Origin of the sequence: Mucilaginibacter gynuensis, assembly GCF_039541195.1 — a bacterium.
GTDB lineage: Bacteria > Bacteroidota > Bacteroidia > Sphingobacteriales > Sphingobacteriaceae > Mucilaginibacter > Mucilaginibacter gynuensis.
In genome coordinates, this window is sequence record NZ_BAABFT010000002.1 from 346,029 (window position 1) to 403,699 (window position 57,671).

Annotated in this window: 47 protein-coding genes, 1 tRNA gene and 1 pseudogene (2 of these 49 cut by a window edge); 28 read left to right on the top strand and 21 right to left on the bottom strand. The window is 43.1% G+C overall.

The features are described 5' to 3' along the window. The 3 genes from ABD894_RS04735 to ABD894_RS04745 all read left to right on the top strand — a co-directional run. Positions 1–977, top strand: the 3' portion of a protein-coding gene (locus tag ABD894_RS04735) for an undecaprenyl-phosphate glucose phosphotransferase (RefSeq protein ID WP_345209842.1). 427 nt of this gene lie to the left of the window's left edge; 977 of the gene's 1,404 nt are visible here — the last part of the coding sequence; its start codon lies beyond the left edge, outside the window; the stop codon is at positions 975–977. Between the two features lie 2 nt (positions 978–979). Next, positions 980–1,768, top strand: coding sequence for a helical backbone metal receptor (locus ABD894_RS04740; protein ID WP_345209843.1), 789 nt, complete (start codon positions 980–982; stop codon positions 1,766–1,768). A gap of 94 nt (positions 1,769–1,862) precedes the next feature. Further along, positions 1,863–1,944, top strand: a tRNA-Leu gene (locus ABD894_RS04745). A gap of 37 nt (positions 1,945–1,981) precedes the next feature. On the opposite strand, the gene ABD894_RS04750 is transcribed toward ABD894_RS04745, so the two are convergent. Further along, positions 1,982–2,566, bottom strand: coding sequence for a hypothetical protein (locus ABD894_RS04750; protein ID WP_345209844.1), 585 nt, complete (start codon positions 2,564–2,566; stop codon positions 1,982–1,984). A gap of 222 nt (positions 2,567–2,788) precedes the next feature. Then, complete coding sequence (locus tag ABD894_RS04755) at positions 2,789–4,027, bottom strand: hypothetical protein (RefSeq protein ID WP_345209845.1); 1,239 nt, start codon at positions 4,025–4,027, stop codon at positions 2,789–2,791. A 128-nt stretch (positions 4,028–4,155) separates the two neighbouring features. On the opposite strand from ABD894_RS04755, the gene ABD894_RS04760 reads away from it, so the two are divergent. The 6 genes from ABD894_RS04760 (at position 4,156) to ABD894_RS04785 (ending at position 10,821) form a co-directional block, all read left to right on the top strand. Further along, positions 4,156–4,632 (top strand): hypothetical protein, encoded by a 477-nt coding sequence (locus tag ABD894_RS04760; protein WP_345209846.1) that lies wholly within the window; start codon positions 4,156–4,158, stop codon positions 4,630–4,632. Positions 4,633–4,787: 155 nt separating this feature from the next. Then, positions 4,788–5,831 carry an alpha/beta hydrolase gene (locus tag ABD894_RS04765; RefSeq protein ID WP_345209847.1) on the top strand — a complete coding sequence of 348 codons (1,044 nt, stop codon included), beginning with the start codon at positions 4,788–4,790 and terminating at the stop codon, positions 5,829–5,831. Between the two features lie 99 nt (positions 5,832–5,930). Further along, positions 5,931–6,827: an alpha/beta hydrolase gene (locus ABD894_RS04770; protein WP_345209848.1), complete on the top strand. Its 897-nt coding sequence runs from the start codon at positions 5,931–5,933 to the stop codon at positions 6,825–6,827. Beyond that, entirely contained in the window at positions 6,760–7,632 is an 873-nt protein-coding gene (locus ABD894_RS04775; RefSeq protein WP_345209849.1) for an SDR family NAD(P)-dependent oxidoreductase, read from the top strand. The genes ABD894_RS04770 and ABD894_RS04775 overlap by 68 nt, the downstream gene beginning before the upstream one ends. Positions 7,633–7,668: 36 nt before the next feature. Then, positions 7,669–8,451 (top strand): MBL fold metallo-hydrolase, encoded by a 783-nt coding sequence (locus ABD894_RS04780; RefSeq protein ID WP_345209850.1) that lies wholly within the window; start codon positions 7,669–7,671, stop codon positions 8,449–8,451. A 138-nt stretch (positions 8,452–8,589) separates the two neighbouring features. Further along, positions 8,590–10,821 carry a tetratricopeptide repeat-containing sensor histidine kinase gene (locus ABD894_RS04785; RefSeq protein WP_345209851.1) on the top strand — a complete coding sequence of 744 codons (2,232 nt, stop codon included), beginning with the start codon at positions 8,590–8,592 and terminating at the stop codon, positions 10,819–10,821. Between the two features lie 62 nt (positions 10,822–10,883). Here the strand turns inward: ABD894_RS04785 and ABD894_RS04790 are convergent, their stop codons facing one another. Beyond that, entirely contained in the window at positions 10,884–12,263 is a 1,380-nt protein-coding gene (locus tag ABD894_RS04790) for a sigma-54-dependent transcriptional regulator (protein ID WP_345209852.1), read from the bottom strand. A 332-nt stretch (positions 12,264–12,595) separates the two neighbouring features. Next, positions 12,596–15,325: a carboxypeptidase-like regulatory domain-containing protein gene (locus ABD894_RS04795; RefSeq protein WP_345209853.1), complete on the bottom strand. Its 2,730-nt coding sequence runs from the start codon at positions 15,323–15,325 to the stop codon at positions 12,596–12,598. A gap of 503 nt (positions 15,326–15,828) precedes the next feature. Between ABD894_RS04795 and ABD894_RS04800 the strand changes: the two genes are divergently transcribed. Beyond that, positions 15,829–18,591, top strand: a complete 2,763-nt coding sequence (locus ABD894_RS04800; protein WP_345209854.1) for a TonB-dependent receptor — start codon at positions 15,829–15,831, stop codon at positions 18,589–18,591. Positions 18,592–18,675: 84 nt separating this feature from the next. On the opposite strand, the gene ABD894_RS04805 is transcribed toward ABD894_RS04800, so the two are convergent. The 3 genes from ABD894_RS04805 to ABD894_RS04815 form a co-directional block, all read right to left on the bottom strand. Then, positions 18,676–19,080, bottom strand: a complete 405-nt coding sequence (locus tag ABD894_RS04805) for a DUF1801 domain-containing protein (protein ID WP_345209855.1) — start codon at positions 19,078–19,080, stop codon at positions 18,676–18,678. Positions 19,081–19,091: 11 nt separating this feature from the next. Further along, a complete protein-coding gene (locus tag ABD894_RS04810) occupies positions 19,092–19,904 on the bottom strand; it encodes a helix-turn-helix domain-containing protein (RefSeq protein WP_345209856.1) in 813 nt (270 codons plus the stop codon). Positions 19,905–19,980: 76 nt separating this feature from the next. Beyond that, a complete protein-coding gene (locus ABD894_RS04815) occupies positions 19,981–20,877 on the bottom strand; it encodes an oxidoreductase (RefSeq protein WP_345209857.1) in 897 nt (298 codons plus the stop codon). Positions 20,878–21,086: 209 nt separating this feature from the next. On the opposite strand from ABD894_RS04815, the gene ABD894_RS04820 reads away from it, so the two are divergent. Then, positions 21,087–21,287: a hypothetical protein gene (locus tag ABD894_RS04820; protein WP_345209858.1), complete on the top strand. Its 201-nt coding sequence runs from the start codon at positions 21,087–21,089 to the stop codon at positions 21,285–21,287. A 316-nt stretch (positions 21,288–21,603) separates the two neighbouring features. Here ABD894_RS04820 and ABD894_RS04825 read toward each other — a convergent pair whose 3' ends face one another. Then, positions 21,604–22,545, bottom strand: coding sequence for an NADP-dependent oxidoreductase (locus tag ABD894_RS04825; protein ID WP_345209859.1), 942 nt, complete (start codon positions 22,543–22,545; stop codon positions 21,604–21,606). Between the two features lie 91 nt (positions 22,546–22,636). Here ABD894_RS04825 and ABD894_RS04830 point away from each other — a divergent pair. Further along, positions 22,637–23,461 (top strand): annotated as a pseudogene (locus ABD894_RS04830) (AraC family transcriptional regulator); the annotation flags it as partial. 69 nt (positions 23,462–23,530) lie between these two features. Next, positions 23,531–23,953, top strand: coding sequence for a secondary thiamine-phosphate synthase enzyme YjbQ (locus tag ABD894_RS04835; RefSeq protein ID WP_345210195.1), 423 nt, complete (start codon positions 23,531–23,533; stop codon positions 23,951–23,953). 1 nt (position 23,954) lies between these two features. Here the strand turns inward: ABD894_RS04835 and ABD894_RS04840 are convergent, their stop codons facing one another. Next, on the bottom strand, positions 23,955–24,119 hold the full coding sequence (locus tag ABD894_RS04840; protein WP_345209860.1) for a hypothetical protein: 165 nt from the start codon (positions 24,117–24,119) through the stop codon (positions 23,955–23,957). A gap of 192 nt (positions 24,120–24,311) precedes the next feature. Between ABD894_RS04840 and ABD894_RS04845 the strand changes: the two genes are divergently transcribed. Next, positions 24,312–24,983, top strand: coding sequence for a basic secretory protein-like protein (locus ABD894_RS04845; RefSeq protein ID WP_345209861.1), 672 nt, complete (start codon positions 24,312–24,314; stop codon positions 24,981–24,983). Positions 24,984–25,059: 76 nt separating this feature from the next. On the opposite strand, the gene ABD894_RS04850 is transcribed toward ABD894_RS04845, so the two are convergent. The 4 genes from ABD894_RS04850 to ABD894_RS04865 all read right to left on the bottom strand — a co-directional run bounded on the left by ABD894_RS04850 (position 25,060) and on the right by ABD894_RS04865 (position 28,318). Beyond that, positions 25,060–26,034: a Gfo/Idh/MocA family protein gene (locus ABD894_RS04850; protein WP_345209862.1), complete on the bottom strand. Its 975-nt coding sequence runs from the start codon at positions 26,032–26,034 to the stop codon at positions 25,060–25,062. 7 nt (positions 26,035–26,041) lie between these two features. Continuing rightward, positions 26,042–26,533, bottom strand: a complete 492-nt coding sequence (locus ABD894_RS04855; protein ID WP_345209863.1) for a MarR family winged helix-turn-helix transcriptional regulator — start codon at positions 26,531–26,533, stop codon at positions 26,042–26,044. A gap of 18 nt (positions 26,534–26,551) precedes the next feature. Beyond that, a complete protein-coding gene (locus ABD894_RS04860) occupies positions 26,552–27,400 on the bottom strand; it encodes a universal stress protein (protein WP_345209864.1) in 849 nt (282 codons plus the stop codon). A gap of 90 nt (positions 27,401–27,490) precedes the next feature. Next, on the bottom strand, positions 27,491–28,318 hold the full coding sequence (locus tag ABD894_RS04865; RefSeq protein ID WP_345209865.1) for a ThuA domain-containing protein: 828 nt from the start codon (positions 28,316–28,318) through the stop codon (positions 27,491–27,493). A 116-nt stretch (positions 28,319–28,434) separates the two neighbouring features. On the opposite strand from ABD894_RS04865, the gene ABD894_RS04870 reads away from it, so the two are divergent. Together ABD894_RS04870 and ABD894_RS04875 are read left to right on the top strand one after the other, a co-directional pair. Next, entirely contained in the window at positions 28,435–31,245 is a 2,811-nt protein-coding gene (locus ABD894_RS04870; RefSeq protein ID WP_345209866.1) for an ATP-binding protein, read from the top strand. Positions 31,246–31,754: 509 nt separating this feature from the next. Further along, positions 31,755–33,338: a M20/M25/M40 family metallo-hydrolase gene (locus ABD894_RS04875; protein ID WP_345209867.1), complete on the top strand. Its 1,584-nt coding sequence runs from the start codon at positions 31,755–31,757 to the stop codon at positions 33,336–33,338. A gap of 42 nt (positions 33,339–33,380) precedes the next feature. Here ABD894_RS04875 and ABD894_RS04880 read toward each other — a convergent pair whose 3' ends face one another. Both ABD894_RS04880 and ABD894_RS04885 read right to left on the bottom strand, forming a co-directional pair. After that, positions 33,381–34,652, bottom strand: coding sequence for a DUF1501 domain-containing protein (locus tag ABD894_RS04880; RefSeq protein ID WP_345209868.1), 1,272 nt, complete (start codon positions 34,650–34,652; stop codon positions 33,381–33,383). 11 nt (positions 34,653–34,663) lie between these two features. Then, a complete protein-coding gene (locus tag ABD894_RS04885) occupies positions 34,664–36,586 on the bottom strand; it encodes a DUF1800 domain-containing protein (protein ID WP_345209869.1) in 1,923 nt (640 codons plus the stop codon). Positions 36,587–36,735: 149 nt separating this feature from the next. Between ABD894_RS04885 and ABD894_RS04890 the strand changes: the two genes are divergently transcribed. Next, positions 36,736–36,987: a hypothetical protein gene (locus tag ABD894_RS04890; RefSeq protein ID WP_345209870.1), complete on the top strand. Its 252-nt coding sequence runs from the start codon at positions 36,736–36,738 to the stop codon at positions 36,985–36,987. Between the two features lie 3 nt (positions 36,988–36,990). On the opposite strand, the gene ABD894_RS04895 is transcribed toward ABD894_RS04890, so the two are convergent. After that, a complete protein-coding gene (locus ABD894_RS04895) occupies positions 36,991–37,200 on the bottom strand; it encodes a hypothetical protein (protein WP_345209871.1) in 210 nt (69 codons plus the stop codon). A 112-nt stretch (positions 37,201–37,312) separates the two neighbouring features. On the opposite strand from ABD894_RS04895, the gene ABD894_RS04900 reads away from it, so the two are divergent. Further along, entirely contained in the window at positions 37,313–37,627 is a 315-nt protein-coding gene (locus ABD894_RS04900; protein WP_345209872.1) for a hypothetical protein, read from the top strand. A 446-nt stretch (positions 37,628–38,073) separates the two neighbouring features. On the opposite strand, the gene ABD894_RS04905 is transcribed toward ABD894_RS04900, so the two are convergent. Then, positions 38,074–38,667, bottom strand: coding sequence for a DUF4468 domain-containing protein (locus ABD894_RS04905; protein ID WP_345209873.1), 594 nt, complete (start codon positions 38,665–38,667; stop codon positions 38,074–38,076). Between the two features lie 77 nt (positions 38,668–38,744). After that, on the bottom strand, positions 38,745–39,776 hold the full coding sequence (locus tag ABD894_RS04910; RefSeq protein WP_345209874.1) for an outer membrane beta-barrel protein: 1,032 nt from the start codon (positions 39,774–39,776) through the stop codon (positions 38,745–38,747). A 576-nt stretch (positions 39,777–40,352) separates the two neighbouring features. Between ABD894_RS04910 and ABD894_RS04915 the strand changes: the two genes are divergently transcribed. Continuing rightward, a complete protein-coding gene (locus ABD894_RS04915) occupies positions 40,353–42,527 on the top strand; it encodes a glutamine synthetase III family protein (protein ID WP_345209875.1) in 2,175 nt (724 codons plus the stop codon). Between the two features lie 60 nt (positions 42,528–42,587). Here the strand turns inward: ABD894_RS04915 and ABD894_RS04920 are convergent, their stop codons facing one another. Continuing rightward, positions 42,588–44,369, bottom strand: a complete 1,782-nt coding sequence (locus ABD894_RS04920) for a chloride channel protein (protein ID WP_345209876.1) — start codon at positions 44,367–44,369, stop codon at positions 42,588–42,590. 70 nt (positions 44,370–44,439) lie between these two features. On the opposite strand from ABD894_RS04920, the gene ABD894_RS04925 reads away from it, so the two are divergent. Continuing rightward, positions 44,440–45,621 (top strand): AIR synthase related protein, encoded by a 1,182-nt coding sequence (locus tag ABD894_RS04925; protein WP_345209877.1) that lies wholly within the window; start codon positions 44,440–44,442, stop codon positions 45,619–45,621. A 60-nt stretch (positions 45,622–45,681) separates the two neighbouring features. Here ABD894_RS04925 and ABD894_RS04930 read toward each other — a convergent pair whose 3' ends face one another. Both ABD894_RS04930 and ABD894_RS04935 read right to left on the bottom strand, forming a co-directional pair. Beyond that, positions 45,682–46,911: a M12 family metallopeptidase gene (locus tag ABD894_RS04930; RefSeq protein WP_345209878.1), complete on the bottom strand. Its 1,230-nt coding sequence runs from the start codon at positions 46,909–46,911 to the stop codon at positions 45,682–45,684. Positions 46,912–47,045: 134 nt separating this feature from the next. After that, complete coding sequence (locus tag ABD894_RS04935) at positions 47,046–50,372, bottom strand: TonB-dependent receptor (RefSeq protein WP_345209879.1); 3,327 nt, start codon at positions 50,370–50,372, stop codon at positions 47,046–47,048. A 287-nt stretch (positions 50,373–50,659) separates the two neighbouring features. On the opposite strand from ABD894_RS04935, the gene lpdA reads away from it, so the two are divergent. From lpdA to ABD894_RS04975, 8 genes are all read left to right on the top strand, one after another. Beyond that, positions 50,660–52,051: a dihydrolipoyl dehydrogenase gene (gene lpdA / locus ABD894_RS04940; RefSeq protein WP_345209880.1), complete on the top strand. Its 1,392-nt coding sequence runs from the start codon at positions 50,660–50,662 to the stop codon at positions 52,049–52,051. 113 nt (positions 52,052–52,164) lie between these two features. After that, on the top strand, positions 52,165–53,004 hold the full coding sequence (locus tag ABD894_RS04945; protein WP_345209881.1) for an MBL fold metallo-hydrolase: 840 nt from the start codon (positions 52,165–52,167) through the stop codon (positions 53,002–53,004). 114 nt (positions 53,005–53,118) lie between these two features. Then, on the top strand, positions 53,119–53,979 hold the full coding sequence (locus tag ABD894_RS04950; protein WP_114004714.1) for a sigma-70 family RNA polymerase sigma factor: 861 nt from the start codon (positions 53,119–53,121) through the stop codon (positions 53,977–53,979). A gap of 48 nt (positions 53,980–54,027) precedes the next feature. Beyond that, positions 54,028–54,732, top strand: a complete 705-nt coding sequence (gene nfi, locus ABD894_RS04955; protein WP_345209882.1) for a deoxyribonuclease V — start codon at positions 54,028–54,030, stop codon at positions 54,730–54,732. Positions 54,733–54,747: 15 nt separating this feature from the next. Then, positions 54,748–55,059 (top strand): hypothetical protein, encoded by a 312-nt coding sequence (locus ABD894_RS04960; RefSeq protein ID WP_345209883.1) that lies wholly within the window; start codon positions 54,748–54,750, stop codon positions 55,057–55,059. Continuing rightward, positions 55,047–55,712 carry an ATP-binding cassette domain-containing protein gene (locus ABD894_RS04965; RefSeq protein ID WP_345209884.1) on the top strand — a complete coding sequence of 222 codons (666 nt, stop codon included), beginning with the start codon at positions 55,047–55,049 and terminating at the stop codon, positions 55,710–55,712. Before ABD894_RS04960 ends, ABD894_RS04965 begins: the two co-directional genes overlap by 13 nt. A 62-nt stretch (positions 55,713–55,774) precedes the next feature. After that, complete coding sequence (locus tag ABD894_RS04970; RefSeq protein ID WP_345209885.1) at positions 55,775–56,749, top strand: aspartyl protease family protein; 975 nt, start codon at positions 55,775–55,777, stop codon at positions 56,747–56,749. After that, positions 56,749–57,671, top strand: partial view of a glycogen-binding domain-containing protein gene (locus ABD894_RS04975; RefSeq protein WP_345209886.1) — the 5' portion only. Its footprint extends 511 nt past the window's final position; 923 of the gene's 1,434 nt are visible here — the first part of the coding sequence; the start codon lies at positions 56,749–56,751; its stop codon lies off the right edge, out of view. The genes ABD894_RS04970 and ABD894_RS04975 overlap by 1 nt, the downstream gene beginning before the upstream one ends.

Below are 57,671 nucleotides of genomic sequence, written 5' to 3' on the forward strand. Positions count from 1 at the left end.
ATTCGCGCAGCGCCATTGTTATCGGCGGGGGCCGTATCGGTAATGATCTGCATAACTTCTTTAAAAACAACCCGAGCCGTGGTTATAAAGTGATCGGTTTTTTTGACGATAATTCAGAAAGTATTATCGATAAAAAGCTCTACCTCGGCGCCACGCAAGATTGTATTAGCTATGTAATAGCCAACAAGGTAGATGAAATATTCTGCACGTTGCCAAGTTCCGAATCGGCGAAAATTGAGCGCTTGATGCTGGATGCCGACAAAAATCTGATCCGCTTTAAGTTTATTCCTGATTATTACGATTATGGTGTAAAGCCAACCTCTATACAAAGTTTCGGCCATATCCCGGTAATATCCATCCGCCCCGAGCCTTTGGAAAACATCCTGAACCGTTTCATTAAACGTGTGTTTGATGTGCTGTTCTCGCTTTTCATTATCCTGTTTGTGTTCAGCTGGCTGTTCCCGATACTGGCTATCATTATCAAAATGCAATCGAAAGGACCGGTTTTCTTTGTGCAGGCCCGTTCAGGCAGGGATAATAAATCGTTCAACTGCTACAAATTCCGCAGTATGAAGGTGAACAATGATTCGGACAGCAAACAGGCTACCCGCGATGATGACCGTATCACCAAGATTGGTAAGTTTATGCGCAAAACCAGTTTGGATGAGTTACCGCAGTTCTTTAACGTACTGATTGGCAATATGTCGGTAGTTGGTCCGCGCCCGCACATGCTGAAACACACCGAACAATATTCGGCCCTTATTGATAAATTTATGGTAAGGCATTTCCTTAAACCGGGCATTACCGGCTGGGCACAGGTACGCGGCTTACGCGGCGAAACCAAAACTACCGAAGAAATGCTTGGCCGTGTGGAAGCCGATGTGTGGTACCTGGAAAACTGGTCGTTCCTGCTGGATTTGAAGATCATCTTCTTAACCTTTTGGAATGCCGTTAAAGGTGAAGAAAACGCATTTTAACCATGCCCTTGTTTTACGATCAGCTTAACCGCCCCGTAAACTTGCAGGCCATACCCAAACGCATTATATCAGCAGTTCCGTCGCAAACGGAGCTGCTTTTTTATTTGGGGCTCGATGCAGCCATAGCAGGTGTAACTAAATTTTGCAGTCATCCTGCCGACAAGGTAAAGTCAATACCCAAAATAGGCGGCACCAAGCAATTAAATATCCCGCTGATAAAGGAACTCGCGCCCGACCTTATCATCGCTAACAAAGAAGAGAACGACCAAATACAGATAGAAGAGCTATCCGAACACTTCCCCGTTTGGATAAGCGATGTGAGCGACCTGCCCGGGGCGCTGGCTATGATCAGTTCCCTTGGCACCATAACGGGCAAACAGGAACCGGCAGAAGCGCTTACCCGGCAAATCACCGACGACTTCACTAACCTGCAAATTGCTCACACTGGCAAACGCGCCCTGTACCTCATTTGGCGTAACCCCTACATGGCGGCAGGCCAGCATACTTTTATCGATAGCCTGCTCCCCTATTGCGGTTTGATGAATGCTGTTGATGAGAGCAGGTATCCTGAAATAACCGCCGCAAAGCTCAAAAACATCAACCCCGATGTAATACTGTTATCTTCCGAACCTTATCCTTTCCGTGAAAAACATATAGCGGAGCTGCAAACTTTACTACCGCTGGCTAATATTATTTTAGTGGATGGCGAAGTATTTTCGTGGTATGGCAGCAGGTTATTACACGCCCCGGCCTACTTTAAACAGCTAAACGAAGCCTTACTGAAATTTTAATTTAAAGACAATTAACCACTTAGGTGAATTTGTTAAAATAGATTTTAATATTTATTAATTAACGCTATCTTTGCCAACTCAAAATCCTAACGATGCGGAAGTGGCGTAATTGGTAGCCGCACCAGACTTAGGATCTGGCGCTTCACGGCGTGGGGGTTCGAGTCCCTTCTTCCGCACTGCATTTAAACCCGGTCAAACTGATCGGGTTTTTTGTTAAAGCGGCCCTACATTAAATGTCACAGTTACTGCACAAAACTTTCCGGGTAGCTTTTCCACCTTATCAAGTGTGACAAAGCTTCTAATATCTTCTCCTCCAAAATCTAATTCCTCACCTAAAACTGGCTTAGTATTTTGTAAATAATATTTACTCAGGGCATTTATCCCTTTCGTGATTTCAAAAGGTACATGTACATCTTTTTTTATTTCATTTAATAACTCAGAAGAGCACTTACCCCAATATTTCAAATCTGTATTTGCAGCGGAGAATTTTAAAGTTTCAAATCGAAACTCCAGCGTGAAATATTCGCATCCTTTATTTTGTATTTTTAACTTATCCCCGTTTTTCAATACAACATTTTCATACCCAACCTTCCGGGCAATCCGAAATGTTCGGTCAGGGTAAGCCTTCTTACTTATAATGGGTTCTGGCTTCCCTCTTACGCAATCATCTTGTGGTAACTTGGTTTTAATAGAAACCAGAGGGTTGCTCCACTTATATTTTAAATTATCAATTTTGAAACTACTGCAAACAATAAGAATGATTGATATAAATATGATGAATATTTTATTTTGTAACATGATTTGTTATTGTTTAAAGAACAATGGATTCCATTGTTTCTTTGTGCAAAGAATCTCCCAATTCTTTCTTAACTAATTTCCTTTGGCTATTATCGCAGACAAATTTTGTTTCTATTGCAAAAAAACAAAATAGATTCATTCCAATACAAGTCAATTGAATCTTAATTGACATAATCAAACCTAATAATATTTTATAGTTTTCACGATAACACCTTTCCTCCCCTACTTCGTTACAAAGTAAGTAGCCGTCATAGCCAGTCTTCCGGGTACCGAAGTAAGATCTGACGCCGGTATTTGTCCTTCTAATAAACGGATCGGGCTGTTCATATCTTTTGGGCTGCATATTACCCTTACATTTTTTTGCGTTACTTTTATTACACCGCGCGAGTAGTATTTCCACGGCAGTACACTACCATCTGCAAGCGATTGTACTATCACCACTATATAAATATTACCCCGTACCGGGCCCGGTGTAATATACTCGCCTACATTATTTTGTATACCGAACAGTGGATGCTGCCAAACGCCGTCAAACTGAAAATTATAAGTACCGGCATCATTGGGGCCTATGGTAACTATTTCAAATTGTGAAACTTCCTCACCCGTTAACGCTATAACCTGGTGTATGGGTGTTATCACGAACTTTTCGAGCGTTGGTCTGCACGGGTAACCGTCAAATTGCTTCGCTATCTCTGAAGTTTTAGCACCGCTGTTATAAGCTACAAAAGCACCTGTCCAAAAGGAGGCAAACTTTTTAAGCTCCGGGTTTCCGGTGGTAGTGCCTGTCATAAAACCTTCCGAAGTAAACGAGGCGGCAATAATGGCCTTTAAACCCTTGGTTACAGATATAGCATTCGCTATTATGTGAGTTTCGCTGTAGCCTGGTGTCTCGGTATTAATTGGCTTACTACCGCCTAAACCATACAGCGTGTAAGCGTCGCCATCCTTCCTGATCTTTATATTGTTAATCAAACTGATGTGCCCCGAAGTCCAGTTAAGGTAGTTCAGGTGTACAAGCAAATGATCGGGCATATAATCGATAGTGACATAGTTGTAATCGTTAACAGCCCTTACAATTCCTTTTATGGTAAAATATAAAATCTTAGGCCTTTGCTGTGCATCATAAATAACATTTAATATGGTATCGTTAGCGGCGTTTTTTGTGATAGACGCTGCGGCAAGTGTTACAATTTCGCCCTCGCTGTTCCTTCTTCCATAAAAATAAAACTCAAGTCCACTTTTATCATGCTTGTATATCGATAGCAGGGTATCTACATCGCTTACATTTGTTTTAACGGTAATGAGCGAATCTTTTACCTCCACAGGTTCTTCGCCGGGCGGCGGATCTTCATTGGGCGGGTCATTATCTTTTTTGCAGGATGACACTATTACCGACGATACAGCCAGCAGCAGTATGATAAAGGATTTCAGGTACGGTTTCATTTGGTAAATGATTGACATACAAATATTATTAAATAATATCGGATATATCAATAGCACGAAAACTCTCTAAATTATAAATGATAATTTTAACAGCTATACCGCCTTGATTTTATATTTTTATAATATAAACCAAAACACATTATCGCATGGAACAACTAATTTTGCCTATTCTTTTCTTAGCAATTGCTATAATCGTATTCTTACTTTTCAGACAAGTAATGCTGTGGTACTGGAAAATCAACGATATCATTTACGAACAACAAACTACTAATCACTTATTAAGACAGCTGATAAATGAAATTAAAGCCAAAGAAGCCCCATATAAAGAAATTACTCCTGAAGTAACAAGCGGTACTGGTTATTTGTTCCTTTACCACTCATTGGATTCAAACTATGATGTTGGAGCAAAAATCAATGGAGATGCAGTAGGTGAAGTTCCGTTTTTGAATAAAGAAGACGATATTCTTGAAAACGCAAATCAAATCCATCTGCAACCAGGTACTTATCAGATAGAATTTTATTTAACAAGAAACGGTAAAAGTAATATTATAAGCAAAGTGCCATTTACTTTATCCCCTGGTGATAAAATTATTATTGACCCCACTAAAGGAATAAATAAATAACATCCTTTCGAACTCCACTTATCCATATCTCACCAGTTTAGCGATATGTCGATTATTTATAATCGACATAAACAAATTCAAATAACTGATTATCAATACAATAATCAATTGGCCTTGGTTTTGAATATGAGCAACTAACGCTTATATCACAAACCATGAACACAACCAAACAACACTCAACTACAAAAACAGGTTTAATACTGCTGCTGGCATTGGTGGCCAACGGCACTGCCAGCGCGCAGGTTGATTACGCTACCGATCCGCATTTATCACCAGCCGTGAAAGAATTTTTAAAGCCGCTTAATGGCGGTGGCCCGGGACTGGAAACCTTGCCTGTAAAAGATGCCCGCCAAGTATTGGTTAATGCGCAAAATGCAGCTAAGGTCGATCTTTCGGGGATAGAAGAAACCGAGAAAACCATTACTGCCGACGGCTATAAGATCACCTTAAACATTGTGCGCCCAACAGGGGCTAAAGGCAAGCTGCCCGTATTTATGTTTACCCATGGCGGCGGCTGGGTACTGGGCGACTACGCCACCCACAAACGCATGGTGCGCGACCTAAGCGTACTTACCGGTTATGCCGGGGTATTTGTAAACTACAGCCTTTCGCCCGAGGCAAAATACCCACAAGCTGTTAACGAGGTTTACGCCGTAGCCAAATGGCTCACCACCCATGGTGCCGAAATTAATGTAGACGGCAATAACATGGCCATTGTGGGCAACAGCGCCGGCGGTAACCTGGCCACAGCTACCGCGCTGATGGCGAAAGAAAAAGGCGGCGCTAAGTTTAAACTCGAAGTGCTTTTTTGGCCGGTAACCGATGCCGATTTTAACAACGAATCGTACAAGCAGTTCGGCGCACAACGTTTTCTTACTTCGCCGCTGATGCAATGGATGTGGGACCAGTACATCCCGGTTGAAAAGCGCAAGGAAATTTATGCTTCGCCACTGCAAGCCACCGTTGAGCAGTTAAAGGGCATGCCGCCAACGCTGATACAGGTTGCCGAGAACGATATTTTACGTGATGAAGGCGAAGCCTACGGCCGCAAATTGAGCGATGCCGGTGTGGATGTAACTACGGTGCGCTATAATGATGTGATACACGATTTCGGCTTATTAAACGGATTAGCCAATATACCGCAAACAAAAGCCTTGTTCTTACAAGCAGCAGCCGAACTGAAAAAGCATCTTAAATAAAATCAGGCAAATTCAACCTCACAATATCACAATTCCAAATTAAGACCGATCGCTTCTGATACAATACGCGACCGGTCTTATTTAAACCACATCATCATTATGAAAACCCCTAACACCAAAACCATTCTTTTTGTTACCGGCGCATTTGTAAGCAGTAATTGCTGGAACGATTGGCGAACCTACTTTGAAAGCAAAGGCTACACTACCCATGCGCCTGCATGGCCACACAAGGACGCGCCCACAGCTGCCGATCTGCGGGCAAGGCAACCCAATGATATTGAACTGGCCAGGCTCACGCTAACCCAGCTGGTAGACCATTACGCCAACTTTGCCAAAGCATTGCCCGAAAAGCCCATTATTATAGGGCATTCGCTGGGTGGTATGATTACGCAGATACTGACCAACCGCGATTTGGCAACCGCTGCCGTGGCCATACATTCGGTGCCGCCACAAGGCGTGTTGCCTTATGAGTTTTCATTTTTAAAATCAGCATGGAAATCATTAGGCCTGTTTACCTCGCTCGATAAAACATACATGATGTCGTTCAAAGATTTTCAGTACGCCTTTGTGAACGGCTTACCGCTTTACGAGCAGCGACTGGCTTATGAAACCCTTGCCGCGCCCGAATCAAAACGTGTAGCCCGCGGCGGACTTACCAGCGCGGCTGCTGTTGATTATAACAAGCCGCATGTGCCGTTGCTGCTTACCTCGGGCGATGAAGATCATATTACCCCGGCACACCTTAACGTGCGCAACTTTAAAAAGTATAAGCGCAACGGTTCGATAATAGAATATAAGGAGTTTAAAGGCCGCAACCACAACGTGCTTGGTCTTAAAACATGGAAAGAAGATGCCGACTATATTTTAAACTGGATAAGCAAGTACCAAGCCAAAGCCGGTCACTCCAAAACAGTTAAAACCAACAACCATGAAAACCATCATACTTACAGGCAGCAACAGCGGCTTCGGTTTGCTTACCGTACAAACACTGGCTAAACAAGGGCATAAGGTATACGCCACTATGCGTAATGTAACCACCAAAAACGCGGAAGCCGCCAAAGACCTAAGCCAATGGGCCGCCGATAACAACGTGCAGATCAAAATTATTGAACTTGATGTAAACGACGATGCCTCGGTAGAGAAAGCAATGGCCGAAATAGCGGCCGACGCGGGCGGTAAGATAGATGTGCTGATCAATAACGCGGGTACGGGCTTCATCGGCCTTAACGAAAGCCTTAGTCCGGCGCAAACCAACCAGATCTTCCAGATCAACGTACTGGCGGCAGACCGTATGATAAAGGGAGCCTTGCCTTACATGCATCTGCAAAAGGATGGCTTGATACTTACCATATCCAGCGTTGGTGCAAGGCAGCCCATGCCGGTAATGGGTGTATATGCCGCCACCAAAGCCGCCATCGATAACTTATCAGCCAGTTATTATTATGAGTTGCGTTCAGCGGGAATTGATGTGGCCATTGTACAACCCGGCGTATACCCCGCTACCGATATCGTGGCTAAACAGCTGGTACCGGCCAAACCCAATGTTGAGCAATATTATGGTGAGGATATACTCAACTTTCAGAAAGGGGTATTCAAAGCCTTTATACCGAACGAGAATAGTCCGTCACCACAGGAAGTGGCTGATTTGATAGCAAGTATCATCGATACGCCAAAAGGCAGCCGGAAGCTGTGGAATATAGTGGGCGGCGGTCCGCTGGCTGCTCATGTTGATAATATTAACCAGGCAACAGGTCAATTAGTCGAAACTATCCTTGGTGCCACAGCCGCGCACGCGCATTAGGCTTTGGTAGCTACTATCAAATAAACTAATTTCTTTATGCAGATCAGGATCACCCATATCGATACAGCCTGTATTCTTCTCGAAATAGGAGAATACAGGATACTTACCGACCCCACTTTAGATAAAGCGGGCAAGCTTTATTATCATGGTTATGGATCGGTGTCGCGTAAAACTGATGACCCGGCGCTGGATGCGAACGAGCTGCCGCATATCGACCTCGTGCTATTAAGCCACCATCAGCATAAAGATAATTTCGACGATAAGGGCAAAGCCTTTACCCGCACCGTAGCCAATGTAATTTCCACCAAAGCTGCGGCACGGGCCATGCCCGGAATTATAGACCTGCAAGACTGGCAAACCTACCGGGTGCCTACCGAAAAGGTGCGCAACTTAAGGGTAACCGCGGCGCCCGCGCAGCACCATCCCTGGTGGATCCCCGAATTTGTGTCGGGCAAGGTAATAGGTTTTGTAATTGAGTACGACGATCAGCAGGATGGCGTGATCTACATTTCAGGCGACACGGTTTATTTTAAGGGAATAGATGAAGTGGCCAAACGATACAAGATCGATACCGGGATATTCCATGTGGGGTCGGTTCAGTTCAGGTACCTTACCGGCTTGGGTAAATACACCATGGATAGCACAGACCTGTTACGTTCAGTAGCGATATTGAAACCCAACAAAGTTATCCCGATACACTATCGCGGATGGACGCATTTTAAAGAGAAGGAAGATATTTTAAGACAGCAATTGGCAACTAACGCGCTCACCAAAAACCGCACGATAATACTACAACCCGGTGTGCCTACAGCAATTTAAAGATTGGGCTAATTTTTAACGGCACAACAGCTATGAGCACCTGCTTTTATCAATTATTAATAATTATTTTTATGCTGAATATTTACTATCCGCAAATGCCGATAGCCTTACATAATAAACTATAGCGCCGGTTTTAACATGGCAAAACATCTTAAACTTATCATTATATTATTGCTGTTCAGTATCCCTGTTTCGGCGCAGTATTTTTCGGGCTTCCCGGATATTACACCCGAAGAGCTGCCAAGTGTTTTAACCTTTCTGAAAAACAGTAAAGCCGATGTTAAACGCATACAAACACTGCTAAGAACCGGCACCTATTACCTCACCAAACCCGGCGAAGAAAGCCACGACTTAGATACCTCCATGCTGCTGGCACAGCAGGCGAAAACATTAAGCACCGCGCTTCATAAAAAAGATGGTGTGAACGAGTCGCTCTTTTTAATAGCCCGTATTTACCAGGAAAAACGTGAGTGGTTTAAAGCCAAAGATCTTATTAACAAAGTAAGCGATACCACACGCATTAAACTGCTTTTAAACCTTACGTTGAATTACTATTACCGTTACAAGTTATACGAAGCCAACGAAGCTATTTTAGATACCGCCATTACATTTTCACGCATGGCATTTGAACAAAGTTTTGCCAGTAAAGATAAGTACTTATTAGATTTTACGGTTGGCAGTATGCTAATAGTGCCCAACCTGCTCACAGAATACGGAAAATTTGCAGTGGCAGAAAAAAGGGCTAAACAGGTATTAGCCATTTGCCAAAGGGCAAAGTTTGCGAAGCTTCATTTTATTTACGTGCGCCTGGGTTATATCAGCACCTACCAAAGCCATTATGACGAAGCCCTCACCAATTATTACGATGCCGAAAAATACGTTATTAAAACAAACGATGTGCGCTTTTACGGCCGTGTTTACCTTGGGCTTGGAGAGGTTTACAGAAACATAGGGCAGTTTCAAAAAGCTATTGACTGCTTTAAAAAAGTGATGTATACCTTAGACCAGTCAAAAGTTGTTAACCGTTTTGCCTTACTCGAAGGCATAAACCGCATGATGCGGAAAATGCACCGCGAACAAGAGGCGCTGAACTATGTATTAAGCGAAATGAAGGGTCATCCTTTAGAAACCGATGAAGATAAACTTTACGCCTACAGCGCGCTCGCCGAAGCCTATAAAGGGACAAAACAACTAAAGAAGGCCGAAAAATATTATTTAGCCTACCTCAATCTCTGCAAAAAGTTAAATACAGATTTGAATAACGCCCATCGTAACGTTGGGCAGTTTTATGTAGAGTCGGGCCAATTTGCACAAGCAGCTCCTTACCTTGCCGTTGCAGAAAAAAACGCGGCTGCCGAACCACTGGTATTTAAAGCCCATTTGCAATTCCTGCTTTTTAAATCGGATTCTGCTGCAGGCAAATACCTTTCTGCCATGCGGCACCTCATGATCAACAAGCAACTTGATGACTCAATAGTACAAATTGGCCGCACTAAACAAATAGAAGAGCTCCAGGTAAAGTATGATATTACCAACACAGAGAATAAATTGATATTGAGGAATAAGGATATCCGCATTCTTAATCAAAGGAACAAATTACAGGAAGCAAATTTAAAGCAAGCAAACTTAATACGTAATGTCACCATAGTAATGTCGGCATTGCTGGTAATTATATTGAGTTTGGTTTACAGGCAATACAAACAAAAACAGGCATCAAATAACATTATTACACAAAAGAACACCATGCTGCAGCAACTGTTGTCTGAAAAAGAATGGTTGCTTAGGGAAGTGCATCACCGGGTAAAAAACAACTTGCAAACAGTGGTAAGTCTGCTGGAATCACAAGCCGCCTACTTACGTGACGATGCGCTTAAGGCCATGGAAAGTACGCAGCATCGCATATACGCCATGTCGCTCATTCACCAAAAGCTTTACCAAACTGATGATGTGCGGATAATTAACATGGCCTTATATATCCCGGAATTTATGAACTATTTGATGGATAGCTTCGACACCGGGCAGCAGATCTGTTTTGAACAAGACATTGAGCCGCTGGAAATGGGGGTATCGCAGGCCGTACCCCTCGCATTAATTATCAACGAGGCGGTAACCAATGCCATTAAATATGCTTTCCCAAACGGCAATAAGGGCGTTATCAGTATTACCCTGAACAGTAACAACCAAAGTATACACCTCGTTATAGCCGACAATGGCATAGGCCTACCGGCAGACTACCAAACAGCAAACACCAAAACGCTTGGATTAAAATTAATGCGTGGCTTAAGTGAAGATATCAACGCGGATATCCGTTTTGAGAATGACAATGGCACTAAGATTACCATTACTTTCAAGAATGAACACGTTCGTTAGATAGATTCAAGAGTTGAGAGTTAAGAAACAAGATTTTTTAAATTGACAACCAAACCGTTCGCCTATTTAAACAGCGATTCCTTTTTTATCCCAAGTTTCTTAATTCGGGATGAAAGTGTTGAGTATGGCAGATCGAGTAGTTCTGCCGCACCGCCGGGGCCGGATATTTTGCCTTTGCATAAGCGCAATACTTCAACAATGTGGTCAATCTCGCTTTCTTCCATGGTTTTCACACGCCGTGCCACGGGTAACTCTACAGCAAATTGATAATTATCGCGCGATAGTGGTACAGATTGTAAGGTATCGCCCTGGGTAAGCAACACGCTACGCTCAATCAAATGTTCCAGTTCGCGGATATTGCCGGGCCAGTCGTGAGCCATAAGGGCATCTATCGCATTTTCAGAAATGCCGGTAATTTTTTTCCTGTTAATGGCCGCATAACGATCAACAAAGTGTGCGGCCAATAATGGTATATCATCCTTTCGGTTACGCAAAGGTGGTACATGTATCGGGAATACATTTAAGCGGTAAAAAAGATCGATGCGGAAACGGCCCTCAGCTACTTCTTTTTCGAGGTTGCGATTGGTGGCGGCAATAAAGCGTACATCAACCTTAATAGAGCCCTTTCCGCCTATGCGTTCAATTTCTTTTTCCTGCAAAACACGCAGCAGTTTTACCTGTAGGTCCAGCGGCATTTCGCCAATTTCATCTAAAAATATGGTGCCGCCCTGTGCCTGTTCAAACTTGCCTATCCGTTTTTCAAATGCACCCGTGAAAGAGCCACGCTCGTGCCCGAACAGCTCGCTTTCTATAAGCGTGGCCGGTAATACGGCACAGTTAACTTTTATTAATGGCTTGCTATTACGGTGCGAACTCGCGTGTATGCTATCTACTATCCGCTCTTTACCTGTTCCGCTTTCGCCGGTGATAAGTACCGATGTATCTGTAGGCGCTACTATTTTAACATGATCCAACACGGCTTGCAAACCTTTGTTTCTGCCAATGATGCCTTTCAGGTCTACCAGTGGTTTGGGTGCGGCATCCTTTTCCTTTACCTGTTGTAGTTTTAACTTTTGTTCGTGCAGGTAATCGGCTATATCGAGGGTTACCAGTACATCCTTTTCGCGGAAGGGTTTTACCAGGAAACCATAGGGCTGCGTGGCTTTGGCCTGCGCCAGTATTTCTTTATCTGAATTTGCAGAGAGGTAAACGAAGGCGATATTTTTTTCGCGGAGAATTTTAGCCAGATCGATGCCTGTTTGGTTTCCTTTAAGGCAAATATCCAGTAGTACAAGGTCGGGTTTCTCGCTATCTACAATTTCGAGGGCAACGGGTACCGATCGTGCCAGTTTGCAAACATTGTAGCCCGCACGCTCCAATATCATTTGAAGGTTATTGGCTTCAATAAATTCGTCTTCAACAATCAGAATTTTTTTCTTCATGACGAGGAGGTTGGCTATTGCTTTTACAGGTAGAGGATGTGCTTATAAAAAATGTTGAAACATTTAAGTAAACCCACCCAAATTGTGATATTTAACTAACGAATGTAATTTAAAAAGAGGATATATGCAATAGAATTGAAGCTTTTAGTATCAATTGATGGATAAAACTACTTTTTAGATCGCTTTATTCCTTTTAGCTAAATCTTAATACATATCCGGTAAATAAACTTTACAAAAGCTATAAAATAAAAGAGGGAGCATTGCTTTTAAACAATACTCCCCATCGTATAATCTGGTTTAGGTTTATATCTTGTTAAGGTTACATAGCCTGTTTATTCCACATTAAAGTGGTATACCTGGCGGCCTATGTCGCCAAGGCCATTAATACCTTCTACAATTACTTTGTATTTGCCTTTATCATCGGCTGTGAAGAAATCGAACTTCACCGTACCGGTGGCAGATGTTTTCAAATTAGGGTTCCAGTATACAGTAGAACGCAGATCGGGCAATTCTGAAGCTGTTTTTGGATGATCGTATTTAGGCGAGTAAAACTCCTTAGCCTCATTAAAGCCACGCGGTGCAATATTAGCAATGTCCGGGTTGTAACGACCACGGCTGTGGTTACCACGTTTGGTGATAATAATTAAGCTTTCGCCGCCCAACATTGATATTTGTACGGTACTTGTACGTACCACCACAATTTTGGCAACATCAGCCGGATCAATAGAGTTATTATCAAATACCTCGCTGATTTCTTCAGGCAAGCTAAGCTTGTAACCGTCAACAATTACCTGCATTGGGCGGCCACGGGTTGTAGGGTAATTGGTTACCTGGTCGCGCGGAACAAAGCTCACACCCTGAATGCGGCTTTGCAAACACATGGTAAGGTTAACGCATGCCTGTGTGCCATTAAAGGTTAGCACCTGGTCGGCAGCGCTTTCAGGTATACCCATCATGCCCGGGGTTAACCTCGGGCCCTTTTTTCCGCGGATCTTTATTTCATTCAGCTGTTGTATCCTGCTAAGCTTACCTGTTTTTTCAAGCTCTTCAATTTGCTTTCTGTTACTTGCAAGGTACGCTTTGTTGCTGCCTGCAATGTCATTATTTATGTCAGCCAAATTAGGGTTCAGGGAGAAAGGCTGTATGGGTGTTTTGTTCATAAGCACCTGTACCAGCGAACCATTTTTGGCATTGCGGCCTTGCACCGTAAATTTTACGCTATCCGGAATGATCACATTATCAAAGCTGAAATAACCATTAGCATCAGTAAGCGTGTCCTTCAGGATATTAGTTTTTGCAGAGAATAAGGTTATTTTACCACCCGGCGACGGCTTTTTACTAAGTGACATCAACCTGCCCGATATATCAACAGCTAATTTTTCGGCCTTGTAAACAGGCTTTGGGGATGTACCACCTAAAAGATCTTTCCAAACAAACCTGCGGTAACCCTGGGTAAGCATCAGGTTGTCCAGTGCTTTGTCGGCGTCTTCCTGCTGGGTAAAGTAATAGTTTGGTTTTTCTATATACCCTTTCAGGTCTGATGATAGCAACAGGCTTGATAGTATCGTTGTCTCTGTACTTTCATCAACAGGCACCTTGGTTTCGTCGATCACCGAGATAGAGAAACTGCCTATGGCAGGCGCGCCTGTTTTGTCTTTGGCATCGAGGGTTAGCTCTACCTTTTCGCGGTTTTTATAGCTTGGTTTGCTGCTGTTTAGCTTCAGCTGCATTTGGTCGGCGGTTTTAATAAAGGCCAGCCTTTCGTTAGTAGGTTCTCCCGCAGCGTTAAACAGCGTAAATTGGCTTATCCCGGTAGGGAAATTCTTTTTAGGGATCCATACCGATGTAACCGCCCTCGCTATCTTCACCTGCGAAGCGTACAGCATTTCGCCGCCCGATTGCGCCACAATATTTACACCTTGCGGAGCCTGTAATAAATTTGCAGATGCGTTAATACGTACCAGTATGGTATCTGTATTAGGGTTATTATATACAGCAAGCACATAACCGCTGTCTTTTACTTTGGGCAGGTTTACTTTAGTTTGCGAGCCATCGGGATAAGTAATTTTGGCCGAATAGGTTTTACCTGCTTCGGGCCTCATGGTAAAATTGCCCATGCCCGCGTGCAGCGCTTCAAAGGTGGTTACTTCGGTTCCGCCTTCGTCAACAATTGAGCCTTTAACCGCCACACTGCTACCATCAATAGCTATTGCCTTAAAAGCTACACGGGAGTTGATACCCGCTACCAGATCGCCGCTTTCGGGGAAGAACTGTACATCGCTTTGCGCGAGACTGGCTTTTATAGTGAAGGTAGTAGAACTGCTTTTCTTTTCACCGTCGCTTGTTGTTGTAATAACCGAAGTTACGTGAGTGCCCTGCAAGTTGTTTTTGCTGTTATTCTCCATATCCAGTATTACCGATCCGTTTTGGTCGGTTTTACCCTTCTTTCGTTCCAGCACTTTTACGCTGTTCTCTACCCGGCATTCTACATCCTGCCCAACAACGGGTTTGCCGTCGCTATCGGTGTAGGTAATAATAGTACTTACTATTGATTTACCCCCTTCGGTTTTGTACTTAAAATCGGCCCTGGCTGTTATCTTGTCAATGGCATTGCCTACAATAAAAGTTTTATCAAAAAAGTAATCCTCGCCCGCGTTGCGCATCCATTGGGTATAGGCACGTATGCGGTAATTACCTTCGGCAATGGTGTCGGCCAAAATGAAATTGCCTTTGGCCACCCCGGCACTGATAGGTAGTTTCAGTGTTTTTTCTACCGAATCCCGTTCGTTGATCAGGTCGGCATACACGGCGCCGCTTAATGCCGATAACTGGTGCCTGCTGCCTACGGTTACGTAAGCCTTAAACCAAATGGTATCGCCAAGGGCATAATAGGGTTTATCGGTATGCAGGTATACTTTTTCCTGGGGCAGGTTGCTTGTCCAGGTGCTTAAAGACGCGGAGATCTTATCAAGCGGATCGTCGTTGCTTTTCACAAATGCAGTCAGCGCACTTATAAACAGCACGGCACAAAAAAATGTGGTGGAGAGTTTGTTTTTTAGCATAGGTATGCAGTAAGGTTTATTAGAACTAAAATTGGTTTACGGTTTATATTAATTCGGGCTCAATATACCAATACGACTGCATAAATGCTAAAAGGTTTAATTGAGCCCGATGATTATTTTGTAATATTTTCATCACACAAAAAGAAGCCATATTACCTTCCTTATTATCACAATTAGCCGGGTGCTTTTATCGCATGTGCTAAAGTTAAATTCTATAAATAAGATTTAGTAAATCGTTGGTTTGTGAATAAAATTCCATCAAAAACACTTGCTTGTATAGATGCTAAGCCACTTTGGAGAGTAATTTTCCATATAAATTACTAATAATGTGTTTGCATGAGTGTAAAAAGGCTCTTTTATGAAATTATATTTTGTAAATAATTAAAAAAAGATAGAATAATTTTTAATATTTACATATATACGATCACAAATACTGAGACAGTATAAATTATTGAATCGTATAAATGATATTTCTCGCATTTTTTCACTTTTCCGCCACATTTATGAAGAAAAATTTACTCTTATTTTTAACATTCTTACTATTTAGCACACAAACATTGCTGGCACAAAAGAAAGCTGTAACCGGTACCGTTACCGACCCTGCCACCAAGGAAACCTTGGCAGGCGTAACAGTGCTTATTAAAGGCACTACACAGGGCACCAGCACCAACGCAAGCGGGCAATTTACCATACAGGCGGCCCACTCTGATGAACTGGAGTTTACGTACACAGGTTACAAACCTTACTCTATTAAGGTAGGTACTGCTACCAAATTCAACATCGCTTTGGAGAACAGCATCGCCCAGCTTAACGAAGTGGTACTGATAGGTACACGATCTGCCGGGCGGGTAAAACTGGAAACAGCCGTGCCTGTGGATGTGGTTAACGTAAGCAAAGCGGCCACCACAACCGGCCGTATGGATCTTACCGATATATTAAATTACGCCGCCCCATCATTCAATTATAATAAGCAATCAGGCTCTGACGGTGCCGACCATGTTGAACTGGGCACCCTGAGAGGTTTAGGTCCCGACCAAACCCTGGTGCTGGTAAACGGAAAACGCCGCCACTCCACAGCATTTGTATCGGTATTCGGTACACGTGGCCGTGGTAACTCTGGTGTCGATCTGAGCTCTATCCCCACAGCAGCGATCGATAGGGTGGAGATATTGCGCGACGGTGCATCGGCCCAGTATGGTTCTGACGCGATTGCCGGGGTTATCAACCTCGTGCTCAAGAAAACCGTGAGCACCTTTACGGCCAATGTGGGTTATTCCGGTTATTACGACCCTGCCTTTAACAGCGGCAAAAGCGTAGCGGCCAACCAATATCCACATGGCGGCACTATTGATGGTAATGGCATTACCATTGATGCCAACTACGGTTTACCTATCGGTAAGGATGGTTTTATCAATTTCACGGGCGATTACTCTAAAAATGGAAAAACCTTCCGCCAAACACATGATACCGCTTTCGCTAACCCGAAAGCCCTGCCTTTAAATCCATACAGAAGGGCTAACGGTGAAGGATCGGCAGAAACCGGGACCATATTTTTCAATAACGAAATCCCACTGAATACTGCTACTACGTTTTACAGCTTTGGCGGTTACAGCTACAAAGCATCTGATGCCTATGCCTTTACCCGTAATTTTTCGGGCAGGCCGGAGCGTTTCCCTACCAACAATGGCAACCTGATACCGGTAGAGGGCATTATTTTTAATACGCCCGATGGTGAATCATACTACAATCCGCTTATTCAAACGCACAACAGCGATATCGCTTTGGCATTGGGCTTAAAAGGCACTTTCGGTAAAGACTGGGATTGGGATTTGAGTGATAACCTTGGTCGCAACAAATTTCACTTCTTTGGCGAAAAAACCTTTAATGCTTCTTTAGGTGCCGATAAAACCCATTTTGATGATGGCGGATCTTCGTTTTTGCAAAACACGGCCAACCTGAACGTAAGCAAACACTTTAACGCGTTGGCGGGCTTTAACCTTGGTTTTGGTGCCGAATACAGGTATGAGAAATATAAGATCTTCGCGGGTGAAGAAGCTTCGTACAAAAACTACGACCCAACAGGTACGCAGGCGGCAGGTTCGCAGGGCTTCCCTGGTTTTCAACCGGCAGATGAGGTGAATGCCAATCGTTCGGTATTTGGCGGTTTTGTTGATTTTGAGTTGGATGTAACCAAAAAATGGCTGGTTGATTTTGCCAACCGTTTAGAGCATTATAGCGATTTTGGCTACAACTTTAACAGTAAATTTGCTACCCGCTACAAAATTACCGACAATTTTAATATTCGTGGTTCGCTGGGTACGGGCTTCCGTGCGCCATCGCTGCAGCAAATCAATTACAGTTCAACATTTACCAATGTACAGGGCACAGTAATATCTGAAGTAAAGATAGCGCCGAATTACAGCCCTATTACCCGCGCTGCCGGTATAGAGAACTTAACGCAGGAAAAATCAAAGAATGCCGGTTTAGGTTTCACCTTTAAACCAATCCCTGAGTTAAGCATTACTGCTGATGGTTATTTAATTAAGGTGACTGATCGCGTGGTATTATCAGGTCAGTTCAGTGCCGATGACGATACGCTCGATCCTTCATTTACTGATGCCTTAAAAGCTTTGAATGTAGGCTCGGCACAGTTTTTCGCCAACGCGGTTAACACTACCAATAAGGGTTTGGATATCGTAATTGATTACAGCCGTACGGTTGGCCAAAACCGTTACCGTTTGCTGTTTACCGGTAACTTCCAAAACATGAAGATTGATAAAGTGAACTATCCGCCGATATTAGGCAGTACCGAAGCTTTGAGAGAAACTTTCCTGAGCTCGCGCGAACGTAAATTTATCCTGGCATCGGCTCCGCCTGCAAAATTCGCTTTAAACCCTGAGTTTGGCCATAAAGACCTTACCCTTGGCGCACGTGTAACTTACTTTGGTAAAATTGACCTGTTAGGTTACGGCGACGGATCAAACATTACTCCGGTTGTACCTACTGATGACGGCACCACTACGCTGCCCGATCAATACATATACAGTGGTAAATATGTGAGCGATATTTATGCTTCGTACAAAGCGAGCAAGTCCATCCGTTTTTCGTTAGGGGTTGATAACGTATTTAACGTTCACCCCGACCTGGCTTACGTAAAAGGCGCTAAAGGTTACGCGTTTAACAACGAACCGTCGGGTCCGTTTGACGCAGTACAAATGGGCGGAAACGGCCGACGCTTTTTTGCCCGCATAGGTTTTACATTTTAATACATTACACCGGGACAATTATAAAAGCCTGCCTTCCGTAAAGAGGGGCAGGCTTCTTTGTGTTTATGCAATATGTGCTTGTGGCTATTTATCAACCAATTCAATCCACCGGTTAACCACCTGTTGCAAAGCTTCCCTTTTTGCTTCGGCCTCTTCAATACTGTTTATTTTCGCCACCTTGCGTGCGTCAGGAAATTTGCCTTCCAGCAGGCCGGTGGTATCAGTGATCTTAGCACCTGTGGGGAACACCAGCAGCACATATTCTTTTTTATGCAGGTTTAGAACCAGGAGATCCCGTTTGTATTCTTTTGGGTCGAAGGGCGGCATGTCGCCTGTGTAATAAAAGCTTGGCGAGTTCCATTTTACCTGTTCGGCTATTTCGGCATTGGCACCTAATATAATTTGCCGTAAAGTGTTCACCACATCACTACGCGGATGATCAAGTTTTTGAATAAGCTCGTCTACGGTTTCGGGTGCTTTTTTTGCCATTAGGTTTGATGTTAAATTTTTGATGGTGCTACACCGAACGTTTTTTTAAACGCGAACGAAAAATGCGAAAGATCTTCAAAGCCTAGATCAAGATAGACATCTGACGGCGCTTTGCCCTTTTCTTTTATTTGATACCAGGCCTCCTGCAAACGGCGCTGCAACAACCACCGACTGGGTGTGTTATTAAATATCTTCTCGAAATCGCGCTTAAAAGTGGCCAGGCTTCTGCCGGTTAAGTAGGCGAAGCGTTTTAGCTGTACATTAAAATGAAAGTTCTTATTCATAAACGCTTCCAGGTCTATCTTCCCCGGTTCCGAAAAATCGAACAGTATATCCTTCAACCCCGGGTCGCTTTGCAGCAATATCATTATCGCTTCCTTTATTTTGAGCGATAGTAAACCCACGTTGCTGCCATACTGCTTAATCTGCTGCTCGTAAGGCATCAGCGAATCGACAAAACCCTTAAACATAGCACTCGGTTTTAGCTGAAGTACCGCGTTACCGGCATGGTGACCGGCTGCGCTATAACCGTATTCCGCGCAAAAATCGCGTAGTGTTTTTTGATCGAGATAGATGGAGATAGAATTAAACTCGCCACCGGCAGGCGGCAGCTTATTAAACTTTAGCAAAGTGTTACGCCGGCAAAATCTGAAATCGCCGGGATTTATCGCATATTCCCTGCTGCCATCATTCAATATCAGTGTGCCCGAAATTTGGTAGCTAAAAACATGCTCCTGCACAAATTGCTCACCCTCACGGCTCCGGGTATAATAACAGGAGTATACAATTGGGTTGGCTACTTTTTCATGTTCTTGCTTAAGCATATATTTCAAATTTATAAAACTAAACAGCATTGCCATACAAATAGTAAGCAATGCTGTACGTAAAAACCAATCGCTGTTATTTATTGCTTTTCAACTTCAAGAAAGCTTTTCCCATCTCGGTTTCTAAAAAGTTCACGGCATCGTCGTGGTCGGTGGAAGTGCTTACGGGGATCCACTTTTCAAATTCTTCGTCGCGCAGGTTGTTGGCCATTTTTACTATGCCTACCGCTTCGCTGCCCAATATAAGGTGCAGGGGCGGCTCGGGATTGTTCACTACATCTATCATTACTTTGGCGGCTTTGTCCGGGTCGCCCATGGGTACGTAGTTTTTGCGGAAGAAATCCTGCATCCAGTCTACCGTTGTTTCATAGCCTTCTACACGGCGGGCATAGGTCATAGACGCGCCTCCCCAATCGGTACGGAAACCACCGGGTTCAACTACGGTTACTTTTATGCCTAACGAGGCCACTTCTTTTGATAATGCTTCGCTGAAACCAACCAATCCGAATTTGGCGGCACTGTACATGGTTAACCCAGCGTTACCAACCCGGCCGCCTGTAGAACTAATTTGCAGGATATGGCCCGAACGCTGTTCGCGCATGTAGGGTAATATGGCACGGGTAATTTCGATAGGCGCGTACAGGTTGGTTTCCAGCTGACTGCGTACCTGTTCGTCGGTAAATGCTTCGGCCGCGCCGGTAATGCCGAACCCTGCATTGTTCACCAACACATCAATACGGCCGAAATGCGCTATGGTATCAGCTACTGATTGATATACTTCATCATTATTATTTACATCCAGCTTAACCGGGAACAACTGACCGGGGTATTTATCCTGAAGATCTTTTAGTTGTTCGGGATTACGGGCAGCAGCCGCTACGTTATCGCCGCTTGCCAATACCGCTTCAGTTAAATTACGACCAAGGCCACGTGAGCTGCCTGTTATAAACCATACTTTTTGTTGAGTTGCCATTTTTATTTGTATTATTTAATTTATTCAAAGGTCGATAGAAATGGCAGCGGCAGCTTTGTTAAAAAGCTCATTTTACTTTGTTAAAAAGCTCAATTTGGTTTAAAATAAACGGTTATAGTATTTATCAAAGAGTAAAATAATTAACCAGGGGATAATAATGGCACAATATTTAATACTTATCCGGTATCAATCACTAAAACCAATATATAATGAGCCATTCAAATAACCCCACCAATAATACCGCTAAAGATGTAGTGCTGGCCTGTATAGATGCCATTAATAATAAAGATTTTGAACTGGTCCATACCTATGCCAATGATGATATGCAGTTCATCGGCGTTTTAGAATCGCGCGATGGAGCCGAAGCTTATTTTGCCGATATGGAACGTATGCAACTGGAATACGATTAAAAAAAGGCCTTTGAAGACGGCGATGATGTTTGCCTGTTATATGATCTGAAAATTTCCGGACTCATCATATTTGGCTGCGGATGGTATACCCTCAAAAACGGCAAGATCAGCGCGCTGAAAGTACTCTTCGACCCAAGGCCCGTGATAGAGTTATCGCATAGGGACTGAGGGAGGGATAGATTCAGGAATTGAGAGTCAGGAGACAAGAGTTGAGAGTTGAGAATCAAGAGACAAGAGTTAAGAGACAGGAGTTAAGATACAAGAGCTTTTCGGCGTGTCCTGTCCTGTCTCTTGAATCTTAACTCTTGCATCTGCATTAAACAGTCACAATTACTTTCCCTACCGTTCTGCCGGTTTCAACATGCTCGTGGGCTTTTGCCATATCTTCAAACGGATAGGTAGCTGATACATGGGCTTTGATAATGCCTTTCTCCAGCAGATCGGCCACTTGTTTCATATCATCGCCATTTGATGCCACCAGGAAAAAGAAACCGTTTACTCCTCTTGCCTTTGCTTTTTCGGTGATGCCATCGTGTAAACCTGATGGAATACTGATCAGGGTGCCGCCATTTTTAACTACTTCGATGGAACGGTCGATGTTATCGCCGCCTATGGCATCAAATACCAAATCGACATCCTTTACTACGGTTTCAAATGGCACCGCGCGATAATCGATATGCTCATCGGCACCAAGGCTAAGCACAAAATCTTTATTGGCGGCAGATGATGTACCTATTACATAAGCGCCCAAATGCTTAGCTATTTGCACTACAAAGTGACCAACACCACCCGCTGCCGCATGTACCAGTATACGTTGGCCTGCCTGTAAATTGGCCTTGTGCACTAAACCCTGGTAAGCGGTGAGGGCGGCAAGCGTAGCAGCGGCCGCTTCTTCATGACTGATATTGGCAGGTTTTAAAGCCAGCTGATCTGCCGGTGATATTACATATTCGGCATAAGCCTTACCATGGCCGGGGAAATTAACCATACCGAATACTTCATCCCCCACTTTAAAATCCTTAACCTCACTGCCCGCCTGTGTAACTACACCCGATATATCCCAGCCTAAAATAAGCGGGTGAATATCTTTTAACCTGCCGGCCATGCCTTTACCCGCACGTGTTTTTACATCAACAGGGTTTATGCTGATGGCTTTTACCTGTATCAACACTTCGCCGGCTTCTATTTCCCTGAGCGGGATGTTTGTTATTTCTAAATTTGATGCCGGTCCAAATTCTTTTAATACTATAGCTTTCATTTTTGTTATCTATTATTTATTGATACAAATTTGTACAACCAAACACAATATCACTTGTACAAAACGGAGCAAAACCTGTAATTTTGCGTACATGGATAGGGAGAACTTACACCAGGAATTTGAAGTAGTTTATAAAGAGCTTGATGAAGCGCCGGTAAAAGCCCATAAGCACAGCTTTTTCGAACTGGTTTATATTGTAAGCGGCAAAGGCGTACAATGCATCAACAATAACCAGTTTGATTACCATGCAGGGCACCTGTTCCTCATCACTCCGCAGGATTGTCACTCTTTTGATGTGCATACCACCACGGGCTTCTTCTTTATTCGCTTCAACAACATCTACGTACAAACGCGACACGATAACCGCAAAACCAAAAACGAATGGCTGCAACGTATGGAGTATATTCTGCAACATGCCACTCACGAGCCGGGATGCCTGCTTTGTAACAAAGGCGACAAACCGCTGGTGAAGTTATTGGTTGAAGCCATGATACGCGAACAGGTTAACCGCGAGGTAAACCATGCCGACGTACTGTGGCAATTGGTAAACACTGTAATATCTATAGTGGCACGCAATATTGCCATGAACATGCCCGAAAGAATTGTGGAAACCACCGGCGAACCCGCTTTGGATATTATCCGCTACATTCAGCAGCATATTTATGAACCGGAAAAATTACGGATAGAAACCATCAGTCAAAACTTTGGCATATCGCACGGCTACTTGAGCCGTTACTTTAAAAAACATACCGGCGAAAGTTTGCAGCAATACATATCAAACTACAAATTAAAACTGGTAGAAACCCGTTTACAACACAGCGATATGCGCATAAGCGAGATAGTGAACGAATTAGGTTTTACCGATGAAAGTCACCTCAACCGCTTGTTTAAAAAACATAAGGGCATCAATCCATCCGCTTTCAGAAAACTGGCTGCTATAACACCATCTTTTAAACTAAACACGCGGCAAAGGGTTATATTATTTATGAAGATCTATCAGCAAAACATACAGCTTACCGCCCGTAGAAGAGGCTTCCATTTAATTACCGACGAGGTTTTGTATGCATTGCCGCAAATACGTGATATGAAAGCGGGCATTTGCCAGGTATTTATTCAGCATACATCGGCATCGTTAACTATTAATGAAAATGCCGACCCAACCGTACGTGCCGACTTCGAAACATTTTTCAACAAAGCCGTACCCGAGAACGATCCGGATTATTTGCACGACTATGAAGGATCAGACGATATGCCTGCGCACTTAAAATCGTCGCTATTGGGTAGTTCGGTAATGATACCTATACGTAACGGTCGCCCGGCATTGGGAACATGGCAAGGCATCTACCTGTGCGAACACCGCGACCATGGCGGCCCGCGCCGGTTGGTAATTACCGCTTGGGGCGAGTAGGCTATTTGCCTTTACCGCTTTCAAGTATTTTAAGTTCGGTGGCTACGCTTTTTTTATCGGCGTTTTTGTTCAGCTTTTCTTCGGCCTGCTTTACTTCATCCTTTTCGCTGATGGGTGCTTCGGTATGGAGATCTTTATCACCGGCTTTTTTTCCTTCATTTTTCATAACGGTATGTTTTAGATGAGCAACTTTTAAGGAAACAACCGTTCGGCGGATATGGTTTTACACGCTTTCATTCCATCATTTTGATAAAACGTTTAATCAAATAGCTATGTGGCTGATTATCAAAATTTAATTTTATATAACAATTGAATTACAAATTCATGAAAATGTATTTATAATACATAATTTAACCGCATGAAAAAATTAGTTTTACTTGCAACATTATTTTGTGCCTTTGCCTACCAAAAAACCACTGCGGCAGGCATCGATACCTTAAAAAAGAATGGCTATACCCTCATTGTATCAGGCAATGATGATAAGTTCGATCCGGCTTTGAAACAAAAACTGATCACTACATTTTTTGAGGTTTACCCAAAACTGGCTAAAGCCTATAACCCTAAAACCGATAAACAAGTAGTATTTTTTATTGATACCGCTTACCACGGCGTTGCCGCTACCGGCGATGGCAAAGTAGTTTTCAGTGCCGAATATATGACCAAACATCCCGGCGATATTGATGTGGTTACCCATGAGGTGATGCACATTGTACAAGGCTACGGCGAAGCAACCGGTCCATGGTGGGTTACCGAAGGTATTGCCGATTATGCCCGTTACAAATTTGGCGTAGATAATGCTGGTGCACACTGGAGCCTGCCAGAATTTAAATCGACCCAAAACTATGATAACAGCTACCGTGTAACCGCTCGTTTTTTTGAGTGGATTGAGAAAAAAGTAAAAGCCGGTACCGTTAAAAAGTTTGACGGCATGATGCGCGATCATACTTTTAATGATAACACATGGAAAGAAGTAACAGGCAAAACTGTTGATGAGCTTTGGAAAGCTTACGCGGCAAACCCTGCTATATAATATAGCATATACCTGTGCAAACAAAAAAACCTCTCTGCCGTGCCGGCAGAGAGGTTTTTTATTATAAAGCGAGCTTTTATTTTTTGGTGAAGGAATCCATAATATCCATCAGCGTTACCGCTTCCTCAATGGCGCAGGGGTTATATTGTTGGTTATTTAGATAAGCTACAACTTTGGTGATCATCGGCTGTTCAATGTGCTGCGGGTGTACAAATGTTTCGGTTTGTTCTTCCTGCCGGTTTTTCCAGCTCACATAATTGCCAAAGAAAGCGAAAGTAATGCTGCCCTCTGTTCCGATAATTTCGCAGGTGTCAGTTTGCTGGTCTTCGGCTACGTTAAAGCACCACGAGCCGTTTACTACAATATTATTCTTGAATACGATATGCCCGCAAACATGGTCATCCGCTTCTGTAGTACCCGCTTGGTTAAGCGAATATCCACGGTAACGGTCGGGCTCGCCAAAATAAAACAACATCAGATCGAGCTGGTGCGGGGCGAGGTCATGAAAATAACCGCCGCCTGATATTTCGGGGTTTACACGCCAGTTAGTTTCGGTTTTGGCTATCAGTTTGGGTTTGCGGCTTTGCCACAGCCTGATCTGCACAGTACGGATCTCCCCTACTGTTTTATTATCTATCAGTTCTTTTATCTTCAAAAACAAGGGTAAACCACGGCGGTAATGGGCTACGGTAAGTTTTGCATTGCCTTGTTTAACGGCATCGGCCATTTGACGGGCTTCACCCGCATTTAGGGTAACCGGCTTTTCTACATAAACATGCAGGCCTTTTTTTAACGCGGATATAGCATAAGGCAAATGCGAATCGGGCGGTGTGGCTATATAAACGGCATTGATACCGGCGGTATCCATCATCTCTTCGGCATCGCTATACCATTTGCCAACGCTGTGCCTTTGAGCGTAATCAGCAGCTTTGGCAGCATCCCGGCGCATTACAGCCACCAAATTACTGCCCTCTACTTTATTAAATGCCGGACCACTCTTTACCTCGGTTACATCGCCGCAACCTATTATGCCCCAGTTTATATCGCTCATATTTGTTTTATGGTGTTTTGTTGAGGTTGCTTATTTCATCGCCGGTGCAAAGCATCCCGTTTTCGAGGTTTTGCCACATATTTTCGCACAGGCAAATAAACTCTTTGAGCTTGGCGGGTTTAATGCCTACTTCGGCACTATCGTACATTTGTTGCAGTATAGGCTGTATATCGCGCTCTAAACCTTTGCCTTTTTTGGTAAGAAAAATGAGTTTGTTCCTGCGGTCGCTCATATCGGGCATACGGTACACCAGGCTCCGCTTCTCCAGGTTATCCAGCAGATACACCATGCTGGCCTTATCCTTCACCGTAATATTAGCTATTTCCTGCTGATTGATCCCATCTTTTTGCCACAAACAAATCATTACCTGCAACATTTCAAACGTAAGGTCAATTTCGTACTGCCTTAGCCGGGCCTGTATAAACTGCCTGAAAGCCATGTTCAATTTTGAAACGGCCTTTGAAAACTGTTCGGTTAACTGATCTGTTGAAACACTCATGTTTCTCAAAAATAGATATTATTTCAATAACAGCACAGGCAAGGTTGTATTTACAGCTAAACCCTCGGTAATGCTGGCTTCGGTAAGCGAACGCAAAAAGCTGTACTTACGCGGTAAAGCGATAATCATTTGCGCCTGGTTCTGTTTGGTAAATTTTAGTATGCCATTAATTATGTCGCTATCGGTATCATAATAAATATCATAGGGCAGGCCCTCCATCATATTGGCCAGGCATTTTCCGGCTTCGGTAAACTTATCATCGGGGTTAAGGTGTTTCTCCGACGGATCAATATTCAGCACCAAAACGTTTTGGGGCAGTTGAGGAAATATATTATTAACGGCCGGAACTATGGAATGATCGGGCAGGTGGGCCAGGTCGGCAGCTATTACCGCTGATTTTACCACCCTGAATACCGCACGCGGAGGCACCACTATTACCGGCACTGAACTGGCGCGGCCTATCCTGATGGCGTTTAAACCCACAAAGCTTTCTTCGGTTTTATCAATACTATCGCTATTGATCACCAACAAATCGGCGTTAAAACGGCTTATACCTGTAATTATCGATCTTAATAAAGGCTCATCGCTCACAAAAAAGTCTACCTCGGTATCCGGTGATATAAACGGTTTTACATCCTTTACCAGTTGCAGCAGTTCGGCATCTATCAACCGGCGTTTCGATGCTATTTCATCTTCATTTAATTGCACAAAATCAGGCGAAAAAAGCACCTCCTCAAAAATTGAAATGTAGTTAGCATACACCAGCGTAATGCGTTTTGCCTTGTATTGCCTGCTTAGGGCGGCAGCATAATGTACTGCATTTCGCGAATCTTCAGAAAGATCTACCGGTATCAATATATTTTCCATAGCCTTTATTTGTTTAGTAAACCCAAAGTTAAAGGCTATATGGTTTGTACATCAACTAATTTGTGTCATAATTGGCTCATAGTATTGTCTTTATTTTTTGGCTTTACCTAACCATAACAAAGCGTTTATAATCAGTTGATCCTCCACCCTATCGCCAAAGGTTAAGGATAGCTCTTTGTTACTATTATGCTCGTAATCAATATCGTTATGGCCCATATTAAAGTAGATCATCCGGTATTTGGTGTTGGTCCATACCACCGGGTAATAGCCGCTGTGCCATATTTCGCTTTCTTTAGGCCCCGTACCTAACGGAAAACTACAGCTATCAATAGAGGCCAGTATTTTAATATCCGGATTTTTGCGGAGATCGTTTTCCCAGCGGTACCATTCGTTGGGCGAGGTTTTAAAATTTACGGGTAAGTTGTAAGTGGCTGGATGGGTGCGGTCTTCTACCTTCAATACGGCCGATGTTGGTCGCCAGGTATTGCTGCCGTACTGGCCTGTGCCTAAAAACATGTTATGGTACCAATCCCAATTCTGCGGAAAATCTGAAGGGGTTAACGCGAATGCCGCGAAGTGGAAACCCATCCAGCCGCCGCCTTTTTCCATGTATTTCTTAAACGCCTCGCGCTGCGCGGGTGCTTCAGGCCGGGTATCTAAAAATATCACTACCCGATAGGCCGATAAAAATTTTTCGTTAAGGTTTTTCCAGTTTCGGGTGGAGTCGTAAACAAAATTATATTGCTTAGCGGCCTTGCTAAACCACTTATTTGCCTCATGAACGAAGCTTATGTGCGCCTGGTCATTTTTTGCTGTGTAAAAACCTATTACTTTAAAGGCAGGTTTTTGCGCGTAAACGGAGGCACACGTAAGCAGCAAAAACAGCACGATGCCCATATTGTTAAGCTTAATTTTCATGAGCGTAAAATTTATTAACAAAATAATTATTTAACAATATAATAAAAAACTAATTACCCATGTAACCTATTTGAGACAACCATACTAATACCTTTTTGTTACTTTAGCAGAAATTTATGACCCCCTATCATATTTTGAAACTACTATTACCACGATTACTTTTTACCGGCTTATTATCAATTACTTTCTCCTTTGTTTCGGCACAAACAAGCGGCGATAAACTCCTATTTGATAAATATAAAAAGATCAAAGATCTTGACTCGTCGGAGGTTTATGCCGGGCAGCTTTTGGCATCTGCAAAAAAAAACAACGACAAGCTTTTTGAAGCCCGCGTGCTTTATACCCGCTCCCTTAAACATTATACTAAAGGTAACGAATTAGAAGCACTTGATTATGCAACCCAGGCTCATAACCTGACAGGTGAAAGCGATTCGGTTACCTACGCCAAAACCGCTACCATGATGGCTTACATGATGAGCAGGCAGGGCAATAATGTTAACGCGTTAAAAGTGGCTTTCAAAATGCTGCGTGTTACTGATGCCAAAGGCTGGAAAAAACTAAGTGCCGACAGCCGTTTGTGTATTGCCGATATTTACCGCACCATGAACCAGGCCAAAGAGGCCATCCCTTATGCAGAACAGGCGGCCAGTGATCTGCTTGCGGCGCGCGATACGGGCATGTACATTTTTGCCCTGAGCACGTTATCAAACATTTACTCACAAAGGGAAATTCAAACACCTGCCAATATAAAAACGGCTACCCGTTACATGGAGATCATATTGAACGAACCGTATGTGGGCAAAGTATCGCCGTTTTCGAAAGCGCGTTATCTGAGCAATCTCGGGCGTTTATACCGCATGCAAAATCAGAACGGCAAGGCCGAACAGGTGTTGCTGCAATCGTTAGACATATCGCGGAAAGAGAAATTCGTGGCTATTGAAAAGCATGCGCTAAATGAACTGGCTACGGTTAAAATTGATCAGAAGAAATACGCCGAAGCTGTAAAATATGGACAACAGGCGTTAAACACGCTTGCTAACGAGCAAAGTCCGCTGAAATACCAGATAGATATTTATAACCGGCTTACCGATGCTTACGAGGGACTGGAAGATTATAAGCAGGCCTACCTCCATTTAAAACATAACCGCCGGCTTGAAGACAGCCTAAGCAATACCGAAAAGAACGAAGCCGCAACCAAACTAAGCGAACAGTTTAAGCTGGATAAACGCTTGCTCGAAGCATCGAACAAAGCAAAACTGTTAAAACAGCAGCGCAACTTTATTATTGTAATGGTGATCATTAGCGCGGCCGCACTTTTCGCGTTGTACCGCTGGGTTATTTATAAACGTAAAAAAGAAGCCGATATACTGGCCGAAGAGCACCGGCAACTGGCCAAGCTGGATGCTATGAAAACACGGTTTTTTGCCAACATAAGTCATGAGCTGCGCACACCGCTTACACTTATTATGGGCCCGCTGGAGCAATTGGTAAATCAGCCCTATATAAACGACGAACAAAAAACCAATCATATCAACAGCGTATTGCGCAATAGCAAAAAACTATTGAACATGCTGAACGAATTGCTTGACTTGGGTAAGATAGAAGCCGGTAGCCTGCCTGTTCATTTGCAGCCGGTAAATCTGGCTACCTTTATGCGTGTGTTGTATCAAAATTTTGCTTCGGCGGCGGAGTTCAGGCATATCCGTTATTCGCTCATCAGTGATATTAATGAAGATATTGTGGCCGACATAGATCGTGATAAGTTCGAGAAAATAGCGAACAACCTCATCAGCAACGCCATAAAATACACCCCTTCAAACGGCAACATATTTATTAACGCGGGTATAAAAGATAACCAAATAGCCTTTAGCGTTGCCGATAACGGTAGCGGCATACACCCGGATGATATGCCTCATATTTTCGATCGTTATTTCCAGGGGAACCGTGAGGGTGCCCCGGCCGAAGGCGGTACCGGTATAGGCCTTGCCATTGCACGCGAATTTACCGAGTTGCTTAAAGGTAAAATAACGGTTGAAAACAATTATGGTAAGGGTTCGCTCTTCAAGGTTTTCCTTCCGCTCAACATATCTGAAAGTACTGATACTACCCAACCGGCCGAGCTTGATGAGACAGCAACCGAAACATTAATAGCGGCAAGCAACGCGACTCAACTCATTATGGTGGTAGAAGATCACCGCGAAATGGCGGGTTATATTTCGGCAATACTTAGTCCGCAATATAAAGTGGTTACTGCTTACAATGGTATTGAGGCATTAACCTTGCTGCAAACCTATGGCGAGCTGCCCAGCCTCATTATATCCGACGTAATGATGCCCGACATGGATGGCTTCACGCTGTTAAACAATTTGAAGCAGCATACTATATATTGCAGCATACCGGTAATTATGCTCACCGCGCTTGCCGATGATCATACCAAATTACAGGCTTTAACTATTGGGGTTGATGATTACCTGACCAAGCCTTTTATAAGCAGCGAGCTTTTGGCGCGCGCAGGCAATTTGATCACCAATGCGGCTGCCCGCAGTCATCATCATTCGGATAGCGCGGCCGAGCACGAGCCAACCATCGCCATACCAGAAGTATCGCCTGCTGATTTTGCATGGCTTGCCCAAATTGAAGAGCTGGTACGTAAATACACCGGCAAAACCGAACTGAACATTACCATGCTTAGTTACGATATGGCCATCAGCGAAAGGCAACTGAACCGACGTATAAAACAGATCACCGGGCTCACCCCTAATAAGTACATACGTGCCATACGTTTGCAAATAGCGCGCGAGGCTATCGAGAGCGGCAAGTACCGTACCGTGGCCGAAATTTCGCACGCGGCAGGCTTTGATACCCCTGCTTATTTCAGCAAAATATTTAAAGAACATTATGGCCGCGATGTAAACGAGCTGCTATAACAATTTTATATTGCTTTATAAGAAAAAATCCGAAAAAATTCATTTGTCCACCCCTGAAAGCGTTTTTGTCCACCCTGTGGCAGCTTTATCAGGCTAAATGTCCGTTTTGTTCGGCTAATAAAACAGACATTTGTTTAACAATAAAGAAAGAATCGATCTTTTAATTAATAAATCCCCTAAAACTATGGTTGTTACCCCTGCACCCAAAACACTATTGAAATGCCCGCGATGCGGCGGCGCCGATTGCGACCGGATACCGCGCAGCAGTCTTGTAAAAATGCTTTTGCCTAATTCGGTTAAACATTACAAGTGTGCTAAATGCCAAAAAAGATTTTATAAAACGGCCTAAACCCGCTAAAAAAATCAGCCCGAACTAATCATTATAAACCGTGATTTTTTATTCGATTTTAATTGTAAATGCCCCGATAAGGGGCATTTTTTGTTATTGGCAGTTAGGCCTATCACAATTGTTGCTTCGGGCTGTTAAATAAAAATTATAAATTACGGTCATGAAACTGACCTTTTACTCTCCCGGCTTTGCTGTAAAGCATACTGCAAAGCTATTATTCACAGGCGCCATGCTGTGCAGCAGCATCGGCTACGCCCAAATTAAAGACCCTATTGTTGACAATATAGTTAAAGAAGGCACCCAAAATTCGCAGTTAGAAAAACTTGGGCACGAGCTTTTTGACGGCATTGGTCCGCGTTTGGTAGGTACACCGCAAATGCTGCAGGCCAATAACTGGGCTGTTGCCAAATACAAAAGCTGGGGTATTGATGCCCGTAACGAAAAATGGGGCGAATGGCGTGGCTGGGAACGTGGCATATCGCACATTGATATGGTATCGCCGCGTGTAAAATCGTTAGAAGGTACACAGCTGGCCTGGAGCCCCGGCATGAAAAAGGCCGTTATTGCCGAACTGGTGATACTGCCCGATTTAGCCGATTCTATTGCTTTTAAACAATGGCTTCCCGCTGTTAAGGGCAAGTTTGTAATGATATCTATGAGCCAGCCCACCGGCAGGCCCGATTATAACTGGACGGAGTTCGGTACCAAAGAGTCTTTCGAGAAAATGAAGGCTGCCCGTACCGCGCAAACTGACGCATGGCGCAGCCGTATTGCTAAAACCGGCCTTAACAACCGTACCCTGCCTGTTGCACTTGAAAAAGCAGGCGCGGCCGGTATAATTACCAATAACTGGTCGGCAGGTTTTGGGGTAGATAAAATATTCAGTGCATATACCAAAAAGATCCCTACTGTTGACATTGCGCTGGAGGATTATGGAGCGCTATATCGCCTAACCGAATCGGGCGATAAACCGAAGATCAGCGTGTTTACACAATCGAAAGAAAACGGCGTAGTACCAACATTTAATACCATCGCCGAAATTAAAGGCAGCGAAAAACCGGACGAATATGTAATATTATCCGCCCATTTCGACTCATGGGACGGCGGCACCGGCGCTACAGATAACGGCACAGGCACCCTCACCATGATGGAAGCGCTGCGCATCCTTAAAAAAGTTTATCCTAACCCTAAACGCACCATACTGGTAGGCCATTGGGGCAGCGAAGAGCAAGGCTTGAACGGTTCACGTGCATTTGTTGAAGATCACCCGGAAATAGTAAAGAACATACAGGTAGTATTTAACCAGGATAACGGCACCGGCCGCGTGGTAAACCTTGCCGGCCAGGGCTTTTTAAACGCTTATGATTATTTAGGCAGATGGTTAACCAAAGTACCCGATAGCATCCGTACGCAAATACAAACCAGCTTTCCGGGTTCACCGGGTGGTGGCGGATCAGATTTCGCATCATTTGTGGCTGCCGGGGCACCTGCATTTTCATTAAGCTCGCTAAACTGGAGCTACGGCACTTACACCTGGCATACCAACCGCGATACTTATGATAAAGTGGTATTTGACGATGTGCGCAGCAACGCCATACTTACCGCTATACTGGCCTACATGGCCAGCGAAGACCCAACAAAAACTTCGCGCGATAAGAGCGTATTGCCTACTAATCCTAAAACCGGCGAACAAACCAAATGGCCCGAGCCTGTTAAACCAACCCGCCGCGGCGGACTTGACTAATCATAAAAAGAGCCTTGCAACTATTGTAAGGCTCTTTTACTATCAGGCATTCATAACGCCTATTTTCTCCCCTTTCCAACCGGGGAAGAGTTTTTTATCATTCATTATTTTGAGGTGCTTATCGGCCACCTCGCTAAACACGCTCCTAAAATCGGTAGTAACAGCTAAATCGCGGCCATCTTCTAAATTCTCTACCGCTAAAGGCTGTACCTTACCATGCACCTTGCCACCATCAACACCGTTACCTAAAATAAAATTACACGATGCCCGGCCGTGATCGGTGCCGCCTGTGCCATTTTGATGCACGGTACGCCCGAATTCCGTCATGCTCATTACCATTACATCATCCTGGTAAGCTTCCAAATCATTCCAAAAGGCTACAATGCTATTGCTCAAATCATTCACATTACGACTGAATATCCCGTTAAATGTTCCCTGGTTAAAGTGCGTATCCCAACCGTTTGATTCGGCGAAGGCTACCTCTAAACCAACATCCATTTTTATCAATTGAGCAATTTGCTTAAGCGAATTACCCAGCGCAGAATTAGGATATACCACGTTATTAGCCGGGCGGTAATTCTTTACATCTGATTTTTGGAGCATCTTCACCGCCTCAAAACTTTCGCGGCCGGTTTGTTTCAGTATTCCGTTGGATGTTTGATCGTACAGGTCTTCAAAGCTTTTTGCCGCCGCGTTGGCTCCCGCCTGGTTACCCCGCATCTGGATAGCAAAATCCTGTAAATTACTGATAGCTATGGATGGGTTATCGCCATAAAAAGAACGCGGCATAGCAGATGTCATACTCACAGCGGCAAAGGGCGTAAGGGCATCGTGGCCCAATAAACCAACGGCGCGGTTAAGCCAGCCACTTGCAGTACCCTTATCAAACGGTGTACCCGATTCCATGTAATCCTGCGCGTCGAAATGCGAACGGGTAGTGTTTGGCGAACCGATGCCATGCACTATAGCCAGCCTGTTCTCGCGAAATAAACGTTCAAAACTCTGCATAGAAGGGTGCAAACCGTACATGCCATCCAGATCGATCAACGATGGTTGCCCGGCCTTTTTAGCCGCCGACATAAACAGCGACGGCCTTGCCTGTTGCAAATATTTATCGGTAAACGGCGTAACCGCCATTAGCCCGTCCATTGCGCCGCGCTGAAATATGCACACCATTATCTTCTTCCGTTTGTACGGGCCAACAATTTTGTTTTCGACTGCGGCTTCGGCAATAAATGCAGGTATACCGCCCATTAAACCAACACCAAAAAGTGTTAAGCCGCCCGCTTTTAAAAATCCTCTTCTTGATAACATATCTTAATATATTAACGTCGTTGATATTCAGGCGAACCAACAATTACGCCTACAACCTGTGCAAGCATGGTATCGCCTGTGTTATTTTGCATTTTGTTTTTCCTCACCGGCATTTTTAATGTGGTATCAGCCGTCATTTCAGCCTGTTGCTGCATCGGGTTAGTCTTTTTAACGCTCGCGTCGGCTGCCGAAATCTTGCTCACCAGTGCAGGATCATTCAACAATGGGGTAAGCCTTTTTATGGTTTGGGTAAGGTCACGCTCGGGCATAATCAGTTTGCCGTATATTTTGAGCGCTTCCACCGAGCTTTCCGGTTCGTGGTGATTGTTCAGTGCGATCAGGTCTATCTTAACACCCGGGATCCGGCCGGTAGCCAATGCCAACCCGAAATTCATTCTGCTTAATAACGAACCGGTATTGATCCAGTACTGCCCCCTGTCGGGAAAGCCTGTCGGTGCCTGGTAATAATATTTCTTTTCGCCCATTTTATTTATCCAGTTGTATAACTGGTAGGGCTGGGTAATTTTAGCGTTCAGTACACGTACCGCGCCAATAGCCAGTTCAAAGGGCGATTTTGTTTTTTCGCGAAGTGATGCCTTGCTCCAAAACTCTTTTGAGGATACCATGGTGATTAGTACCTTTTTGATATCGCCATCGCTGGCCAAAAACGTTTTCGCCATTGCATTCACCAATAGCGGCGATGGGTTATCACTCACAAAACGTACCGCCAGCTTACGCGATATAAATTTGGCGGTAGACTGATGATGAGCCAGGATATTTAACAGCTCCACTCCTTCGTCGTACCCGCCCCCGGCAGCAAAGTTTTTGCCTAATACTACCTTCTCACCGTTATCATGTTTGTTGGGGTTAAACAGAAAATCGCCATCGTGCACAAAGCCCCTGTTTTTAAGGGCTTCATCGTCAAGATTATTAAATATTCCTTTCTTACGGTTTAATAAACCATAGTTACCTATGGGATATACCGTCCACCCGGTAAGTACACGGGCAGCCTGGGTAACGTCCTGCTGGGTGTAACCGCCATCAACCCCAAGGGTATGCAGCTCCATTACCTCGCGGGCGTAGTTCTCGTTTAATCCGCCTTTTTTTGCTTTTTTAGCCGGCATAGGCATCATGGCCGATGTATCGCTCATCCTGGCCATATTCATTTGTTGTTTGCGTGCACCGGCTTTATTCTTTTCGGCATTATCCCCCGAACTGCTGAAATTATCCAAATAATAAAGCATAGCCGGAGATTTCGCCGTAGCCATCAGCAGGTCGCTAAACTTACCCAAAGCATTAGGCCTGATCACATCGCGCTCATAAGCGGGTATAAACTCGGCGCAATCGCCTTTGGTGATAGATACGTTGAAATGGTTGAACCAAAAATCGGTCATCACTTCACGTAATTGATTATTGGTATATGCCGCACGTAAAACCTTTTGATTAATAAACTGCCGATACAGCTCATTCACCGGTTTTAGGCCATGCTTGTTCATATAGCTCAACAGAGTATCGCGGTATTCTTTCCTGTTTGATCTCACCGAATCTTTATTTATAGCCCCATCGCGCACAGCCATACGAATCAGCTGTCCGTTTTTAGGATAAATATCCAGCACCTGCTCATTAGTTAATTGCAGCGCATCAAACGAGGCAAGCATATTACTAAGGGAGTCATCGGCCTGAACAGCATTGAGTTGCCGGTTAAACCAATTTTCTAACCCTTCTTTCAGCACGGCATCTATCTGCCCCGGGGTAACTCCATAACTAAACCTACTTATCAAATGAGCGGCGGCCTGCCGTTCGGTGATGCTCGAAACGCTGTATGGGAATTTGGTAACGCCATTTGTACTATCGCCCTTCAAAAAAGAACTGAATACCAGTCCGATAAACGGCAGCAATAGTATGGCAAGTAGAAAATTTAAGCCTTTTTTCATGGTAGGTGGTTTTGTGCTTTAAAGTTTCACTATAAAAACTGTTCGACTATTAAAATTTCGTTTGGTTTAAAATATTAAAATATAAGCTATTGCCTATAAAATTAAACGAAACAAAAATCGTTATATTTGTATACCAATTTTAATCTGCCATGGAAGCTTTCATCATCAAATCAGATATTAGCCATATTCATGTTGGCTTTATCGTAACCCCACAAAACAACGAACTCACTTCATTAAAATTAGAACTCTCCACCGGTTGCCAGCACCCTATTTTTATACACAAAGGCGGCGCAAAATGGATGGTTGACGTTCCGGGCAATTTGCCTATCAACAATAATGAATTTGAGCACCTGTGTACTGAAATAGAAAAGTCGCTTTCACGATACCATCGTGTTAACTAAAATTTACTTTTTAGCGGTTGCTACTATAACTATGCCGCCCACAAGTAATACGCCGCCTAAATACGGTGGCCAACTAACGGTTTTTTCTTTATCTGCCGATACTTGTATTGGCCCGGCATCTATTACCTTTTCTTTTTTAGTGTAGGTAAAACCTGTCCAAATAAGCATGGCTGCACCTATCACTATTAAAACTATACCTGTTACCCTGTTCATAATTGATTATTTACAATAATAAAGCAAGCGATGCTTAATTTGTTTTACAATAAACTCTGTATCAAACAAATTACCATATTTAAACGTATCATAATTATAAAACCAAACAACCATGCTTAACGGAACAATAGTTACTATAACCGGCGCCGATGGCAACAACAGACCATTGTATGTTGAACCCATGAAAGAAATTACTGACGACAATACCGAACAAAATACCGGTGTTTATAAAGTATACGTGGGCGATGGGCTACCCGACAAAGCCGAACAGGAAAAAGGTATGGAAGATGGTGAGAGGTTTTTAGGTGATATTATTTTCACCCCCGAAATGGATCAATGGGATTTTTTGGGTGCGTACGTAACGCGTGAAGAATTGGATCAATTGGCGGCTTATATTTTGTCGCATAAGCCGCTTACTGAAGTATAATAACGCGGTAAAAAACGCGTCATTGCGAGGCACGAAGCAATCTCTACTTAGGTTGAGTTTGTGCCGTAATTTACGTTAGTCTGCTCTTGGGCGCAGGGCCCCATTACTTTTGTAGCCACAAAAGTAACAAAAGGGCTTGTCCAGCAAAAGGCTTCTTTGCCGCACGAGGCCTCTTCGCTGCAAACCGGGCAGAACGTTGGGCTGGAACTTTTGCCCCGCCGCTCATTTCTTACCCACATGCAACAAGTTCACTATGCCCGCCTTTGCGCTCTCACCCACCACAAGTTCTGCCCGCTTTCGTCCGAAGCTCTTTGCTGACGGGGAACTCTATAACTGTGTCATTGCGAGGCACGAAGCAATCGCGAACTACACAGAGTGTATACAGAGCCGCTATGCAAATCGGGGATTGCTTCGTTCCTAAATGACGTGACTTAATATTGCAGCACCTACCACTCCTTAGTATTCACCGTTTTTACCTTATTATCTTTGGGTTGTAGCGCAGGTACGCTTACCATGTAAGCTTTTAGTTTGTTGCTGATGGCGCGGCTGTTGAGCAATGTTTTGTTAAAGAAATCGTCGAAGTCTTTTTGGCCAAGTTTTTTTAAGCCCAATTCGAGGGGGACATCCTTGCCGGATACAGGCTCGAAACTTGCATAGCGGTTACGTTGGTAAAGTATCACCACGTAATCGGTTAGCCAAAAACGGTAACGGCCATCCTTTACTTCAATATGTAATTTGTAAGCTATCTTGGCATCTTCGTGGGTGGATACCAGTGCTTTTCTCGATACCATGAAACCTCCTTTACCGGTTACACTGCCTTTTGCCTTATCTTCTTTGTCAAGCTTAAGCTTATCTTTATCGTAAGCGGTTTTTAAGAATTGAACGGCTCTTTTATATAAAGTATCGGCCTTTAAATTAGGCTGAATTACTACCTGGTAATATATGTATTTGTTGTTTTCATCGAACGATAATGAATCGGTTTGGGCCGATGCCTTCATTACCAATAACAGTGCAGCAACCGCGAAAATCAATTTCTTCATAACGTAAATATAAAAAAAGCCACTCTTTCGAGTGGCCTTCTTGAAAAATATACCTAAAAATTACTGTTTCGTGTGATTTAGAAAGCGTATACGGCAGCTAACAATACTTGTGAAGCGTTTTTAGACGGAGCACCGCTCTTTTTAGTAAATGCTTCGGCAGAACCGTTATCCAATCTGAACTCAGGAATCAAAGTTAACGGACCGGCTTTGATATTGGCAGTAGCAGTTATAGCAGTAACTGATTCGCCCGGTGCAGGACCGAAAGTTTCGTAAACACCTGATTTAGTTTTGAAGTATTCACCTCTTAAACCTAAAGTTACGCCGCTTGATACCGCGTATTGTGGGTATAAAGCCACACCTGTGAAACCACCGGCTTTATCCGGTGCAGAGTAAGTAGCGCTGTTTAAGCCCAATTTAAAGGCATCGGTAACCTGGTAAGCTGTAGTTAAATCAAACTCAGTACCTGAAGTTTTACCGGTAATTACGTTTAAGTAAGCAGTCCAGCCGGTAACAGGGCTAACGGTTAACTGCGCGCCAAAGTTGTTCACTTTGCTAATTGAGTTGTAGCTGTTCCAGGCATCGTTGAAAACACCGGCCATTAACGATACTTTATCAGTAAAGGTGTAAGCGAATTTAACACCCGCGTTTTGGAACGGACCGTTAGTGAACATGTACGAAGTAGAGTAGTTGAAGTTACCTACCGGGCTAATTACCTCGTAACCAATAAATGTACCCATGAAACCACCGGTTACAACAAATTTGTCGGTAATGTCATAAGACACATATAAGTTTTGGATGTGGTAAGAATCGCCTGACGCGCCGGGTAATATTGACTGCTCTTGTCCGCGCGGACCGAAAGAGATCTCACCAACGAAAGCGGCTTTGTTTACTTTTTTCTTCAGGGCGATATCGATCATACCGATAGATATTGAGTTGTGATCAGATGCAAAGCTGGTAGGCAGGTTTGAATGATCAGAAAAATCATACTTATAATAAGTATCCACCGAGCCGGTGATGGTTAGAGGCGGATCCGTTTTAGTGGTATCCTGTGCTTTTACTGCGAATGCAGCGGCAGATAGTAATGATAATAGTAGAAGTTTTTTTTTCATGATAACGATTGGATTTTAATTAAGTGTTTAAATTGTTGGAATTTGGTATATAAATTAAAGTTGATTTGCTATTTTCATGAATAGCGATGACAAAACCGGCCAGTATTTTATCATCAATTATCAAAATAACGTTTTTATATTATTAAAAAACATAGTAAAACGTTGTTTTGTTAAAATTTTCATAAAAATATATAGCAAAAACAATAAAAACAAATTTTCACTCAAAAAAATTGAAGTTTTTATAAACATTATCTATAAAATTTAACAATTTGAAGTTAAATTATTAAAAATATTAGAGCTTTTTGAAGTTAAAACATGCATTCAAATCACACAAAGCAACTATAAATACATTTTTAAATAAAAAACACGTTCAACAAATACAAAAACACACTTATTCTTCCATTAATTATTAAAACCGAGCCTCTTTTTAATAATTTTCACAAGTCAACGGTAATTACGAGCGATATTTCGCTCATCCGGATGGATAGATTTCATAATTAATACGCTCCTATTTTTAATTGTGTATTATTAAAATGATAATTCTATTTTTGATGTGAACTATAATAAAACTTAGTAATGTCTAATAATAGATTTCAGGCACTTCAGTCTGTTCTTAATAGAACAATACCTGAAGTAAAAATGCCATCAGCAAAAATTTCAGATTTTTTTGGTGCCAACGTCTTTGATAAAAAGAAGATGAAGGAATTTCTTTCTACCGAAGCATACCAAGGTATAGCTAACTCTATTGAAAAAGGCGAACCTATCCCCCGCGATCTTGCCGAACAAATAGCATCAGCCATGCGCTCATGGGCCATTGGTAAGGGTGCTACTCATTATACACACTGGTTTCAGCCATTAACCGGCACTACTGCCGAAAAGCACGATTCATTTTTTGAGCCTACTGCCGACGGCGGCGCTATAGAACGCTTTTCGGGCGACGCGCTGGCACAACAGGAGCCTGATGCATCAAGCTTCCCGAGTGGCGGGATCCGTAACACCTTTGAGGCCCGTGGCTATACTGCCTGGGATCCGTCATCGCCCGCCTTCCTGATGGGGCGTACCTTGTGTATCCCTACCGTATTCGTATCGTACACCGGCGAAGCGCTTGATTATAAAGTACCGCTATTAAAGGCGCTTAACGCGCTTGATAAGGCAGCTGTTGAGGTTTGCCATTATTTTGATAAAAGCGTTGAAAAGGTAAACGCCTCTTTAGGTATTGAGCAGGAATACTTCCTGGTAGATATCGCGTTGTTTAACGCCCGTCCCGATCTGTACCTGACCGGTCGTGCTTTGTTTGGCCATATATCAGCCAAAAACCAGCAACTGGAAGACCATTACTTTGGTTCGATACCGGAGCGCGCGCTGGCCTTTATGCAGGATATGGAAATTGAAGCCTTATTATTGGGCATTCCGCTTAAAACACGCCACAACGAGGTTGCGCCATCGCAGTTTGAGTGCGCGCCTATATATGAGGAGATCAACTTAGCTATAGACCATAACCAATTATTGATGGACCTGATGGACCGCGTTGCAAAACGCCATAACCTGAAGGTGTTACTGCACGAGAAACCGTATGCAGGCATCAATGGTTCGGGCAAGCATAATAACTGGTCGATGATCACCAATGGTGGTAAAAACCTGTTATCGCCGGGTAAAACGCCTAAAAATAACCTGATGTTCCTTACCTTTTTTGTGAACACCATTAAGGCTGTTTATGAAAATGCAGATCTGCTAAGGGCATCTATCGCATCAGTAAATAACGATCACCGTTTGGGCGCTAACGAAGCCCCTCCGGCTATTATATCCATATTCCTGGGTAGCCAGTTGAGCGATGTGCTTGATGAGATTGAAACCTCACGTATCAGCAAAAAGATCAAAGAGGAAAACACCTTATGGCAAGGCATCCCGAAAATACCGCAAATATTGCCCGACAATACCGACCGCAACCGCACCTCTCCTTTCGCCTTTACAGGTAATAAATTCGAGCTGCGTGCCGTAGGTTCATCTGCCAACTCGGCCAGCCCGATGACGATACTGAACCTTATCGTTGCCGATCAGCTGAAGAAGTTTAAAACCGATGTAGATAAGCTGATCAAAAAAGGCGAGAAAAAGGATGTGGCCCTTTTAATGGTGATCAAAAAATACATTAAAGAGTCGAAAAACATCCGTTTTGAAGGTAATGGTTACAGCGATGAGTGGGAAAAAGAAGCCGAAGCACGCGGTTTAGCCAATATCAAAACTACGCCAAAGGCGCTTGACGTACTCGTTACCGAAAAAACTGAAGAGCTGTTTACATCAACAGGTGTATTTACCAAACGTGAGGCCCATGCTCGTCATGAGATCTTGCTGGAAAGCTATTACAAAAAGCTACAGATAGAAGCCCGTGTAATTGGTGAACTGGCCAACAACGTAATTATCCCGGCGGCCATTAACTACCAAACTAAATTGGTGGAGAATGTTAAAGGCTTAAAAGACCTTGGTTTAGATAAAGATACCTACCAGGCGCAATTGGATATCATCATCAAACTATCAGAACACATTAACTTTATAAAAACCAATGTGGAAGCCATGGTATTGAGCCGCAAGGAGATCAATAAGGTAGATGATATCAGGCAAAAAGCTATTGATTACGATGAAAAGGTAAAATCATACTTTCAACCTATCCGTTACCATGTTGATAAACTGGAGCAACTGGTTGACGATTCACTGTGGCCGCTGCCTAAGTTCAGGGAATTGTTATTCTTTAAATAAACACGGCACAAGCTTAAACACAAAGGGCATCAGTTTTATAATTAATGCCCTTTTCTGTTCTTACTTGGTAGCGAAAATATCGTTCTCTTTATGCTGTTTAATAAACGCGTCGCGGTATTTGGCCAATAGGGCCGATTTTGATACGAAGCCCACAAACTGCCCGTCTTTAACTACCGGCAATTGCCATACATCTAACTGGTCAAACAGCTTCATTACGCTGCTTACCGATTGATCGTGAGTTATAATTACCGGAGGGGTTACCATAAATTCCGCAATGGTATGCATTTTCATTTCTTCATCAAAAAGCTGCCGGCGAATATCGTCTATCAATACTACTCCCTCTAAAGCTTTATCGGCATCCAACACCGCAAATATGTTGGTTTGCGTTCGCGACAACAGCTTGTAAAAATCTTTCAAGGATGCATCCTTACTGATAGCGGTGAACTGGCGGTTAATTACCGAATCGAGCGATATTGCGTTCATCATGGCATCGTCGTGCCCGGGATGGATATTTTTTTCATGCACCAACTCGTGCCAGTACATATTATGCGGGTTGAAATAGCGGGATATGATATACGATATAGCCGAAACGATCATGAGCGGAATAAATAGTACGTATCCACCAGTGATTTCGGCTATCAAAAATATCGCCGTAAGCGGCGCGTGTAATACACCGCTTAAAGCACCGGCCATACCTACAGCGATGAAATTACTGGTATTCAGGTGGATCAGCCCGGTTTGGTTAACGCTGTAGGCCACAAACAGCCCAAGGAAACCACCGGTAAACATAGTGGGCGCGAAAGTTCCGCCGTTACCGCCCGAACCAATGGTAATACCTGTGGCTACAATCTTCATAAATACCAATAAGGCGATAAAGCCCAGCAAGGCCAAAGGATGGTTAAGGTACTGGCTGAAGATGGAATCGGCCGTTATGGTTTCTATATTGCCGTTCAACACTTCTTGCAGATCGTGATAACCCTCGCCAAATAGCGGCGGAAATACAAGGATAATGAGCCCGAGTATTAACCCGCCTACCAATGCCCTTACATAACGGTTTTGTTTTTTGAGGATGCCTTTCTCCAGCTTACCGGCCACGTTGGCAATATAAACCGAAACACATCCGCTTAAAATGGCCAGTAGCACGTAAAACGGCAAGGCCTGCATAACCCAGCCTTCTGTAACCAAATGGAACAGTTGTTTGGAGTACAACGCTTTTGATACAACCACTCCCGTTGCCGACGCTATCAACAGCGGAATAAAAGTAGGGATAGTGATTTCCCCTATCAGCAATTCTAACGAAAACAACACGCCCGCGATAGGGCTGTTAAATACCGCCGCTATACCTGCCGAAGCAGCCGCCGCCAAAAGCACCGTTTTTTCGTAAGCGGTAAGGTTAAATAAGCGACCTGTGTTTGAACCAATAGCCGCCCCCGTACATACAATAGGCGCCTCTAAGCCCGATGAGCCGCCGAAACCCACCGTTAACGAGCTGCTGATCAAATGCGAGTAAACATTATTAATGCGGATATTGGAGCGGTTGCGTTTTATATTGAACAGTATACCGCCGATGCCCTTCTGTATGGTATCGCGGTTAATTAAATGCAGGTAAACCACCGTAAAGAATATACCCAGCGCGGGTAAAAACACATAAATGAAATGGTACGGAAAGTATGAGGCTATGTTCCGGCTCAAATCTTCCATCAGATGTACGAGGTATTTGAGCGCTACGGCAGCCAGTCCGCCAAAAAGGCCCACAATTACACTGCAATACATCAGGAAGTTGCGCTGGCTGTTAAGTTTAAGCCGCCATTTATTGATTTTGTAGTAGATAGATTTTAACATCGGCACGGGGTAGATTGCAGGCAATGTAATATTTTACAGTCCAAAAAAAGTATAAGTACTATATTTGCCCATGAATTCTTCGCAAAGATATGATCAAAGAGGTGTTTCGGCCTCAAAAGATGATGTACATAATGCAATAAAAAATATCGACAAGGGAATTTTCCCCCAGGCCTTTTGTAAAATAGTGCCCGATATATTAACCAACGACGAAGCTTACTGCAATATTATGCATGCCGATGGCGCGGGCACAAAATCGTCGTTAGCGTATACTTACTGGAAAGAAACCGGCGATATTTCGGTATGGCGCGGTATTGCCCAGGATGCTATCATCATGAATATCGACGACTTGCTTTGCGTGGGTGCTACTGATAATATTCTGCTATCATCAACTATCGGTCGTAATAAAAATTTAATACCCGGCGACGTTATCGCCGCTATAATTAACGGCACCGAAGAAGTGTTGGCCGAACTGCGTGCAGCAGGCATAGGCATTTACTCTACCGGCGGTGAAACTGCCGACGTGGGCGATTTAGTGCGTACCATTATTGTTGACAGTACCGTAACCTGCCGCATGAAACGCGAAGATGTGATATCAAACCACCGCATTAAAGCCGGCGATGTAATTGTAGGTCTGGCTTCATCCGGACAAGCGACTTACGAGCAGGAATATAACGGCGGTATGGGCTCAAACGGACTAACCTCTGCCCGCCATGATGTGTTTAATAAAACCATCGCCGAAAAATACCCTGAAAGCTACGACGCGGCTATCCCTTACGAGTTGATATTTTCGGGCAGTAAAAACCTTACCGACGAAATTGAAATAGGCGATGGCAAAAGCGTAACCGCAGGCAAACTGGTACTATCAGCTACCCGCACCTACGCCCCTATCATCAAGGCTATATTAGATAAACACCGCCCCAACATCCACGGCATGGTACATTGCAGCGGCGGAGCGCAAACCAAGGTACTGCACTTTATAGAGAGCCTGCATATCGTAAAAAACAACCTGTTCCCGGTGCCACCGCTGTTTAAACTCATCCACGAAGAATCAAAAACCAGCTGGCAGGAAATGTACAAGGTATTCAATATGGGTCACCGTATGGAGCTATACGTACCGCAGGAAATTGCCGAAGACCTCATCAGCATATCAAAAAGTTTCGGCGTAGATGCGCAGATCATAGGCCACGTTGAAGCTGCCGATAAAAAGCAGGTAACTGTACAATCGGAGTTTGGGGAGTTTGTGTATAATTAAGAAACTGAGTTAGGGGTGTTATAATACCCCTAACTCAGTTTCTTAATTATAGAATTAGAATTATTGCTGATATCCAAATCCTGGAAAAGATGCAAAAGTTTTATAAAATGATCCAGCATACGCCATTCCATCATAACTGAATGATTGTTCTGAAACAACTCTATTGGTAAGATAAGCAGGCGTATATGAGCTAACTCCTGCAGGTATTGTTACATAATAATAAGTATTTGTAATTGTTGGTGGGGAGCCAAAACTATCCGGGTATGTGCCGGTTTGTTCAATAACATTGACGTTTAGCGGTGTTGTTAAGATTTTAGGAACGGTTCTGTTCGTATTATCATAAATATAAAAATGCACACTTGCTTCTGCATGAGAGTATGTTGCATCACCATAACTTAATTCTGGTATAATTTGCATTATTGCCTTTACATAATATGGAGGATTATAAATATAATTTAACGCATTAATATCACCAGTAGTTAAATATTGTCTCTGAGAATCCCATGTTGTTCCATCTAAACGAGTCATTTGCGGAGTTGTGCTTCCATTTTTTGCAGCATCAGAGGAGAAAGATGGATATAGCATTATTGAATAAAAATCAAATGAGCCATGTGGAACACCTGTATTAACTATATCGTATTGAGGCTTCCAATCATCGTTAATATTCCCATAATTTACATTTATATATGTGCCCCTATCGCTACGAGCTTGCTCATGATACATACCTAAAGAGTGGCAAATTTCATGTACTACTGTTCCATAACTAATACTGTTTGCCAATTTAATTTCTTGCCTGTTACCGATCATACCTAAAGCAGATGACCCGGCGCCTTGGGAAGGATTTCCGACAAAATCTATGTAATTATTTTGATTAGTTCTTGTCACAAATATAATTCCAACAGTATTATGAATATAATTGATAGCGTCAAGAATTGCCTGATTATTAATAGAATTGCTGATTTTATAATAAACAGTTTTGTTCGGCCATAATTTTAAGAGGTCATTAATATAAACCGCTTGGGTTACCAATCCACCTTGCTTACTTTTGCTTTTAAAATAGTTAAACTGCTCCCTTGTAAGCACTACATCTCCACCAATAATATATTCACCATTAATCTTTTCAACATGCATGGTCGTACCATCTTTCATTTCTAAAGTAATGGTTTCACGATCACTCTTCGTTTCTGTTTTTGAAAGATTTGTTAATGTTGAATCCTTTTTACAGCCATTAACTAATAGCGCAGTTAAAAGCACCAGCGACGATAGAACCCGTCTGATTTTTGTTTTCATTATGATAAAGTTTAAGTTATTACTCTAAGATAAATAAAAACAATCAACTGAGAAAATTAAATTTAACTTTTTAACCAATGAAAAACCCGGTCGAAATGGCCGGGTTTTTCATTAGATATGGTTTGGGTTTGGTATTAGTTAAATATATACCTAACGCCAAACTGTACTTGCCAGCGTGAAAACTGACCTGCATCTATTTGGTAAGTATTAGTGTATGGTACAAGATTCCTTGCGTCCTGATATGGAACTGAGAAAGTCGGTTTGCCTTCAGCGTTTTTACCTTTGTAAGATAACGGCTGGTTAGCACCTGAAACCAAAACACGATATAATCCCCAGTTTTTGTTAAGGAAGTTACCTACGTTGATCATGTTGGCACTTAACTGGATAGTATTACGTTTACCATGAACATTTACAAAGAAATCTTGAGTAAAGTTCAAGTTAACTTGCTTGTAGTAAGGCAATAAACCACCATTACGTTCCGCTACTTTACCGCGATTTGCTGACAAGTAGCTGTCTTGATTGATAAAGTTATTCAGTTGAGCCCAAAGTTGAGCTGGTGTACGTGTATCAGTAGCAGCATCAGGTACCAAAACGACATCATTGATATCTTTAGGAATATACATTAAATCGTTACCACTTAAACCATCGTTGTTCATATCGTTACGATAAGTATATGAGTAAGCAGCGCCGAATGTTGCAGTGTTGTTATTTGGAGCAACCTCAAATGTCATACCTACCGAAGTAGCGTAGTTTTTAGCATATTCTTTACGATAAGCAACTGCCAAAATTACACGGTTAGGCTGGTAAAAGTTAGTAAAGCCTAATTCATCAGCATTTGGATCTCCTGAAACAGGACGATCTCTCCAGATTGATTGGGCGATAGAACCACCATCGTTTACTGATTTAGCTTTGCTGTAAGTATATGCAGCACTTGCATAAAAACCGCTTGTAAACGTTTTTTGCAATTGACCGGTAATAAAGTATGAATAACCTTTGCTGGTGTTCTTCATCAAAATAGCGTCGCTGATGTTAGGCTCGGCAAGTGAAGTACCTTTACTGTTGATGCGTGAAGCATTATACCTGATTCTGTTATCAGAACCCTCGAAAGCAACACCGTCAGACGGCAAGTTGATATTTTGGTGATAAACTGCATTGATATCCTTTGAATATAATGCTTCTAATGTACCAATTACACCGAAAGGTAATTTTTGGTCAACCGCAGCGTTAACACGGAATATTTGCGGGTACTTAAAGTTTTTATCAGTAACGGCAACGTTATATGCTGTGTTGGCCGCTGCATTTGCCGGACGGTTCTTATTCACGTCGGGATTAAATACTAAGCGTGGATCGTTAGCCGCATTAGCTTGGCTTAAATCGATAGAACCGAACTGCACACCGTTATTTGATGCCTGGTTAGAGATATACACGAAAGGAACCTGACCTGTGAAGATACCGGCACCACCACGTAATTGAGTTGTATGATCGCCATAAACGTCATAATTTAAACCCACTCTTGGTGAAAGCAATATTTTAGTGCCCGGCAATTGAGACACATCAATATGCTGACCATCACGGAAAGAAAGATTAGCTAAATCCTGATTTTTATCAAGTTTAGTTGGGAAGTAAGGCATATCCGCTCTTAAACCGTAAGTTAAACGGAAACGATCATTAACCTGGAATTTATCCTGAGCATATAATGAAAATGTATACGCTTTAATTATAGCAAAAGGAAAAGAACCATCAGGCAAAGCCGAATAACGTAATTGGTAACGGGTTGCGTTCGCTACGCCACCAGTATTTCCATCGTTAGCAGAAGCATAAAAATCCTCTAAGCTATTAAAGTTATAGTTACCGTAATAAGTTGGTGCAAAACCGTTCAGGAATTTATTGTATTGGTTGCTGGTACCGATAGTAATTTCGTGTTTACCTGAGTAAATAGTGAAATCATCAGCAAACTGCCATGTATCAGTATTTAACTGATTGAAAGCGGTAAATGGTTCATAACCAAATGTTGTTAAAGTAACACTTGTAGCAGGTTGATTTAAACCCACGGCATTACCAATATCAACTAACGGAAATAACGAACCGCCCAAAGAAGCACGGAAATCTCTAAGTGCTGAATAACCTAATGTAGCTTTATTAGCGTATTTGCTACCAATACGAGTATTTAATTCAACAATACCTATATTAAAGTTATTGTTAATTTGATAACCAGAACCTTTGAAAGGTAAGGTAGTAGCATTTGGCTGACGGGTACCGCTTGAACCACCAATTGAACCAGAATTACTTGCAGGCAACTCTCTTGACGATTTCAGATAAAAATACTTAGCACTCAATGTATTATTAGCGTCAATATTCCAATCTAACTTGGCAGTAATTTTATCACTCTGAGTTTTATAAGTATAATTTTCGTATGGTCCCGGATCATATTTATAGGTACCAATCAAAAAATTTCTCAACTTATCAAGCTGAGCAGCTTGAGCCTGAGAAACATTACCACCTGGTGTTGCACCATCTCTTGAGGCAACAAATGAGGTTGCAGGCTGCTCGAAACGCTCTTGCTCTCCGTTTAAGAAAAAGAAAAGTTTGTTTTTTACAATTGGCCCGCCTACTGCGATACCGCGGTTATTAAAAGTAAACGTTGGTTTTACAACTTCAGTATTACCTGCTTTTAAGCCGTATACTTTTGGTGTACGGAAATAGTAGTAAGCCGAACCTTTAACTTCGTTAGTACCTGATTTGGTTACCGTATTAACACCTGCGCCGGTGAAAAAACCCTGACGAACGTCAAAAGGCGCAATATCAACCTGAACCTGCTCAACCGCATCTAAAGAAATTGGCTGTGAGTTGGTTTGACCACCCAAAGTACCTGATAAACCAAAAGAGTTGTTTAATAAAGCACCGTCAACAGTTACGTTGTTGTAGCTTGAGCTACGACCACCAAATGAGTTACCGTTTGCAGACGGGGTTAACTTGGTGAAATCCTGTAACGACCTGTTGATAGTTGGCAACCTGTCAATTTGCGCGCGAGTAATAGTTTCGCGGGCACCGGTACGGTTGTTATTGATAATTTTGTTTTGGGTACCTGTTACCTGTACCTCTTTTAACGCTACGGTGTTATCGCTTAAAGTGGCGTTAAGCTTGTAATCTTCACCTAATGTAAGGCTGATGTCGCCCTGGGTAAATTCGGCATAACCTATAAAGGTAACTTTAATTGTGTAAGGCCCGCCTACACGTAAGTTGGGTAAGTTATACCTACCATCAGCACGGGTGGCTGTGCTGTATTTTGTACCTGTTGGTACGTGTGTGGCAACGACAGTTGCTCCGGGAACAGTTTGCTGCTTAGAATCCACGATAGTACCACTCATTGATGAGGTGGTAATACCTTGCGAGAAAGATGTGGTGGATCCAAAAACAATAAATGCTATTACCGACAAGATTTGTAGTAAATGTTTTTTCATTTTTTTTGTTTTTGTCAATTAATTTTCTGCAAAAATATATAAAACTATTTGGCACTATATTAAGTTAATGTTAATTATTCCTGTGAATTTTTCAACATTTTACACTAAACGATATAATTATTGTCATAATATGATTAAAACCATATTATATTGACATTTTGAACCGATTTTACTTTTGGTATAATAATTTTCCTGTAATAATTTCGGGGGCACAGGTATCTGATTTTATCATTTCAGCCCTTTTACTTAGCTTTGGCACACAAATTCAAAAAACTCATTAATAAAATATGAACTACGATGTAATTGTTATAGGGTCGGGCCCGGGTGGTTATGTTGCCGCTATACGTGCTTCCCAATTAGGTTTAAAAACTGCAGTAGTTGAAAAAGAATCGCTGGGTGGTATTTGCCTTAACTGGGGTTGTATACCTACCAAAGCCTTATTAAAAAGCGCGCAGGTGTTTGAATATATAAACCATGCTGCCGATTACGGCATTAAGGTTAACGGTACCGGTGAGGTTGATTTTGAAAGCGTTGTTAAAAGGAGCCGCGGCGTTGCCGATGGTATGAGCAAAGGCGTTCAGTTCCTGATGAAGAAGAACAAAATTGATGTACTTGTTGGTTTTGGTAAATTAAAAGGTAAAGGCACTGTTGAGGTTAAAGCCGCGGACGGTACCACTGCCGACCATACCGCCAAACATATTATATTAGCTACAGGCGGTCGCTCGCGCGAGTTGCCTAACCTTAAACAGGATGGCAAAAAAGTTATCGGCTACCGTCAGGCCATGGTGTTGCCTAAACAGCCAAAATCATTAGTGGTTGTAGGTAGCGGCGCTATCGGTATAGAGTTCGCTTACTTCTACAAATCATTAGGTACACAGGTTACCGTTGTTGAGTTTTTACCAAACATCGTTCCGCTGGAAGATGAAGAAGTATCAAAAGGACTGGAGCGTATCCTTAAAAAACAAGGTATCAATATCATGACCAACGCCAACGTTGAATCAGTTGATACTACAGGCGATATCTGTAAAGTGAACGTTAAAACCGCTAAAGGTGTTGAAGTACTTGAGGCAGAGATCGTGCTTTCTGCCGTAGGTATCACTACCAACCTTGAAGGTATTGGCCTGGAAGAAGCCGGTGTAAAAACCGATAAAGGTAAAGTACTGGTTGACGATTTTTACCGCACCAACGTTGAAGGCGTTTACGCCATCGGCGATATCGTTAAAGGTCAGGCGCTGGCTCACGTAGCCTCTGCCGAAGGAATCATCTGCGTTGAAAAAATTGCAGGCGAACACCCTGAGCCTTTAGATTATAACAACATACCGGGCTGTACTTACTGCTCACCTGAAATCGCGTCGGTAGGTTATACCGAAAAAGCGGCTAAAGAAGCAGGTTACGAAGTTAAAGTAGGTAAATTCCCATTCTCAGCATCGGGTAAGGCAAGTGCCGCGGGCGCTAAAGATGGTTTTGTGAAACTGATATTCGATGCCAAATACGGCGAATTTTTGGGCGCGCACATGCTGGGCTTTAACGTTACAGAAATGATTGCCGAAGTAGTAACAGCACGCAAGCTGGAAGCTACCGGCCATGAGATCATTAAATCGGTACACCCTCACCCTACTATGAGCGAGGCTGTAATGGAAGCTGCCGCTGCCGCTTACGACGAAGTGATCCACTTATAATAAAACTTCAGAAGTAAAAATTCAAAAGTTAAAAACGTAACGAAATTCTTTCACGGAATATTCGGTTTTTGACTTTTGAATTTTTACTTTTGATTTATACCGCTACGCCTATTATGAACCTTTACACTATTGATACAGGGCTTTTTAAACTGGATGGCGGTGCTATGTTCGGGGTGGTGCCTAAAACAATATGGAACAAAACCAACCCTGCCGACGATAAGAACCTGTGTACATGGGCTATGCGTTGCCTGCTTATTGAAGATGGCAACCGCCTGATACTGGTTGATACCGGCATAGGCAACAAGCAGGACGAAAAATTCTACAGCCATTATTACCTGCATGGCGACGATACCCTCGACAAATCATTAGCTGCAAAAGGCTTTCACCGCGACGATATTACCGACGTTTTTTTAACCCACTTGCATTTCGACCATGTTGGCGGTGCTGTTGAGCGTGTTAACGGCGATCTTTTGCCTGCGTTTAAGAACGCCACTTATTGGAGCAACGAACAGCATTGGGACTGGGCCGTAAACCCTAACGACCGCGAGAAAGCCTCCTTCCTGAAAGAGAATATATTGCCTTTGCAGGAAAGCGGGCAACTGAAATTTATACCCGCCCAGGATGGCGTACAATTTAGCGAAGGATTTAACATACGTTTCGCTTATGGACATACTGATGCCATGATGCTGCCATTATTGGATTACAAGGGCCGAAAAGTACTTTACATGGCCGATATGCTGCCCTCTGTAGGGCATTTGCCTATGGCGTATGTAATGGCTTATGATATGTTCCCGCTGAAAACACTTACTGAAAAAAAAGCAATTTTGACCGAAGCGCTCGATAATAATTATATTTTATATTTTGAGCATGATGCAATAAACGAATGTTGTACCTTGCAGCTAACCGAAAAAGGTATCAGGGCAGGCGATATTTTTAAAATAAACGAATTGTAGCAAAATTGATATACAATTTTGATGTAAATATGTATAAATTACTGCATATTACAGAACAAAATTGTACCTTTGCACGTTCAATTCTAAAACATAGAATCGAGGTTAATAAAATAGATGAGACAACTCAAGATAACACAATCCATTACCAATCGTGAATCGCAATCACTGGATAAATATCTTCACGAAATTGGTAAAGTTGACCTAATAACTGCCGAAGAAGAAGTAATACTTGCACAAAAAATACGGGAAGGTGACCAGGCCGCGCTTGAACGCCTAACCAAAACCAACTTACGTTTCGTTGTATCAGTTGCCAAGCAATACCAAAATCAGGGTTTAACACTGGGCGACCTTATTAACGAGGGTAACCTCGGCCTGATCAAAGCTGCCAAGCGTTTTGATGAAACAAAAGGTTTCAAATTCATATCTTACGCTGTTTGGTGGATCCGCCAGTCGATATTACAAGCTATCGCCGAGCAATCGCGTATAGTACGTTTACCTTTAAACCAGGTAGGCTCATTAAGCAAAATAAGCAAAGCCTTCTCAAAATTAGAGCAGGAATACGAACGTGAGCCATCTCCGGAAGAGCTTGCAGATATACTGGAAACTACAGTAGATAAAATATCTGACACCTTAAGCAACTCGGGCCGCCACGTATCAATGGACGCGCCGTTTGTACAGGGTGAAGAAAATACATTATTGGATGTATTGGAAAACCACGAACCAAATACCGACTCGATACTGATCAACGAATCATTATCAGAGGAGATCAAACGTTCGTTATCAACCTTAACAGAACGCGAACGCGAAATCATCGTATTGTTCTTTGGTTTGGGTACCAACCATCCGCTATCGTTAGAGGAGATTGGCGAAAAATTCAACCTTACCCGCGAGCGTGTAAGACAAATTAAAGATAAGGCGTTGCAGAGATTGCGTCATACGTCGAGGAGCAAGATCCTCAAATCATATTTAGGTTAACAACCGAAAGCCTCTCCAACATTGGAGAGGCTTTTTTGTTTAATACCTATGCATCCCTCCCAATACGAACACCTCACCCCTGCCCAAGCCGTAGCTTATCAGCAACAATTACGCGGTCAAATACAAATCAACACGCTTGATAAACCCATAACCACCATAGGCGGAGCCGACATCTCGTTTAATAAATACTCTGAAATTGTATATGCAGGCATTGTACTGTTCAGTTATCCCGATCTGAAGCTTATCGGCAATGCTACCGCCATCAGCCGTACCTCATTTCCATATATATCGGGCCTGCTGGCCTTTCGTGAAGTACCGGCCTTGCTGGATGCCTGGGATAAACTCGAAGTTAAACCAGACGTATTGGTACTCGACGGGCAAGGCATAGCGCATGAACGCCGCCTGGGTATCGCTACACATTTCGGTTTGGTTACCGGTGCTACAACCATAGGCAGCGCCAAAAGCAGGCTGTACGGCAAATACGAAGAACCTGCCAACGTACCTTTCGCTCAAAGCCCTATGTATGATAAAGATGAGCTGATCGGTATAGCCATGCGTACCAAACGAAACTGCAATCCCATTTATATTTCGCCGGGGCACAATATCAATATGCAACAAAGCGTTGAGGTGATTAAAAATTGCATACGCGGTTACCGCATTCCCGAACCTACCCGGCAGGCCCATTTGCTGGTTAATAAGGTGCGCATAGCCGATGGCGACAACCCAAACACACAATATGACCTTTTTACCTGATAATCATTTTATTAAATGAACAGATTATTCACCCTTATCTGTCATTTTTATAAACCAATTGCTTTCATCAATATCCTTTTTACAGGCCTAAGCATTTATGCCTTTATTAAAAACGGTGTTGAACATTTGAGTATCCCTTCAATACTTAAATTATTCAGTTATACAGTGGTTGTAGGTTATCAGTATTTCTTTTCGGCTAAAAGCTATTTCTACTTTCGTAACGCAGGTTATAGTGTACGCTCGTTGTATGTCAGGGTTTTCGTACTCGATTTTGCAGCTTTCTTAGTTTTAATTATTGGCACCTATTTCATATTATGGAAGCACTAAACCTGAAGGTTGACAGCGTACACCTCGAATTTGATGGCCGCAAAATATTGCAGGACATCTACTTAAATTGCAGTAAAGGCGAAGTGCTGGGCATATTGGGGCGCAACGGCTGCGGAAAATCATCGTTATTGAAGATCATCTTCGGCACCCTGGCCTGCACGCATAAGTACGTGAGTATAAATGATGATTATATAGTTAAAGGGTATCATAATAACCGCATCGCTTACCTGCCACAACATAATTACCTGCCCGGCACTATCCGTATAGATAGGCTGGCTAAAATGCTGGTTGATGAGGTGTATTGGGCCGATTTCAGTAGTCACCCTATTTACCAGCAACATCAGTTAAAAATGGCACCGCAGCTTTCAGGAGGCGAGTTAAGACAACTGGAAACCCTGATGATCATTTACAGCAAGGCCGATTTTATTTTACTCGATGAGCCCTTCACTCATATTTCGCCCATACAGGCCGAAGAGTTTAAGCACATCATCAGGAACTGCGCTAAAACCAAGGGCATTGTTATTACAGATCACCAGTATTACAACGTACTTGATGTAAGCGACAGGATCATCCTCATCAGCAATGGCAGTACAAAGCCCATCCACCAACCTGCCGACCTCATCGCTTACGGCTACGTGAACCACATAAATTAATTTAGCAATAACTGTAACATACACGTTTCATAAGCCGTCTATTAGGTAAGTACAACCTTACCATGCGCAACTTGTATATATATGTTATTATTTTACTGCTATCAGCGGGCATTCGGCAGAGTACTTACGCGATGGACGGTAAAATTGGCGGCATATATTTTCCACAGGCGTATGATGATCCCGACCCTGATCCGCAAGGTGATTTTAAAACCCTCGTAATACCCATAAAACGTGCAGGCAACCTAATTATAGTGGAGGCAAAGGTTGATAGTGTGGCAGGCAACTTTGTGCTGGATACCGGCGCGCCTCATTTGGTACTTAACGCCACTTACTTCAGGGATATGCCCCCTATCATGAACCAGGAATCGGGCGGTATTAATGGTGAGGTGTCTAATACCTTCACTACCGAGGTCACCAATTTTTCCATCTTCGATTTATATTACAAACGGCTAAAGGCCGATGTCACCGATCTGTCGGCAATAGAGAATGGCCGTAACATTAAAATACTGGGGCTGCTGGGCACACGCCTGTTCTCTAAATTTGCTATCACGGTAGATGTGATACAGAATGTAATGTACATCCACAAACTGGATGAAGACGGCTTTATACCTGCTTCAGAACTCATCTATCACAACCCTTTCCTCAAAACAACGTTCAAGTTAATGAACGATGTAATATTTTTAAAAGGCAGCGTAAACAAAAACACTACCTGGTTCGCGTTTGATACCGGTGCCGAAACAAACCTTTTGGATTATCGGCGGTCTAAAAAAATATTGCCTGTGATGGAGGTACAAAGTACATCAACACTTACCGGCGTTGGCGGCAGTACTTTCCAGGTGCTTACAGCTAAGTTTGATAACTTGATAATTGGCGACCAGGCTTTTATGAAGAACCGGGTAATGGTTACCAACCTCGATAATATTGGCAAGGCCTACGGGCATTCGGTTGATGGGATACTGGGGTACGACTTTTTTATCCGCGGAATATTTACCATCAATTTTGTGAAAAAGGAATTTGAAATGTATACTTACAAATAATGAGGGTATGGCGGCTGATATTATTGGTATTCGCGTTGCTTTTAAGCGATGTAATTGCGTACGCCCAAAACCGTAATAACCTGATTGCTGCCAAAGACGAGTTTATTTTACTGATAGATCTCCGCTCCTCAAAAGCCGAAATGGACACCATACTTAAAAGGGCGGGCATGCCGGGTTTAAGTGCCTCAAAAATACAAAAAGGCGATTTTTACCATATATACAAAGAAGGCTGGAAAATGATACAGAACAATGGCAAGGTTGTTCAGTTCAAGAAACCCATCACCATTAACCACGACAATGCCCCTTCAAAACCATTTTTGATCACTACCGATCTTATTAAAACAGAAGGCATTCCCGGCTATCCCGGCGAGGTGAGTTATGGCGTAAACAAATTTAGCCGTGTTACGGTTGATGAATTACCATCGGGTATTACCCGTTTCTTTTTACCAGGCAATACTGATGCACGCAAGGTGATGCTTTCGGGAAGTTTTAATACCTGGAGCCTCACCAAAACCAGCATGCTCAAAACCGACAGCGGCTGGATCAGCGACGTTAAACTGCAACCGGGCATATACGCCTACAAATTTATAGTAAACGGCCGCTGGATGAGCGATAAGTACAACCTGCTGCACGAAGAGGATGGCTATAACGGAACAAACTCTATTTACTACAGGTATAATTACACTTTTCAGCTGGCGGGCTATAACAACGCTAAAAAGGTGAGTGTAGCAGGTAGTTTTAATAAATGGAATGCTAATGAAATTCCGCTTGTTAAAAACGGTAAAAGCTGGCGGGCGGAGATCTACCTCAACGACGGCATGTTCACCTATCGTTTTATGGTTGACGGCAACTGGATAACCGACCCGGCCAATACTAAAAAAGTAACAGACGAAAAGGGCGTAGCCACATCCGTGATTAATCT

What these genes read in the sequence shown, in the direction of transcription:
- ABD894_RS04740 (WP_345209843.1), top strand. Translation starts at nt 980, where the DNA reads ATGCCCTTGTTTTACGATCAGCTTAACCGCCCCGTAAACTTGCAGGCC.
- ABD894_RS04750 (WP_345209844.1), bottom strand. Translation starts at nt 2,566, where the DNA reads ATGTTACAAAATAAAATATTCATCATATTTATATCAATCATTCTTATT.
- ABD894_RS04755 (WP_345209845.1), bottom strand. Translation starts at nt 4,027, where the DNA reads ATGTCAATCATTTACCAAATGAAACCGTACCTGAAATCCTTTATCATA.
- ABD894_RS04760 (WP_345209846.1), top strand. Translation starts at nt 4,156, where the DNA reads ATGGAACAACTAATTTTGCCTATTCTTTTCTTAGCAATTGCTATAATC.
- ABD894_RS04765 (WP_345209847.1), top strand. Translation starts at nt 4,788, where the DNA reads ATGAACACAACCAAACAACACTCAACTACAAAAACAGGTTTAATACTG.
- ABD894_RS04770 (WP_345209848.1), top strand. Translation starts at nt 5,931, where the DNA reads ATGAAAACCCCTAACACCAAAACCATTCTTTTTGTTACCGGCGCATTT.
- ABD894_RS04775 (WP_345209849.1), top strand. Translation starts at nt 6,760, where the DNA reads ATGAAAACCATCATACTTACAGGCAGCAACAGCGGCTTCGGTTTGCTT.
- ABD894_RS04780 (WP_345209850.1), top strand. Translation starts at nt 7,669, where the DNA reads ATGCAGATCAGGATCACCCATATCGATACAGCCTGTATTCTTCTCGAA.
- ABD894_RS04785 (WP_345209851.1), top strand. Translation starts at nt 8,590, where the DNA reads ATGGCAAAACATCTTAAACTTATCATTATATTATTGCTGTTCAGTATC.
- ABD894_RS04790 (WP_345209852.1), bottom strand. Translation starts at nt 12,263, where the DNA reads ATGAAGAAAAAAATTCTGATTGTTGAAGACGAATTTATTGAAGCCAAT.
- ABD894_RS04795 (WP_345209853.1), bottom strand. Translation starts at nt 15,325, where the DNA reads ATGCTAAAAAACAAACTCTCCACCACATTTTTTTGTGCCGTGCTGTTT.
- ABD894_RS04800 (WP_345209854.1), top strand. Translation starts at nt 15,829, where the DNA reads ATGAAGAAAAATTTACTCTTATTTTTAACATTCTTACTATTTAGCACA.
- ABD894_RS04805 (WP_345209855.1), bottom strand. Translation starts at nt 19,080, where the DNA reads ATGGCAAAAAAAGCACCCGAAACCGTAGACGAGCTTATTCAAAAACTT.
- ABD894_RS04810 (WP_345209856.1), bottom strand. Translation starts at nt 19,904, where the DNA reads ATGCTTAAGCAAGAACATGAAAAAGTAGCCAACCCAATTGTATACTCC.
- ABD894_RS04815 (WP_345209857.1), bottom strand. Translation starts at nt 20,877, where the DNA reads ATGGCAACTCAACAAAAAGTATGGTTTATAACAGGCAGCTCACGTGGC.
- ABD894_RS04820 (WP_345209858.1), top strand. Translation starts at nt 21,087, where the DNA reads ATGAGCCATTCAAATAACCCCACCAATAATACCGCTAAAGATGTAGTG.
- ABD894_RS04825 (WP_345209859.1), bottom strand. Translation starts at nt 22,545, where the DNA reads ATGAAAGCTATAGTATTAAAAGAATTTGGACCGGCATCAAATTTAGAA.
- ABD894_RS04835 (WP_345210195.1), top strand. Translation starts at nt 23,531, where the DNA reads ATGAAGATCTATCAGCAAAACATACAGCTTACCGCCCGTAGAAGAGGC.
- ABD894_RS04840 (WP_345209860.1), bottom strand. Translation starts at nt 24,119, where the DNA reads ATGAAAAATGAAGGAAAAAAAGCCGGTGATAAAGATCTCCATACCGAA.
- ABD894_RS04845 (WP_345209861.1), top strand. Translation starts at nt 24,312, where the DNA reads ATGAAAAAATTAGTTTTACTTGCAACATTATTTTGTGCCTTTGCCTAC.
- ABD894_RS04850 (WP_345209862.1), bottom strand. Translation starts at nt 26,034, where the DNA reads ATGAGCGATATAAACTGGGGCATAATAGGTTGCGGCGATGTAACCGAG.
- ABD894_RS04855 (WP_345209863.1), bottom strand. Translation starts at nt 26,533, where the DNA reads ATGAGTGTTTCAACAGATCAGTTAACCGAACAGTTTTCAAAGGCCGTT.
- ABD894_RS04860 (WP_345209864.1), bottom strand. Translation starts at nt 27,400, where the DNA reads ATGGAAAATATATTGATACCGGTAGATCTTTCTGAAGATTCGCGAAAT.
- ABD894_RS04865 (WP_345209865.1), bottom strand. Translation starts at nt 28,318, where the DNA reads ATGAAAATTAAGCTTAACAATATGGGCATCGTGCTGTTTTTGCTGCTT.
- ABD894_RS04870 (WP_345209866.1), top strand. Translation starts at nt 28,435, where the DNA reads ATGACCCCCTATCATATTTTGAAACTACTATTACCACGATTACTTTTT.
- ABD894_RS04875 (WP_345209867.1), top strand. Translation starts at nt 31,755, where the DNA reads ATGAAACTGACCTTTTACTCTCCCGGCTTTGCTGTAAAGCATACTGCA.
- ABD894_RS04880 (WP_345209868.1), bottom strand. Translation starts at nt 34,652, where the DNA reads ATGTTATCAAGAAGAGGATTTTTAAAAGCGGGCGGCTTAACACTTTTT.
- ABD894_RS04885 (WP_345209869.1), bottom strand. Translation starts at nt 36,586, where the DNA reads ATGAAAAAAGGCTTAAATTTTCTACTTGCCATACTATTGCTGCCGTTT.
- ABD894_RS04890 (WP_345209870.1), top strand. Translation starts at nt 36,736, where the DNA reads ATGGAAGCTTTCATCATCAAATCAGATATTAGCCATATTCATGTTGGC.
- ABD894_RS04895 (WP_345209871.1), bottom strand. Translation starts at nt 37,200, where the DNA reads ATGAACAGGGTAACAGGTATAGTTTTAATAGTGATAGGTGCAGCCATG.
- ABD894_RS04900 (WP_345209872.1), top strand. Translation starts at nt 37,313, where the DNA reads ATGCTTAACGGAACAATAGTTACTATAACCGGCGCCGATGGCAACAAC.
- ABD894_RS04905 (WP_345209873.1), bottom strand. Translation starts at nt 38,667, where the DNA reads ATGAAGAAATTGATTTTCGCGGTTGCTGCACTGTTATTGGTAATGAAG.
- ABD894_RS04910 (WP_345209874.1), bottom strand. Translation starts at nt 39,776, where the DNA reads ATGAAAAAAAAACTTCTACTATTATCATTACTATCTGCCGCTGCATTC.
- ABD894_RS04915 (WP_345209875.1), top strand. Translation starts at nt 40,353, where the DNA reads ATGTCTAATAATAGATTTCAGGCACTTCAGTCTGTTCTTAATAGAACA.
- ABD894_RS04920 (WP_345209876.1), bottom strand. Translation starts at nt 44,369, where the DNA reads ATGTTAAAATCTATCTACTACAAAATCAATAAATGGCGGCTTAAACTT.
- ABD894_RS04925 (WP_345209877.1), top strand. Translation starts at nt 44,440, where the DNA reads ATGAATTCTTCGCAAAGATATGATCAAAGAGGTGTTTCGGCCTCAAAA.
- ABD894_RS04930 (WP_345209878.1), bottom strand. Translation starts at nt 46,911, where the DNA reads ATGAAAACAAAAATCAGACGGGTTCTATCGTCGCTGGTGCTTTTAACT.
- ABD894_RS04935 (WP_345209879.1), bottom strand. Translation starts at nt 50,372, where the DNA reads ATGAAAAAACATTTACTACAAATCTTGTCGGTAATAGCATTTATTGTT.
- lpdA (WP_345209880.1), top strand. Translation starts at nt 50,660, where the DNA reads ATGAACTACGATGTAATTGTTATAGGGTCGGGCCCGGGTGGTTATGTT.
- ABD894_RS04945 (WP_345209881.1), top strand. Translation starts at nt 52,165, where the DNA reads ATGAACCTTTACACTATTGATACAGGGCTTTTTAAACTGGATGGCGGT.
- ABD894_RS04950 (WP_114004714.1), top strand. Translation starts at nt 53,119, where the DNA reads ATGAGACAACTCAAGATAACACAATCCATTACCAATCGTGAATCGCAA.
- nfi (WP_345209882.1), top strand. Translation starts at nt 54,028, where the DNA reads ATGCATCCCTCCCAATACGAACACCTCACCCCTGCCCAAGCCGTAGCT.
- ABD894_RS04960 (WP_345209883.1), top strand. Translation starts at nt 54,748, where the DNA reads ATGAACAGATTATTCACCCTTATCTGTCATTTTTATAAACCAATTGCT.
- ABD894_RS04965 (WP_345209884.1), top strand. Translation starts at nt 55,047, where the DNA reads ATGGAAGCACTAAACCTGAAGGTTGACAGCGTACACCTCGAATTTGAT.
- ABD894_RS04970 (WP_345209885.1), top strand. Translation starts at nt 55,775, where the DNA reads ATGCGCAACTTGTATATATATGTTATTATTTTACTGCTATCAGCGGGC.